This is a genomic window from Paenibacillus segetis, assembly GCF_014639155.1.
GTDB lineage: Bacteria > Bacillota > Bacilli > Paenibacillales > Paenibacillaceae > Fontibacillus > Fontibacillus segetis.
Genome location: NZ_BMFT01000009.1, coordinates 1 through 57671, shown reverse-complemented (window position 1 = coordinate 57671; position 57671 = coordinate 1). Strand labels below are relative to the sequence as shown.

The window sequence follows — 57671 nt, the reverse complement described above, 5'->3', positions numbered from 1 at the left end:
CTAACTGCCCATAGATTATTACCTATAAGTAGAAATCCAAAAGAAGTCGGTACTATACCGGTAAAATCGGTCCCACCTTGCGGGATCGTTATTTTCTCCCATTTCTTTCCGTCGGCTGAATAGATCAAAATCGTTTCTTTCTGAGCTCTCTCCTTAATAGCCCAGTCATAGTGATTACCCGCTGCTAAATATTCTTTTCCATTGAACCCGATCACATTCAAATACAATTGTAACCCATCAACGGAGTACTGCTTCGTCTTGGGATTCCAATTCGCTGATTTAAAAGAAAATAATTCCTTGGTGTCACTTCCATCCAACGTGGAAAATATTGAATTCTGATAGGCATACAGGAACCTATTACCATCCCAAATTCCATTATATCCACCTAAAAAGTTAGCATTTTTACCTGTCCAAAGCTTTCCATCCTTGGATACAGCAGAAGTATTGCCTGTCGCCAGAAAAATTTTCCCGTTCGTTACCAGGGAATCGAGGGGGCGTTCACCAGCGAGACTCTCCTCTAAGTTCTTAAACTGAGCTTTTTGAAAACTCTTCAGATCACTGGAAATCAGAATATGATTCGGACCAGGAAAATATAAACCATTAACATTCTTATCTCGTTCTTGGGCCAGGAAATAATAGGTTCCATTAACGAACAAAAGATCCTGAAATTCATATTCTTTTTTCGCAGTGTAAGGAATTACATGTCGTTCCCAGATCTTCCCGTCCTGGGAGGTAGCAAAGCCTAAGTTATAAAGTACAACGAATTGCCCACCATCAAAAATTAGCTTGCGAACCAAACCATTTGCCCCGTCATATTGGACCCCATCGATCATGGAGTAAGGTTCCTGAGCTTCCCACTTCAAACCATCGAATGATTTATAAAGATTGCCCCCATAATCAAAAAATAGATAGAATTGCCCATTATAAGCAATATCTCCTTGTTTACTATTAGAAACCCTATCCGTTACCTTCAATAATTGCTCGGTATACAGCTTAGTCTGGGCATGTACCCGCTGTGTTGGGAACAACGGTACCATCAGTAGTATCAAAATCAAGGAAATCATAGAACTTTTTTTAAGACTCATATCCCATCCTCCTAAACTCACAACTTTCATCCCAATGCATTTTATATCATAGTTTGATATATTAATAGTATAATATGGAATTTGATAGAAAGGATGAAATTATTGAAAATTTTAGGAAAAGCACTACTTACTACAGTTCTTGTCGCTGGGATATTTACAGGGTTACATACCAATCAAGTGAAAGCAGCGTCACCCGTCAGTATTCTATTAGATAGCTACCCACTTCCTTTCCCTACGGAGCCAATTATCGTAGAAGGAACTACCATGGTCCCTTTTCGAGCCATATCAGAAGCTCTGGGTATTCAAGTCACTTGGACTCAATCCACAAAGACTATTCTTGCGATCCAAGGCGAAGGAGCAAATACAACTCGTGTGCAGTTGACCCTGGGTAGCAAAAAAGCCATCGTTAATGGGTCCACCGTCAATCTCAATGTAGCCCCACAATCGGTGGGTGGCAATACGCTGATTCCGCTCAGTTTTTTCAGTCAGCAATTTGGTTCTGATGTGAAATGGGACCAGGCGACACGTACAGTGTCTATTACTTCTCCACAGAAGCGTTTATATACACTCGGTTTCTACGCAATCTCATCCTTCTCGGATGCCCAGTCCATCCCAAGTTTGGATTCCGTGGCCTTTGGTTGGAGCCGAATTGACGAAAACGGTAAGTTCACTCTGACTGGCAAAGATTATAAAATGCCTCTCCCAGCTGGAGATATCACCTCTGACACTCTAATCAGCAGCGCATCGGATTCACGTACAACTCCTTATCTCATGGTCTACTCCGGCGATGTAAACGGGGAATTATCTAAGATTATTAATGATGCTGATCTCCGGCGACAAGCTATAGCAGATATGATCTCTGCTGCTACCAGTAATAAATTCAAGGGGATTCTGCTCGATTTCGAAGGACTTGGACTAACGACAGACAAAACAATAACACGGCAGTCCTTTACTTCCTTCGTCAAGGACTTGTCCAAAGAAACCAGCGCTAATGGCTTGAAGCTATCTCTTGCATTACATGCGCTTAATTCCTCTTATCAAGGATACGATTACAAGGCACTTAGTAAAATTGCAGATGAATTAGTCATCATGGCTTATGATTATCAGAAGCCAAATGGCGTTACTCCACAACCTGAGCCAATAGATAAAGTTAATGAAGCTATTACACTCGCATTGAAGGAAACAGACCCTACGAAATTGGTGCTCGGACTTAACCTATATAGCGAGAATGCCGATTCCGTTACTTCTTTAATCGGTCTAGCTAAACGATATAACCTCAAAGGAATCGCTTTGTGGAGACTTGGACTGATCATCAGTGATCAATGGACTGAAATACGCCAAAGCGTTGAATTTAAGAAATAAGAACTTCATAGCACATAGCATAAAACGAACACAAAAAATCCCCCGGCCTCATCGAGGCGGGGGATTTGACATTTATTAGAGATGCTGTAGATACAGCAGGTCTTATTAGATGCCGTATTTTTTCTTGAATTTGTCCACGCGTCCACCAGCATCCAGGAATTTCTGTTTACCTGTGAAGAATGGATGGCAGTTGGAGCAAATTTCAACACGTAGATTTTGCTTCACGGAACCTGTTTCAAACGTGTTACCGCAAGCACAAGTTACTGTAGTCAAATTATATTTGGGTTGAATTGCTTCATTCATTGCTTTCACCTCTTTCCGCCCTGTACCTCATGCGTGCACAGAGTTATAATGACACATCCATGATTATATCACGACAAATGTTGTCACGCAATTGGATGTTTTTATTTAAATACGCTTTTTCACTCGCTGTAGCTCCGCTGGAGGAACATGCGTATAAGAGCCAATAACTACATCAGGTAATTCCTCTTGGAATATTTCAATGGCCTGCTTCATCCCCAGAACCTCACCCTTCGCCTTTGGAATCAGCTCCAAGTAGCTCTCTGGGTCAATGTTCAGGTTACGCAATTGAATTAGGCGAAGTTTACTTCTTCTAACGAATTCGATCATCGCTTCCACTTCTTCTTCACGGTCCGTAACCCCCGGGAAGATTAAGTAATTGATCGATGTGTACACACCTTGTTCGGATGCATAACGAAGCGATTTCTCTACGTTAGCTAATGTATATCCACGCGGTTTGTAATAAGCATTATAGTGATCATCTAAAGCACTAATCGTACTAACACGCATCAGATCAAGTCCGGCATCAACGATACCCCGAATATGATCACTTAGCCCTGCGTTCGTATTAATATTAATGTACCCCATATCTGTCACTTTACGCACTTCGCGGATCGCTTCGATAATGATTTTGGCCTGAGTCGATGGTTCTCCTTCACATCCTTGTCCGAAACTAATAATCGATTCCGGCGTCTTCAGATGCTCAAGCATAATCTCGACCAATTCATCCACCCGGGGGCGGAAATTCATCCGAGTCTGCGGTGCTACAAATCCACTATCATCCGGTTGCTCCGAAATACATCCGAAGCAGCCTGCATTACAGGAATAGGAGACCGGCACGGCACCTTCCCAGCGATTCAGGAATGTATTCGAAGCGGTTAGGCATTCATACCCTAATGCACAATTAGATAAATGCTCATACAATCGATTCTCCGGATAACGGGATCTCAGGTTCTTAACCTGGTTCTTCAATTCTAATGGATCACAATTCAGTGGATTCCACTTCTCAGGATCATCCGACAGCCGAGCTGTCACATAGAATTGACCGTCTTTCCATACCACAGCCGAATAACCAAAGAGCGGTAACTTATACTCCTTGTCTCTTTTTACATATCCAGGCAGGCACAGTCTGGTAAATCCCTGCGGAAGCAGAGCTCCAACCGCTTGCACTTCACCAGGGAGCGCCATCATTTCGCCCGTCTCAGGATCCATCCCAATCGGACGGGTACTTGGCAATCCAACCAAAGTTGCGCCATCTGGAAGTGGAATCAGTTCGTCTTCCATTATTTCAACGATCATATCTGCGCTACGAGCTAACCCATATAGCGTGGGATGATCGAACACTTGTCCTCGTTCATCTGCATATACTAAATACATGTTGTTCTCCTCTTCGCTTTCCCTTCATCTATCCTGTACCCAGGGTTATCAAGCCGATTGTTGTAACCTATGACCCAGATCCAGTGGTTCCAGGCGATGTCGCTGTACGTACCGATCGACGCGCACCGCTACTACTACCGGAAGGTGCACTTCCAGCTGCATCAAATGAGGCCAAAAACTCGGCGTTCGTCTTGCTATTACGTAGCTTCTTCAAAAAGCCTTCCACAAAATCATAAGAATCGTTCATATTCTTACGAATTGACCAGATGGTATCCAATTCTTCCTTATTTAACAACACTTCTTCACGGCGAGTTCCGGAACGGCGAATATCGATAGCTGGAAAAATACGACGTTCTGCAAGTTTGCGATCTAAGTGTAGCTCCATATTACCTGTACCCTTGAATTCTTCATAGATGATATCATCCATACGCGAGCCGGTATCTACGAGCGCAGTCGCCAGAATCGTCAGACTTCCGCCCTCTTCTACGTTACGAGCCGAGCCAAAGAAACGCTTCGGACGATGGAATGCTGCCGGATCAATCCCTCCGCTGAGCGTCCGTCCAGAAGGTGGAACGACAAGGTTATAAGCGCGAGCAAGACGAGTAATACTATCGAGCAAAATAACAACGTCCTTCTTATGCTCCACTAAGCGAATAGCACGCTGTAGGACAAGCTCTGCCACTTTGATATGATTCTCTGGAAGTTCATCAAATGTAGATGCAATGACCTCGCCTTTAACCGAACGTTGCATATCTGTAACTTCCTCAGGACGTTCATCGATTAATAATACGAATAATTCGATATCGGGATGATTGGTAGAAATACTGTTGGCAATTTCTTTCAGAAGCAGCGTCTTCCCTGCCTTTGGCGGAGCCACGATCAAGCCGCGCTGTCCGAGTCCGACTGGGGCGAGCACATCCATAATGCGGGTAGATAAATGATTAGGGGATGTTTCAAGCACGAGCTTAGTCTGCGGATAAAGGGGAGTTAATGCTGGAAAGTGTAAGCGTTCAGCGGCTACTGCTGGATTCTCCCCATTGACCGCATTCACCTGGAGAAGGCCGAAATATCGTTCGTTCTCTTTTGGCGTTCTACATTTTCCAGAGACCAGATCGCCCGTCCTGAGATCAAACTTACGTATTTGCGAAGCGGAAATATAAATATCCTCAGCACTCGGCAAATAATTGATCGGCCTTAAAAATCCATAACCTTCAGGTAAAATTTCGAGTACGCCTTCCATGAACATAAGTCCACTTTGTTCTGCTTGAGCTCTTAAAATAGCAAAAATCAATTCTTTCTTTTTCAACTGACCGTAATATGGAATTTGATACTGTTTCGCAAGCTTATATAGCTCGGTCAACTTCATCCCTTCCAAATCGGCTATTTGCAGATCCATGTAAAAACCACCTATTCAATTTTTTCATATAAACTGGAGTATTTTCTTTAATTCATTCTATCTAGCATATCCAATTAAGAGGTAAAACATTACAATTGCTAGAGGGCTACTCCTCTTGACGCCACACATCTGCACCCAAAGAACGCAAATTAGCGACAAGATTGTCGTATCCACGGTCAATCAATTCTACCCCAGAAACTTCAGTAATACCTTCATCGACAGTTAATCCTGCAATGACCAGTGCAGCTCCCGCGCGAAGATCAGCCGCTTTAACTTTAGCTGCATTTAACTTCCCACCTTCAATAATAGCAGAACGCCCTTCGACTCGAATTTTAGCGCCCATACGCACGAGCTCAGGTACATGCTTGAAACGATTACTATATACAAAATCACTCAATACGCTTACGCCCTCAGCTTGAGTTAGTAGGCTCGTCATCGGTGATTGTATATCTGTTGGGAAGCCAGGGTAAATCAATGCCTTCACATCTACGTGCTCGTATTTCGGAGCACCTATCACACGAATGGATTCATCCAACTCTTCTACAGTAACACCCATTTCAATTAACTTAGCGGTTAGCGCCTCCAAATGCTTCGGAATAACGCCATCAATCAATACATTTCCGCGGGTTGCTGCGGCTGCGATCATATACGTCCCAGCCTGAATTCGGTCAGGGATGATAGAGTGGCGACAGCCTTTAAGCTCGGATACACCTTCGATACGAATCGTTTCCGTTCCGGCACCTTTAATAATTGCTCCCATAGAGTTCAATAGTGTTGCTACATCTATAATCTCAGGCTCTTTAGCCGCATTTTCGATAATTGTTGAGCCTTTGGCCCGAGTGGCAGCCAACATAATATTAATCGTTGCTCCAACGCTACTAACATCCATATAAATTTTAGCGCCGCGCAACTCTTTGGCATGCAAATGAATAGCTCCATGTTCATTCGTCACGGTAGCTCCAAGCGCTTCAAATCCTTTAATATGCTGATCAATCGGACGAGGTTCAAAATTACAACCTCCTGGCAACCCAATAGTCGCCTCTTTAAATCGTCCTAACATAGCGCCCATCATGTAATATGAAGCACGCAGCTTCTTTACAGGGCCATTCGCCATCGGAATAGACTTAATATCGGAAGGGTCGATTCTCATATAACTACCTTCCCAAAATACGTGAGCTCCTAATTCCTCCAAGATCTCCGCATAAACCGCAACATCACTTAAAAGCGGTAGGTTATCAAGTACCACTTCAGATTCTGCTAAGATCGCAGCCGGGATCAATGCAATTGCACTGTTCTTGGCACCGCTGATCGATACTGTACCGTGCAGCGGACGTCCACCGCTGATCATTAATTTCTCCATAAGCTAAAGGGTCCCCCTACGTATTTTGCAGTCGGTAAACGACATGTTAATCCCCATTTTTGGTAAAGAAAATGGAAAGACACCGGCTAGCGGTGTGCTTTCCATATATTACTATTCGACTGTCTTGCCTGACAACCTAACCTAAACAGCAGGCGACAGATTTCAAAATTAATTAGGCTTTGTTGTTGGATCCAAACTCGCGGATTTTACCAGCAACAGTTTCTTGGATCGCTTCACGACCTGGTTTGATAAATGTACGTGGATCGTAGTCATTTGGTTTTGCCGCAAGCACTTCACGAACTACTTTCGTGAATACGATTTGGTTCTCAGTGTTTACGTTAATCTTGGAAGTACCCAAGGAGATGGATTTCTTGATGTCATGCTCAGGAATACCAGTACCACCGTGAAGTACCAATGGAAGTTTGATCGCGTTGCAGATTTCTTCCATTTCTTTGAATCCAAGGTTAGGCTCACCATGGTAAGGTCCGTGTACGGAACCAAGCGCAGGAGCTAGAGTGTCGATACCAGCTTCTGTAATTTTGATGCAGTCTTCTAGCTTAGCGTACATAATTCCGCCTACAGTGTCGTCTTCTTGTCCGCCTACTGTACCAACTTCAGCTTCTACAGAAACGCCTTTTGCATGTGCATATTCAACGACTTTCTTAGTCATTTCAACGTTTTCTTCGATTGGGTGATGGGAACCATCGATCATGACAGATGTAAATCCTGCATCGATAGCTTCTTTACATTTCTCGAAGCTGGAACCATGGTCAAGATGGATAGCGACAGGAACAGTGATCTTCATGTCGTGAATAAGACCTTCTACCATTTTAACAATTGTAGTAAAGCCACTCATATAACGTGCAGCGCCTTCAGATACACCAAGGATAACTGGTGATTTTTCTGCTTCAGCGGCAGCAAGAATAGCTTGTGTCCACTCAAGGTTATTGATGTTAAATTGACCTACTGCATATTTGCCTTCAAGCGCTTTGTTCAACATGTCTTTCATTGATACTAATGGCATAATTTCAATCCTCCTAAGATTGTTGGTTTTATCCTATTTTTAGCCGACATTCACACTTAGTTATTATATCACAACCGGGCAGAAATACTAAACAAGCTTTCAATCATGTTTGTGAACATGAACGCTGCTCAATGATGGTCCAATTTACGGCAAAAAAAGAACCCTAGCAACGTCTAACCGATGCTGGGTTCCTTCTTCTCTATAGGGCTCCGCCCCTCAACTGCTCGTGAACCGCCACGCGCATTTCATCAATATCGAATGGCTTGGTAAAATGCATCAGCGCACCCAAATCAGTTGCTTGCTTAATAATATTAAGCTCGCCGTAAGCGGTCATCATGATGACTTTTATCTCAGGATTTGCTTCCTTGATGTGTTTCAGAATCTCAAGTCCATCCATCCCTGGAATTTTCATATCCAGCAACACCAGATCAGGAGCTTCGCTGTGGACGATCTCAAGAGCTATCTTACCGTTAGGAGCTTGCAATGTCTTGTACCCTTCGCTACTGAATACTTCCATTAACAAAATGCGAATCCCATTCTGATCATCGACAATCAATATCTTCTTTTCTTCCACCGAGAACCCTCCTACAACCCCTTTTACATCCCAAACATAACAATTCGCCTCAAATTAGCAAATACCTTCTTATTTGGAAAAAGATACTGGATTATGTTTTGGAATTATATAGTAGGTTCACTGTTTCTCAGTTTCAAAAAATCTTGCATTTCAAAAATGCACTTAGGACAAATGTGTGATCGCAGCTTTCACGAATTCACGGAAAAGAGGCTGTGGACGGTTCGGACGGGAAGTGAATTCCGGATGGAACTGCACTGCCAGGAACCAAGGGTGACCCGGAAGTTCAACGATTTCAACAAGTCGTCCATCTGGTGAAGTACCAGAAATCTGAAGACCTGCTTCTTCAATTGCTTCACGATACGTATTATTAAACTCATACCGGTGACGATGTCTCTCATATACAAGCTCATCGTTGTAGCACTGCATCGCAAGCGAACCTGGAGTAAGCTTACATGGATACAGACCTAGACGCATCGTTCCGCCCAAATCTTCAATGTCTTTCTGCTCTGGCAATAGATCAATAACAGGATATTCTGTTGAAGGGTTAATTTCCGAACTATTCGCACCCTGTAGTCCAGCTAAAGAACGAGCATACTCAATAACAGCAACTTGCATACCAAGACAAATACCGAAGAATGGAATGTTGTTCTCACGCGCATAACGAATGGTAGAGATTTTGCCTTCAATCCCACGATCACCAAATCCGCCTGGCACCAGAATTCCACCGATACCTTCTAACAATTCTGCTACATTGTTGTCATTAACATCTTCCGCATTTACCCAACGAATCTTCACGTCAGCATTCGCGTCAAAACCAGCATGAGATAACGATTCAACTACGCTGAGATATGCATCATGTAGTGCTACGTATTTACCAACGATAGCAATTTCCACGGTTTTCTCCAGCTTTTTAACACGATCTACAAGACTCTCCCACTCACTCATGTCCGGTAGAGGGGTAGTTAATTTCAGGTGGTTAACAGCGATCTCATCGAGACCTTCATCCCGCAAATTAAGCGGTATTTCATATAGCGTATCCGCATCACGGCATTCTACAACAGCACTGACATCGATATCACAGAACAATGCAATTTTTGCCTTCATATCATCGGATAGCTCGTGCTCGGTCCGACATACAATAACGTTCGGTTGAATACCAATACTGCGTAGTTCCTTCACGCTATGCTGGGTTGGTTTTGTCTTCACTTCTCCAGCGGCTTTGATATATGGAATAAGGGTAACATGGATGTACATCACGTTCTCACGGCCAATGTCACTCTTGATTTGGCGAATGGCTTCAAGGAATGGCAAACTTTCAATATCTCCGACGGTCCCCCCAATTTCGGTGATGACCACATCAGAACCGGCTTCGCGTCCGGCACGATATACACGTTCTTTAATCTCGTTCGTAATATGCGGGATAACTTGTACCGTTCCCCCAAGATATTCTCCGCGACGTTCTTTACTAATGACGGAGGAATAAATCTTACCCGTCGTTACATTGTTGTTCTTCGACAGATTAATGTCGATAAATCTTTCGTAGTGACCTAAATCAAGGTCAGTCTCCGCGCCATCATCTGTTACGAATACTTCCCCATGCTGATACGGACTCATCGTACCAGGATCGACATTGAGGTAAGGATCGAATTTTTGAATTGTTACCTTTAACCCTCTGTTCTTAAGTAACCTGCCGAGCGATGCAGCCGTAATCCCCTTCCCGAGTGAAGAAACCACCCCGCCTGTTACGAAAATATATTTTGCCACAGTCAAAAAACCTCCTAAAAGTACGTTGTCCAAAAGCTACCGATAAACCAGATTTGCAGGTGACCTTAGAATCTTTAGCGTAACCCATTTCCTATGATTACATAGCTAAATGAGCAATAAAAAAACAAAAAAGTGACACCCGAATAGGTTCGGGGCACTTTTATAAAAAAATCATATTTATAGGTTTGAATCATAAGCCCATGCAATAGTTTACCCGTTACCTTAGCCTCTGTCAAGTAAAGAAGGAAGGGATTAAGGGGACATACTGTGGCAAATTTAGAGCTAAATTAAAGGTGGTAATTCCACCTTAAAGATCATCCTCATCTTCTTCTAATTCATCTTCAGAATCCGAATCATCTTCCTCATCGAGGACTTCATCTTCTTCATCCAACTCTTCATCTTCCAACAGGGAATCATCTTCGACTTCTTCAACGTCTTCTTCATCTTCATCGGTGAATAATTCATCATGATCATCGTCAACTTTGTCGAAGCCGTCGCCATCTGGGGTGTAGGATTCTTCTTCAGCGAAGTCCTCATCTTCAATATCATCATCGTCATCATTGATAATCCGTGGACGCTTAGCGTTACCAATTGGATCTTCCGACTTCTCAATTGGATACCAACGTTTCAAACCCCAAAGATTAGTGCCAACACAAGCAAAACGGCCATCGATATTGATCTCCGTATATAGTTGTGCGATCGCGTCAACGGATTGCTCTTCCGACATCCCGCGAACTTTAGCTACTTCTTTCATAAGGTCACGATAGTAATACGGTGTATTTGCTGCTTTTAAAATCATAAAGGCCAAATCAACCATAGGAATTTCCATTACTTTATCCGGATCGATTTTCAAATTAAGTGAGGTACTCACTGGCGGACACTTCCTCTCACGCAATGTTCATTAGAATACAAAGTTACAATCTAAAGCATTTTCTGTAATTAATATCTTCACTAACATATCCATATCACACATTAGTAAACCCTATTTGGAACTAAATTGCAAGTTTTAAAAAAGTGACCTGTCTCCGTCCGGTATGTGGGGACCACAAAGAAAAAGACGGGAACATATCGTTCACCGTCTCCTGACTGTATCCTCTTCAAAAGGAAGCTCGAAGCAACCCCTGAAGGTTAATGAAAACCATAAATGGCTCTCCCTCCATCCTATGTCCAGATTTACACTTTGACACGGGGGGCCGAGCTAAACTTTAGAAATTGTATCTTTGGGACCGCCTGAGCCTACTGCCTATTTCCTATAAATAGGGCCCCTTCCCCATTCAGCGATTAAAACATCATCATAATATACTGCAATACTTCGTCAGGAGGGGCTACCACAATGGACTACTCCAGATTCCTGCAATATTTGAATGGCCACATGGATACCTCCGGAACAAGCGGACGGCAGATTATCCGTTTCCCCCATCCGGCCCAATATGCCGAATGTTTACGCCAATTACACAAACTCAGAACAAAGATGCCCGGACTGAGGCGCGTACGTACATCTTCCCTACTTCGGGCATTTCTATGCCCACTCGGTTTGCCCGATAGGGTAACTCACAATCGATTTGGGCTCTTCGTTGAGGAAGATTCTATCATTAGTGTCCACGCCCCCTCCTCTCCTAGCAAAGATCGAAGCCCTGACATTCCCTGGGGCGTCAAACGAATTGAAGCACCCGATGTTTGGCCACTCTCGACCGGACAGCAAATTCGAATCGGTGTTATTGATACAGGAGCAGACTATGGCCACCCCGATCTTAGGAGCTCACTGGCACGTGGTATCAATCTTCTAAACCGCTTCACCCTACCCCATGATGATAACGGACATGGTACTCATATCGCTGGCACTATTGCTGCCTCAGGAGGATCGCAGGGTATTATTGGCGTGGCTCCACGCTCATTGATTTTTCCCGTCAAAGCGTTTGACCACAATGGCTCTGCCTACGTCTCAGATATTATCCTTGGTATCGACTGGTGTGTCAGAAACCATATGAACATCGTCAATATGAGCTTTGGCATGCGGACCAAAAGCGTGTCACTACAAAACATTATTCATAAAGCACATGAAGCGAATATCGTTGTCGTTGCTTCCTCAGGTAATGATAAGAAAAACCGAGCCATAGATTATCCTGCAAGATATCCTCAGACCATTTCTGTTGGTGCGACTGGCAAAGACGGCCGTGTTGCTCCATTCAGTAACCGGGGTCCTTATATTGATATTTACGCTCCTGGAGAGAAAATATACTCCTCTTGGCTTGGCGGCGGACACCGCGAAATGAACGGCACATCTATGGCGACGTCGCATGTTAGCGGAGCTATAGCTCTGCTCTTGGCGCTCAAACCTGAACTTACACCAGACCAAATCAAACGACGGCTTCGTCGCACCGCACGACCCTTACCTGCCAACAGCAGGGCAAAACCGGGTACAGGAGAAGCTAATGCAGCACGCTTGTTACGTGGCAAACCTAAACGATAAATGATGAGGTAAAAACCGCCCTTCCCTTGATCAAGGGGAGGGCGGTTGATTTAAATTTTATAGGTAGAAGCTTGGATGTTACATCCGTTCTGGCGCGGACACGCCAATTAATGTAAGCACATTAGCAAGAGTAGTACGCACAGCCCCTAGCAACGCGAAGCGCGCAACAGTCTGTTCAGCATCTTCAGTGATTACACGCTCCGCTTTGTAATAACTGTGGAACAATGAAGCCAGCTCGTACACATAACGGACGAGACGATGTGGAGCAAAATTCTCCGCTGCCAATCTAATTTCCTCCGGCAGTTCGCCGATTTTACGAAGCAAATCAAATTCATGTTCTGCCGTCAGTTTGCTTAAGTTAATGGACTCCAACGTAGGAATCTCAATACCCTGTTCCTCAGCTTGACGATAAATGCTACAAATCCGCGCATATGCATATTGCACGTAGAAGACAGGATTCTCATTCGATGTTGAAATAGCCAAATCCATATCGAAATCAAGATGCGAATCCATACTACGCATGGTAAAGAAATAGCGAATCGCGTCGACGCCAACTTCATCCATCAAATCGACCATTGTAACGGCTTTACCTGTCCGTTTGGACATTTTAACCTTTTCTCCATCTTGGAAAAGACTGACCATTTGAGCAATAAGCACCGTCAGTTTAGCTGGATCATTACCAATTGCCTCCATAGCTGCTTTAACACGTGGGATATAACCATGGTGATCGGCACCCCAGATATTGATCATACGGTCAAATCCACGGTCGTATTTATTGCGGTGATAAGCGATATCTGGAGTTAGATACGTATAGGTACCATCATTCTTAACGAGTACACGATCTTTGTCATCGCCGTAATCCGTCGTCCGTAACCAAGTAGCTCCATCTAACTCAAAAGTCTGGCCTTTTCCACGCAATTCCTCAAGTGAAGACTCTACTTGTCCATTCTCATACAGGGAAGTCTCGCTGAACCAAACATCAAATCCAACCCGGAAACGTCCCAAGTCCCGTTTAATCTTCGCAAGTTCCTTCTCTAGTCCAAATTTACGAAGAAATGCTTCCCGCTCCTCAGGAGTCAAAGATAGCAAACCTTCACCTTGCTCTTGAACGAGTTCTTTGGCAAAGCCTTTAATATCTTCACCATGATAACCGTCTTCTGGCATTTCAACGTCTTGCCCAAGCTCCTGTAAGTACCGTGCCTCAATCGACTTACACAAGTTAACCACTTGGTTACCGGCATCATTAATGTAATATTCACGAGTAACTTCATAACCTGCAAAGTCCAATACGTTACAGAGCGCGTCTCCAACCGCTGCACCACGAGCATGTCCTAAATGTAGACTACCTGTTGGATTTGCACTGACAAATTCAACTTGGATTTTGTTCCCTTGGCCATCGTCTATACGTCCATAATCTTTACCTTGAGCGTAGACTTGCTCAATTACTGGATACAAGTAACTTTTACTCACCGTAAAGTTAATAAATCCAGGTCCGGCGATTTCCGCTTTTTCAATACCTGCCTTCTCATAATCGAGATGACTTACAATTTCTTCGGCAATTTGCCGTGGATTTTTCTTAGCGATTCGGGTTAACTGCATCGCTGCATTGGTTGCCAGGTCACCATGAGCCTTTTCTTTCGGGACTTCCATAGCGATAGCTGGAATTTCTTCAAGCTCTGCCAGCCCTGCTGCCGTTATTGCAGATATAATCGCTTCTTTCACCTTCTGATTCATTTGTTCCAATGGATTGTGTGTCATTTCAAACTTCCTCCTGTATATTTAAGCTAATAGCAAAATGTCCCGATAACTCATCATAAACATATAAATCGTATTCCCAGAACACTGTGCCGTTTGCACCTTCTAAATGGGTCTCTACCTTGTGGGTATCCGTGGATAGATTAAACTTCGTAAACGGAGAACGATAAAATCCAGGTAATCGTTGCCCCGCCGTAAATGCCTGCTGTGACTCCACTTCACCATGTCGCATAATCTTGATCTCGCCGCTTGATATTTTGACCATTGTACGTGTTATACCACCTGTTGGCCCTCGGTCCGGTTCCTCATATTTCACATAAAAGGCACCATCTTTGGCAACAATCACTTCGCCCTTGATCTTCTGAACACTCTTGTCCTTCCCCTGAGTACTCGTGATCTCAATCAGGACTTCCTTCTTGTCTGGCATGTCCAATAACTCCATTCTATATCCTTTACATCAAAGTTTTCTTATTGTACTACTATATCCAGTTCATCACATCAATTCAATACGATCCATGTATTAGATGAAACGACCCTAGGTTTAAATAAATAAAACGCCACTCCTTTGAGCAACGTTTTTTTATCGTTCATCTATAAAGGTTGGCTTAACACAATGTATTTTACCTTATTAAGGTCGAAGTAAAGATGGAAATTATAGTAATCCCCCACTTTATAACTCCATCTACTAACTAATTTCATGGCCCACGGCCCAAGTTTATCCATAACCTGGTCTATTGTGAGACCAACCTTAACACCGTCCCCTGTTTCATAAACATCATTAGTGAATATAATTTGCCGGTTCAACATGATAATTCCATGATCAAATTTCTGCGCCTTTTTAACCTCACCCGTTCCTTCATCATAAAAAGAGATCGTCCAGACCGATTCTGCATCCTTCAGCTTGGTCTCCCAGCCGTTGAAATCCAAGCCATCCATCTGAACTCGTTCTGCTGTCAAAGCTTCAGGATCAACGTTACCGGCATTCTCCTGTTGAATCCTTGCTTGCTCCAAGAATGTATCCAGCTCAGCCAGTTCAACATTTATCCTGAAGAGTCCTTGCATCAACAGCAACACTTGATCATCTGCGTAATATGATGAACCTCCCAACTCAAACGTATTGTTATTTATATCATAAGGCAAATCAACTACCTGTTCTTTCAATGCAAAGTGTATAACCGCTTGTTCAACGTCAGCCTTAGCTTCCGTCTCGGCCTTGGCCGCCGTCGTATCAGCCCATCTTAATGATTGCAAAATTACATATAGTCGCTCAGCCGGAATATCTTGCTTCATTCCCTTGTACTCTACCGAAATGGACTGTACATCTTCTTCCTGAAAATCAAGCATTTCAATCAAATAAGGCAATATAACGATTGGCTTTACAGGAGTAGCCGTCGGAATCGGCGTGTTGTTATCTTCATCCTTATTAACTTCAACAGGGGAGTCCCCCTGTGTAGAAGTAGGACGATTTGAAGGGGTCCGATAAGTAATTGCTACTATTACCATAACTACCACGACGATAATTACGCTCGACATAATCAATAGTTTTTGCTTATTCCTGTTCACAAGAGCACCTCCTGGATTGTCTCAGATAATAAAAACAGACATCTTCTCACAATTTCACTGTGTAGAAGATGCCTGTTGTCACTTAGCTATTTTATTTGCGAAAAAAGTCCACTGCTACTTCACAAAACCAAGCAGCATTTCACGGATTAGCTTAGCTGCCACGATTGGGGTTTGCTCGGTAGGATCATATATTGGAGCAACCTCAACGAGATCACATCCTACGACATTTACGTCAGAGCCTGCGATAAGATGAATCGCATCCAGCAATTCCTTCGAAGTGATGCCCCCCGCCTCAGCCGTACCCGTTCCCGGTGCGCAGGAAGGATCAAGCACATCAATGTCAATGGTCACGTACACCGGACGACGTCCAAGCTTCGGTAATTCCATCTTCAGTGGAGCAGCGACCTCAAATGGATGGAAATGAGTATTCTCCCGTCCGAATAGGAACTCTTCCTTCGAGCCCGAACGGATTCCGAATTGGTATACATTCTTACCACCCATCAACGCAGCGGCCTTGCGAATTGGAGTTGAGTGGGACAAGGGCTCGCCTTCATAGTGTTCACGAAGGTCGGCATGTGCATCAATATGAATTAAAGCGAGGTCTGGATACTTCTCATACACAGCCTCAATTACAGGCCAGCTTACGAGATGCTCCCCGCCAAGTCCAATAGGGAACTTATCGTCTGCCAGTAAACCACGTACGTATTCACCAATTACTTCAAGACTACGCCCTGGATTACCAAAGGGTAGCAACAGATCTCCAGCATCAAAATAAGATGAGTCTAAAATACTTTTATCCAAATAAGGGCTATATTCTTCTAAACCAACCGAAGCCTGACGGATTCGGGATGGACCAAAGCGAGATCCGGGACGGAAGCTGACCGTATAATCCATCGGCATACCGTAAATAACCGCTCTGGCAGAATCATAATTTTCTGAGCTACAAATAAACACATTGCCGGAATACGCTTGATCTAGTTTCATTCTCCTTATTTCCCCCTATTTCACGAGATCTTCAACGAATTTTGGTAATACGAAAGCTGCCTTATGTAGCTTAGGTGTATAATACTTCGTCTCAATCTCTGGAATTTGCCTCTCGTCCACTTCAAGTGGATCATACTTCTTACTACCCATCGTAAATGTCCACAAACCACTTGGATACGTAGGAATATTTGCTCCATAGACACGTACGATTGGGAAGATCTCTTTCACATCACGATTCACCTGCTGGATCAAATCAGCCTTGAACCAAGGGTTATCTGTCTGGGCAACAAAAATCCCATCATCTTTAAGTGCCTCATAAATCCCTTGATAGAATCCACGCTCAAACAGTGGAGCAGCAGGACCTACAGGTTCAGTAGAGTCAACCATAATGACATCGTATTTATTTTTATTTTCAATAATATGCATATATCCATCATTCACTTGTACTTCAACCCGAGGGTTGTCTAGTTCACATGCGATCTCTGGCAAGTATTTCTTCGAATATTCAATTACTTTGCCGTCGATATCAACTAAGACAGCCTTCTCCACTCCTGGGTGTTTGACTATTTCACGGATTACCCCGCCATCACCGCCACCTACAACAAGAACATGCTTAGGATTTGGATGTGTGAACAAAGCTGGGTGAGCTACCATCTCATGATATACGAACTCGTCCTTCACCGTTGTCATCACCATGCCATCCAACACAAGCATCCGTCCAAACTCTTCCGTATCAATCATCGCTAAATCCTGAAAGTCCGTTTTTTCCGTTACCAACGTCTCCCGGATCTTTGCGGTAATTCCAAAGACAGGTGTTTGTTTCTCCGTAAACCACAATTCCATCGTACCAACCTTCTTTCCGCCAGAATAGTGTTTAGTCGTTATATCAAGCCAGGTTAGGCTCCCCCAGATTCACTTCTTGCAAAGTTTCACTTCCTATATTGTACCAAACAAATTTGATTATATTAAATCGAGACTAAAATGTGAATATCTACCCCAAACTTTCCCATACTTAAAAATAGTACCCCCTGAACAATACAGATACGGTTAGTGGAAGGAGGGGCGGTTCATGCAGCGACTGACCCGTAGCGGAGGCAAGAAACCCCGCAAGCGCAAGTGGTTATTTATCAAGTGTATATTATCTGCCGGCCTGCTCGGCATGTGCGCCATGGGCATTATGCTATTGTATTTATTTCAGTCTGAGCTGCCCCTAGCTGATTCGGATCGAAATTCACAATTGCTAGATCAAAACGGCAATAGCATCGCTGTCTTCTCAAGTGGAGAACGCAACAGGATCAGTGTAACGCTTGACGAGATCTCCCCTTGGCTTATTCAGGCCACACTTGCCGTAGAGGACCGGCAATTTTATGATCATATCGGTTTTGATATTAAGGGCATGACTCGGGCCCTCCTTGTGAATTTGAAGGAAATGGACAAAGTACAGGGTGCTAGTACGCTAACCCAGCAATTAGCCCGGAATCTATACCTGTCACATGAGCGTACTTGGTCGCGCAAAGTCAAAGAAGCTATGTATACGGCTCAACTCGAAATGAAATATAGCAAAGACGAAATTTTGCAAATGTACCTAAACGAAATCTATTACGGGGGCGGAGCCTATGGAATCGAGGCCGCAGCGCAAATGTACTTTGGGAAGTCTGCCAAAGATCTGAATTTAGCAGAGAGCGCGATACTTGCAGGTGTACCGAAGGGTCCCACTTATTATTCCCCGTATAATCATATGAAGAATGCTAAGGACCGGCAGCTTACCGTGCTGTCCGCCCTTGTGGCCACAGGAAAAATAACGCAAAGCCAAGCGGATGAGGCATATGCCGAAATGTTGTCTTTCAAATCGCAGAAACAGCGGACAACGGCAGATCAGGCCCCCTATTTTCGCGATTATGTTCGGGGTGTTGTCATCCATGAGTTGGGGTTTGATGAGGAATTGCTGGAGCACGGTGGGCTTAGAATTTATTCCACACTCGATATGGATGCAGAGAAAGCAGCCGAAGTCGCAGTTACCTCTGAACTTAATGGTTCAGAAGGGCTGGAGGCTGCCTTGGTGTCCATAGATCCGCGGAATGGGCATATTAAAGCGCTTGTGGGTGGCGTTAACTATACTCAAAGTCAATATAATCATGTCTTCGCAACGACCCGTCAACCAGGTTCAAGTTTCAAACCGATCATGTATTTGTCGGCGTTGTCTTCGGGCAAGATGACGAGTGTCAGTAAGTTCAGTAGCCAACCCACCCTATTTCATTATGACGAAAACCGAAAAACATACAGTCCTAAAAATTTTGGAGATAAATATTTAGGCGAAATCGATATGCGCCGAGCCATCGCCGCCTCGGACAACATCTACGCCGTCAATACCATCATGACTGTTGGTGCTGAACAGGTAATTGAACTCGGTCGTAAAATGGGAATTACTAGTCCGATGGAGGCTGTACCTTCACTTGCACTTGGCACTTCACCAGTAAGCCCCTTCGAAATGGCATCGGCCTTTGCGGTAATTAGTAATCAAGGGAAGAAAATCACTCCTGTGGCCGTTCTGAAAATAACGGATGACAAGGGGCATGTGCTCTACGAAGCCCCCTCTCCCAAAGCAGAGCAGGTCGTCGATCCTGCCGCCGCTTACGTGCTGACACATTTAATGGAGAGCGTATTTGATACAGGTGGGACCGGAAACCGAGTATCTGCAAGTATTAAGCGACCTGTGGCTGGTAAGACCGGTACAACGAGCACAGATGCTTGGCTGGTCGGCTACACGCCGGAGTTGTCCACTGCGGTGTGGGTCGGTTATGACAAGGGTAAGATACTCGGGACCGCAGAGTCACATAAAGCAGCTCCAATTTTCGCAAAATATACAGAAAAAGCACTCGAGAAGGTTCCACCAAAAATCTTCCCTATCCCGGACGGGGTAGTAAGTCTCTATATCGACCCGACCAGCGGATTGCTGGCAACCGCTGACTGCCCGGACAAGCAGCTTGAAGTATTTATCAAGGGGACTGAACCGAAGGAAGTATGCGCGGAGCATGGCAAAGGGAAAGGAGAATCCGTGCAACCTTTACCAGTAAAAGAAAAACCAGAGAGCCACTCCTGGTGGAGTGACCTAAAACGCTGGTGGATGGACTAATGATGTCTGGGTCGATATGATGAAGGTATCTCATTTAACCCAATTTTTAAGGAGAACCTAAGGATGCAACCCACTGACAAAAATTACACGGGGGGAGAGCCCCTCCCACTTTCTTTTTATGGTATGTCAGCTTTAGAAGTCGCTCCTCTCCTACTCGGTCAGACGCTTGTACGACATACAGAACAAGGCGACATCTCTTGCCGGATTATTGAAACGGAGAGCTACGGCGGAGTGGGAGATAAAGGCAGTCACGCCTTTGGCGGGCGGCGTACCGCGAGAACAGAGGTCATGTTTCACGAGGGTGGCTTAGCTTATATTTATTTAATCTATGGTATGTACAACTGTCTTAATGTAGTGACCGGGCCGTCTGGCGATCCCCAAGCCGTACTCATTCGTGCGGTTGAACCGCTAACTGACAACGATGAAATGCTTATGCGTATGAATCGGGACATCCACATCCGTAAACCTGCTGATCTCTCAGGTGGTCCCGGCAAGCTATGCCGAGCACTTCGTATCGATAAGTCGTTAAACGGAAGCACTCTTTACGAACAAGGTTGTCACCTTTGGATTGAAGCAGGCCAACACCCAGACAATAATTCCAGTATTGTACAAGCACCACGCATCAATATTGACTACGCCGAGGAATACGCCTCCAAGCCATGGAGATTTTATTACCGCGATCACCCTTATGTGTCTGTCGTCGATAAAAAAGCGACAGCGTGGTCCCTCCCAACGTCAAGATAATCGGTAAATTACCGAGTATCATCGTCGTCGCATGACGATAAGTAATCGTGCATTTCTGGAAACTTGAGGACGAGCCAAAATGTATGCGAAAAAACGAACACAATGAGCGACGTGGGCGATAGTTAAGCCGAATGTATACGAAAAAACGAATACAATGAGCACCGGAGACCGTAGACGAGCCAAATGTATGCGAAAAACCGAATACATGATGGGGCGGGGACTATGGCAACGGTGACAAAAACACACTCAAACCTCCTAACGAAGGTACATAACATTATTTCGCTGAAAATGACCCTTTGTAAATATAACGAATCTCTGTGATTCGTTATAATGAACTGATTAAAATGCACAAAAGAGGTTGCTCAAAGTCATCTATGATGACTTTGAGACAACCTCTTCTTCTTTTGTGACTCAATAGGTTATGACTCTAGGGCACTCTTCAATTCCTCAGGAGAACGATCCCACCACTCGCTATTGGTCTCGATCAGCAGATTTTTAAGTACAGCCTTCTGCTCAGTAGCCAGACCATCCAGGATAATTCGGCGTTTAAGCGCGTAATCCATCTTATTCACATGATCGGCAAGAATTTTCCATCCACGACGCGCTTCGGTATCAATCCACATCTCACAAGCTGTGATCCCACCATAGAATTGACCTTCTGGTGAGCGGTCTACAGCCACCCATACGATCCATACTTGCCGTCCATTCGGAACGTCTTCGCGGTTAATCGAGAACTTGATTCCTTTTTCAACTTTGCTCTTCGCATGCATTGCACCAATATCAATGTAGGCTTCATCACCATCAATAATAACAGGCGACATACTGTTCAAATCGATTGAACCTGCACCGAAACCTTTATGCTTGCTATTCTCTTTATTACTAATAATATTTAAGGCAAATATTTTCTTGCCTGGTTTCTCCGTGTTATCCATAGTCCCCTCCATCTTTCCTGATCACGCCATATTTATATTTTATTTTAGCTAATAATCTCCTGAATGCAAACATATACATGCTGTAGATGCTTGTCAACAGGAGGTATCCATTGTATGACCCGACGAAATATGATCTTCGGCATTTCTATTATTTCCTTATGCCTCATCGGCGGAGCCCTAACGTTTGCCCTTCGTCCAGATCAGGACAATCTTCCTTCGCTCGCCTCAGAAATGGGCAAGCCTCAGGCCGTCCAAAGTTTGAAAGAAGCACCTCCTGCTACACCAATCGAAAGTATTCAGCAACCGACAGCGGAAGTGCTGAGCCAGCGGGTGACAGAGTATCACATCGATGTGAGCTTGAATGAGAAGGAAGGGACATTAACCGGCTCGGAGACACTGACTTGGACTCATCCCGGTAAGAAGACTGTCAATGAATTGTACTTCCATCTATATCCCAATGCGTTTGCCTCGGCTGATACTACCTTTATGAAGGAATCTGGCGGGAAGCTACGTGGGGACACCATGCCAAAAGATGGTTGGGGGAATATGGAGTTAACTGAGATAAGAACCAGTGATGGTATCTCCTTGCTCCACCGAATACAGTACGTTCAACCTGATGATGGGAATGTAAAGGACAAAACCTTAGTCAAAGTACGCTTGCCTGTCTCCGTTCGGGGCGGAGAAAGTGTAACACTAAGGATCAATTTCACCGTGAAGTTACCTAAAATATTTGCCCGAATGGGTTCTGCCGGAGATTTTGTTATGGCAGGCCAGTGGTTCCCGAAGCTGAGTGTCTATGAACCCGTAGGAACACGTGGTGTGACCACAGAAGGTTGGAACCTCCATCAGTATCATGGAAATTCTGAATTTTATTCTGATTTCAGCATTTACAACGTGAAGATCAACGTACCTAACAATTATACCGTTGCTGCCACCGGATTTCCGACCAAAGCAGCGGTAATCCAAGGAGATCGAAAGACGGTTCAATATTATGCTGATGATGTGCATGATTTTGCATGGTCAGCTTCACCTAATTTCGTTTATGCAGAGGAGCCCTTTTCTTCTCCAGATGTTCCTGGTGTCCGAATCAAGTTATATTTAGATCCCACTCACAAGGACTTGAAAGAACGTTATTTCTACGCAGCCAAAGTCGCATTATCCAATTTCAGTAAATGGTATGGCCAATATCCTTACTCTACTCTGTCCATTGTTGTTCCTCCAATCGAAGGCAACGGAGCAGGTGGGATGGAGTATCCGACCCTCATCACCGCTTTTGGAGCAGGTAACGAATCTCCTAGCAACAATGAGCTTGAACGAACGGTCATCCATGAAATTGGTCATCAATTCTTCTACGGAATGATTGCCAGCAACGAATTTGAAGAGGCCTGGTTGGACGAAGGGTTCACCTCCTACTTAGAAGACAAATTAATGGAACAAGAATTCGGCATCAAGCCTAATCTCCCACTCCAGGTCGCGATGATCTCTTCACCAATATCATTGACACAGGTAGCCTGGAAGTATGGTTCAAGTGACAATTACGCAAAAAATGTATATTACCGTGGTAAGCTTGTTCTACTCGATATTGAACGTCAGGTTGGTAACAAGACCATGAGCAGAATTTTAACTACCTATGCCCATAAATATCGGTTCAGGCACCCAACGACGACCGATTTCCAAAGAATCGTGGAACAAGTTACTGGACGTAGCTGGAAGCCATATTTCAAACAATATGTTTATGACGGAAAGATGACTGATTACTCCATTGATAACATCACCGTGAATTCGATCAGCCAGGGGAATGACCCGCTGTTCGAATCCATCGTCGATATTAGCCAGATAGGGGCAACAGCCCCTAAGATTCCAATATTATTTACCTTTAAGGATGGACATACCACTCGGAAAGTATGGAGTGGAGAAGACAGCAAGGTAGAGTTGAAGCTGCAATATAAAGAACCATTGGCTTGGGCTATGATCGACCCTGACTATTCGCTTGTGCTAGAGAACAAGCATATCAACAATTTTTTAAAGGCTGAGGTCGATGGAACACTTCGTACTCGCTCCAACCTCGGGATCGTCAAACTACTGGAGGCTGTGCTCGGATCATTTCTGTGGTGATGCTTACGAAATAAGTTCTGTTCGACGTATTTCATCGAGGTTATTACACGCAAAACTAAGCTGATACTTACGAAGTAAGTTTTGCCCGATGTATTTCATCGAGGTTATTGCACGCAAGACTTTTAGGAGGGTAAGTTATGACCTATGTTCGCAGTGGATGGGAGCGTCTAAAGAAGCAGTTTCCCTCCGTCATTATTCTGTTTCTTTATCAACTTCTCTGGGGGTTCTTCTTGTACCGACTGGTCGATACCGTCGTCACAGCGGTGCTGCAAAGATATCCTGATCCTTCACTTAGCGACTTAAGCCGGGTTTTGTTCCTCATAGAAGGACAAATCGGGTTGCAGCAAAATCACGACATTAGAGTGTATTGCTTGATTTTGATCGGAATGGTGGCTATTCGCTTACTACTGACCCCTCTGATCCAAGCAGGCATTTTATACGGACTCATTCCGCAGGAATCACAGAAATCCGGATTACCGTTCTTTAGAGGTATGAAAGAGTTCTGGAAGCCCCTCTTTTTCTTTTATATTCTGGAGCTTGCTCTTATTCTGGGCCCAGCGTTTTGGATTGCACCCAAGCTATATGTGCTCTGGCCCCGGTTACTGCAATCAGGAGGAAGCCTTCCTATCCTGCTGACTACAGGAGGATATGTGTTAGGTTGGATCTGTTATGGATGGCTCATCCGTCAATGTCTGCTATTCGCTCAATTCGGATATCTGTTCAAGGTGGGAACCTGGAGTTCCTTATTAACCTGCATAAGGCATCTACTGCCGGGAATTGGAATTACGCTCATTCTAGGAATCTCTACGTTCGCTGTGTTTATGTTATTTGGAGCCGTTTCATGGATTTGGACGGGTTTGCTCGCTCTGATCTTGCAACAGGCTCACCCTTTATTCCAAAGTATATTTAAAGTTTGGCAAGTAACCTCTCAATATCATCTCTGGCAAACGAAGTCACAAAAAAGTTAAATTTATCCGAACACTACCAAACTTCATATTCCCTTTAATAACAAGACCTCCGTTAATATACGGAGGTCTTGTCTTCTATATCAGTCTGTAATTCTCGTTATTTAACCATTGCCAAAAGATACCTAGCCCTGTTACAATAACAGCAGTAACAACTTTGTAATTATTTTTGTTACCTTTAGCAGGAATTTAAATCTAGATGTAGAATATGTAATCTCGGAAGTTATTATCTCAGCCGAATTCCCTTAACGGGGAACGGGGGAACCACTTTGGGTGAATTGATCTCGCTTCAGAGGGATCATAGGGGACCTTCAACCGAATCCTTAAGCTAACCTCGTAGGCATTGGAAGGAGCTTGACCTGTTTTGAAGAAAAAGTTAACTGCAGTAGCCGTAGGTTGTGCCTTATTATTTACACTGGGAACTGGTAGCGCTTTCGCAGATTCTAAGCTAGACAGCGCCGTCGATAAAGCTCTTGGTAGCAAGTATGCATCCGGTGGAACCACAACTTCTGGATTTGACTGCTCTGGATTCACGATGTTTGTATTTGGCAAGCTCGGTATCGAGCTACCACATCAATCGGGATCCCAATATAAGATGGGAACTGCAGTATCCAAGGATGAATTGATTCCAGGAGATTTGGTATTCTTTAATACCAATGGCAAAGGCGTTTCACACGTCGGCGTTATGGTTAGCGACGGGAAATTTGCTCATGCTTCTTCTTCTAAGGGAGTAGTTATCAGCAAACTTAGCGATGATTATTATGTTAAACGCTATGTCGGGGCTAAACGTATTCTTAGTACAGATAAGTTCGAACAAGTTACTTCGGATACTGAAGATCACGATGATGTAGAGTAAACAACAACTATAAGTATGCAAAACCCGTAGATCCTTTCTGCGGGTTTTTTTATTTTCCTGCTCAGGAATTATTACCACAAAAGCGGGAATCATAAACAGGTCGATGATAGTTTTAAGGTAAAATAATACATTTGGCTGATCAAACTTGTAAAACCTTTATCTCTTTGATAAAATAACCAGAGTAAATAGTAACAAATTTGTAATCTATGTTTTTAAAACGACGTCTATTTTCAGGTGCACAATATTGAACAGCCGAATTCCCGGCACCGGGGAAACGGGGGATCCATGATGGGTGAATTGATCTCGTTTCAGAGTGATCATAGGGGACCTTCAACCGAATCCTTAAGCTAACCTCGCAGGCACTGGAAGGGATTTGACATCTTGAGAAAGACATTGACAGCAGCGGTAACGAGCTTAGCCATTTTGTTCACAATGGGAGTAGGAGCTGGTAGTGCTTCCGCTGACACCTCAGACAAAAGCACATTAGTATCTGTCGTCAGCTCGGTGTACGGTACACCCTATAAGTTTGGTGGAATTACTACAAGTGGATTTGATTGTTCTGGGTTCACACAATACGTCTTCAAGAAAATGGGCGTAAGTCTTGCTCGTACATCTGCGGCTCAATACAAGCAAGGGACGCCAGTATCTAAGAGTCAATTAAGAGAAGGAGATCTCGTTTTCTTCAACACGTTAGGAAATGGAGTATCTCATGTCGGTATTTACATTGGTGATGGAAAGTTTGCACACTCCTCTTCATCGAAAGGAATCCGCACTGACAGTCTAAGTAACAGCTACTATAAACAACGGTACCTTGGCGCTAAACGAATTTTGAGCCAATACAGCTACTCGGTCTTTGCGGCTGAATCCTGATTTTTCTGAAACTCCTCATATTTAATATAACGATGTATAAATCTCATACCATGATCGATTCTTTCCGGAATTGATTGTGGTTTTTTTCATTCTAAATTTAAATAAAAGGTAAATCGGCATGAGAGTAAATATTTCTGCAAAATGCTCCAGATGCCTACCTATTCCCCTATATTACGCTCGTAAAAATACCGCTGCTTCGACATGGAAATCGTCACTTCATCATCAATAGCTACTTTTTGGGTTAACTCTTCTATAGAAAATTACCCCTTTCCACAATATCTTAAACCTAAGAACCTTTACAATGACATAAAATCCCGTTACAGTGAGGGTAAAACAATTCTGCTGGAGATCGCATAACGCGGCATTCCTACGGTCCAAGGAGGCATAAAGATGGATAAACCCAATCCCCAGTTCAAGATAGTCCCTATGGAAGATAATCACGGAGCATCAATCAGCACGTGGCGCTACGACTCTCCTTACGATGTCTACAGTTGGCTCCCTTGGGAACAAATGAAGGCGCTCGATGTAGAGTTCGGTAACCCCGTTATACGGGCCGAGCAGTACGTTTCTCTAGTGGACGAGAATGGTGTTCTCTCTGGATTTGCTCAATACTTCCCACTTACCGATGTGACAAGACTTGGGATTGGGATGAGACCTGATCTATGCGGTCATGGAATGGGTAAGTCATTTGTATTGACTATTGTAGAGGAAGCCCTGCGTCGAAAACCAAAACATGTGATAGATTTGGAGGTATTGACCTGGAATACCCGGGCAATCCGAGCTTACCAAAAGGCTGGCTTTACAATTACTGATCTATACGAAAAAATGACGCCTGGAGGAGTATCCAAACCATTTTATTGTATGGTTTATAAAGGGATCGAACCAAACTCTCAATAACCAAAATCACAATAGACTATGATAATTAACACATTATTTCAGGTATTTTGAATATTATATATAATAAAAATTGCTTTTTTTGACACAAATATCTTGATCCGATGACAGGTTCCGTTATAATGAAAGGGATAGTTTACATTTGGAGGGACGATCGGAATGCAAAAGTGGATCATGAGCGGATTATTCATCGTCGCGTGCGGATTGGCCGTTGTATTAATGTTCTCCTTACCAGGCAAAGAAGAAGTTGCACAAGAAAATAAACCTCAAATGCCGGAAGTTACGTTAAGTGCAGAACAAGCAGAAACCATTGTCGCGAACAATTGCATCAGTTGTCATGGTGATCAACTACAAGGAAATGTTGGACCAAATCTACAGAAGATTGGCGCTGAGCTCTCTGCCGAGCAACTCTACGGAATTATTACTAAAGGTAATGGCAATATGCCTTCGTTCAAAGATAAACTGAAAGAAGAAGAAATTGCCAACGTCGCTTTATGGCTTGCGGAGAAAAAATAACATGCTATACACAAACGCCCGTCAGGTATATGTTCCATTTCCTGACGGGCGTTGTCCTTACTATAGAGGAAAAAAAAGAGCAACAGATCTTTAGCATTACAAACACAACGCAGGGCCGCTCTAGGGCTACTCTGTGCCCAATTAAGCTATAGCCTTACTATTCTCCCTGCATGGCCATGTCAACAGCCTCAGAAAGCGCTATCAGACGTATCCATTAACCACTGTATTTTGCAAATGCCTCGTTATACTGATATGCTTCCTTAATGTCTACGGCCGTAATCCCGCCAGCTTCCCATGATGTCAAGCGAAGTGTCACTGTCTTATGGTCTATGGTTATAAAAGGATGATGATTAAACGCCTCCGAGATTGCAGCCACCTCGTCAACGAATGCAATACCTTTCATAAAGTTGGAGAACGAATATTTACGTACAATCCATCGCCCTTCTTCCAACTCCCACCCTTCCAGCTTCTCCAAATGCGCTTCTACTTCTTGCGGTGTAAACGGCATTCTTCTTCCTCCCGTTCTTTCAGAACTTCTAAAATTTACACAGTTTATTATATTCCCCACACCTATCGGTCATACGTGAGACAAGCACCCAATATTCTTAATCACATACAGAACTATATAAGCATAGATCATTATTATTCTTGATCTACTATTTTACCACTCAAATGGCCTCAATCAAAATTAGTTGGGTCGGCCCCCGTTAAACCAGCTTAACAGAGGTGAGTTCCTCTTCGCCTATCAGGAAATTAATTACATGGTTCTCCAAGTCATGAATCACGACTGCACATCCAACCTCGATTACGGACTGTGTTCCAAGTGCATAGAACAAATCCTCCGCCAATGCCTCATGAACCTCGTGTCTTTCTTCCTCGGGTAGTCCTTCCCAGTCTGATGAATCCATCTCAAAAAAAATATAACTATCCCCAATCCGTGATACAGCCTCTGTCATATCGGACAAAATTTCGCTATAATCCCTACCGTGCTTTACTCCCACAAGTATCTTAGCCTCCATTATTTAGATCTTCAAATGCTATGTTTCTATTATACCGGAAAATTTCACTTAAAAAAAAAGTGAAATCTGTCGATAACAAAGATAAACCATTTTTTCTGCAAGCTTTATTCATTACTTTCTGCAAGGATGCTGAAAGATAGAAGAATGGATCAATATCTCAAGGACGAGGTGTACAATGGAAATTTCAACGATTATTGGACTTGTACTCGGAGTGGTGGCCCTTATTGTAGGGATGTTTCTGAAAGGCGCACCTGTTAACAGCTTAATAGAAAACCCGGCAGCCTTTGTCATTATATTTGGTGGGACAGCCGCAACGCTCTTTGTTGCCTTTCCAATGTCGGAGCTTAAAAAGTTCCCAAAATTAATTAAATTGACAATGACAAAACCTAAAATGATCAGCAAGGGTGAGTTGATCAAGCTGTTCATGGAATGGGCTACGATTACCAGACGTGAGGGCCTACTTGCTTTGGAAAGCAAAGTTGACGAAATTGACGATGATTTCCTTCGCGGTGGCATGCGTATGATTATTGACGGCAACGATCAAGACTTTGTTCAGGATGTCCTAACCGAGGATATCGCCGCAACCGAAGAGCGGCATAAAGCTGGGGCCATGATCTTCTCACAAGCAGGGATGTATGCACCAACACTAGGGGTACTTGGAGCCGTAATCGGTTTGATCGCCGCCTTGTCAGATATGAGTAATGTCGATATACTTTCTCATGCTATCTCCGGGGCCTTTATCGCCACCGTGTTTGGTATTTTCACCGGTTATGTTATGTGGCACCCTATCGCAACAAAATTAAAACGGATGTCCAAGAGAGAAATGGAAATTCGATTGATGATGGTAGAAGGACTACTATCCATTCAATCTGGTGTTTCAACGATTGCTATTCAACAGAAGCTTGCTGTATTTTTAACCCCTGCCGAACGTGCGCAAATTTTAGAAAAGGGGGCGGGTGAAGGTGAGCAAAAAGTCTAAACGGCATCAAGATCACGAAGAACATGCCGACGAAAGCTGGTTACTTCCTTATTCCGACCTTATGACACTCCTATTAGCTATGTTTATTGTATTATTTGGTATGAGTAGTGTAGACAGCCAGAAGTTTCAGGAGATGAGCGAAGCCTTTAATAGTGTGCTTACAGGTGGTAAGGGCGTCCTTGATCATAATTCCATGATTAACCAAAATGAAAATTCCGGAATTACAGAGGATGTTACCAAAGCACTGAATAAGAAAATGAGTGATTTAAAACGCCAAGAGGAAGAAAACCTGGAAGCCCTCAAGAAACGGCTTGACAAATACATCGACCAAAACGGATTAACTGATCAACTCGATACGAAGCTGAATCAATCGCAGTTGATGATCACCATCAGTGACATTGCTCTCTTCCCTTCAGGCGAAGCGGAAGTTAAACCCGAAGCACGGGTATTAGCTAAGGCTATCGCGAAAATGTTAGAGGAATTCCCTGATTATGAAGTATTCGTCTCCGGGCATACTGATAATATTCCGATCTCAACAAATCAATTTCGGGACAACTGGGATTTGAGCTCGGTCCGGGCTTTAAATTTCATGAAGATTCTGCTGCTTGACGATAAACTTGATCCCAAATTGTTCATCGCTACGGGCAATGGCGAATATCGTCCTGTGGCCTCCAATGACACTAGTGCAGGACGCGCCCAAAACCGCCGGGTTGAAGTGTCCATTATTCGGAAATATCAGGATTCTGTCGAAGTGAAATCAGTCCAATAGAACCTTCGATAGTATCAACAAAACATACAATAAAAGAGCAGGTCTTTGGTGTACATTCCAAAGCCTGCTTTTTTTGTTACGATCATCAAGATAGTTTATAATCTAAAGCCTGTCCTAATTCACGCTTCTCTTGCGCCGTTAATTCCCTCCACGATCCGATTGCCTGATTTCCAAGGTGAATGTTCATGATCCGAATCCGTTGCAATTTGCGTACCTCATAACCTAATGCGCTACACATGCGGCGGATTTGCCTATTCTTACCTTCCGTCAGGATAATTCGAAAAACGCGTTCGCTAATGCGAGTCATTTGGCAAGGTCGGGTCATCTCCCCTAAGATTCTCACTCCCTCGCTCATCGCTTTAAGGAAAGAAGGCGTCAATGGTTTATCGACCGTAACAATATATTCTTTCTCATGTCGTCCCTCAGCCCGTAATATTTTGTTAACAATATCACCGTCACTGGTTAATAGAATCAAACCCTCGGAATCTTTATCTAGACGACCAATCGGAAATATCCGTTCCTCATGACCTACAAAGTCCACAATATTACCTCGAATATGGCGCTCGGTCGTACTTGTAATCCCAACCGGCTTATTCAGAGCAATATAGACGTGTCTGGACAGCTTCTCGGCAAGAGGTCTACCATTTACTCGGACATCGTCCCCGTCCTCTGCTTGGCTACCTAGAACGGCTCTCACACCGTTTATCGTAACTTGACCGGATTCCACTAACTTGTCCGCTTCTCGTCTAGAACAAAATCCAGTCTCACTAATAAATTTATTAATTCTCATTGTGTCAAGATCACCCCGTTATGTCATTATCCTAGATTCCCCATCACTTGCTTCTATTGCTTCAATCCTCGGCAACGTAATGGTCACTACCGTGCCTTGGCCTACTTCACTATCAATCGCCAGCGTACCCATGTGAGCTTCAATTATACGTTGAGTGACCATGAGTCCAAGCCCCGTACCCTTCTCCTTATTCGTGTAGAAGGGTTCTCCGATCTTCTGCAATCGTTCCTTGGAAATACCCTCTCCCTCGTCTGTCACGGTGATTACCGCGTGCTGTTGATCCTCACCATCCAACTTGATAGTAATCTTCCCACCTACCGGCATGGCTTCCATTGCATTCTTTAACACATTAATAAATACCTGCTTCAGCTGATTCTCTTCACAGTGTACCAGAACAGGATCCTGTGAGAAATGGGCCCTAAATTCGATATTGTGTAAATGCGCCTCACTATCTAATAAAGAGATGACGTCACCCAAAGTGAAACGAACATCTCTGATTTGGAAATTTACGGCCTGAGGTTTCGCAAGAATCAGAAACTCACTCACAATTAAATTAATTCGGTCTAGTTCGGAGAGCATAATATCCGTATGACTCTGGTTTATTATCTTAGCACGTTGCTGCATCTGCAGAAAACCTCGCAGTGTCGTAAGTGGATTGCGGATCTCATGCGCCACACCTGCAGCCAGTTGTCCAACCATGGTCAACTTCTCAGACCGACGAAGCAACTCCTCCATTTTATTGTGCTCTGTCATATCGCGCGAGATACTTATAACTGCAGTAATCTTCCCATCTTCATCAAATATCGGCGATTCGCTGATACTCACGTCTATCTTACTACCGTCTTTGCAAATCCGCACAGCCTTTGACAGTATAAAAGGTCTCCCAAGCTCTAACTCCTTACGCCACTCTCTTCGATATTCCCCAGCAGAACTAGGGATAAAATCTAACCTAGAGCCAACGATCTCTTCACTCGTCCACCCATAGAGATATTCAAATGCTGAATTCACGCGAATAACGTTTCCGTCCAGATCGGTTAAATGGATTGCGTCCGCCGTCTGGTTGATAATGGATTCTAAATGTTCCTTCATCGACTGGTTCTCTTCGTTCTTCTGCCGGAGCTCTGAGGTCGTATAGCTCATACTATTCGCCATCGCATTAATCCGATGGGACAATAATCCAAGTTCATCTCTGCTATTAACCTCTAATCTCGTCTCAAAACTCCCGGAAGCTAACTGATTGACCTTCTTCAGAATAACGTGAATCGGTCTTGTCAGTTTACCTGCTAATATAGAGCTTATAATAATAATAATCTGTATGAATACAAGCGAAGTAGATATTTTATTGAATAACACTCTAGACAGCGCTGAAGATATGGGCTCATAACTTGAGATTATCCGAATGACATAAGATTCACTATTATGCGGCATGATTGGAATATAGCTCTCAAGCACATGTTTGCCGTTAATCTTAGTGTCCTTCATCATGCTTTTCCTAGTCTTTAACGCCTCTTTAACAGACTTAAGATCCGTAGAATCATTCTTATAAATGTATGTACCGAACTGGATACTCAGTTCATTTGGGTTCCTAAGGGTTAACCCGGTAATTTCGAAAATGTTCCGATTCACCCGAATCGATTCCTGCGTAATTCGATCAGGACTGGTCAATGATAATGTACTCTCTATTATGTTATCATTAGTGCCCTCTTTATATTGATCCTTAATATATTCATAGACTGAACGGCTTTGTTCAACAGCAAGAGCAATCTGTTTGCCCGCTAACATCATATTGAGTTCGTTATTTCTAGTTAAGTTGTCCCGGGTTATTAAGTAACCCATAACAACATTCAAACTCAGAATCACTAAAGCAAATAATGACATAATGAGAGATAGCTTTGTTTTAATGGACAATTACTCTTTTCACCCCTTGGAACAATCCTATCTATTATTCTATATTTGGAATATGTTTCTTTATAACCTCATCATAACTGCAACGACATCTTTTGCAAAGATGTTGATATTCACATGCCGATTTCCTACAATTGAGGAAAAACACCTCAAAAAAACGCGTTTTCGTCGAAAATCAGAATATTACACACAAGTTATACACATATAAACAAGTATTGTGTGTATATTGTGTATAATAGTGGGGATAAAAGATCAAGTTTTTCTGGTTGTGCACAGGTTTATCCACAACATGTTAACAACGAATATTTGTTCGTTGCATAATCCCTTTATTTATAAACAACCCAAGGAGCTGAATACATCTTATGTCATTACCATTAATCCCGGAGCCTCCTCTCTCAACTCATTCGCATGAATATTGGATGCAAGAAGCGATTGCAGAGGCAAGAAAGGCAGAATCCATCGGCGAAGTACCCATTGGCGCTATTATCGTTCTAGGCGACGAAATTGTTGGTAGAGGACATAATTTAAGAGAAAGCAATCTCGATGGAACCGCTCATGCAGAAATGATAGCGATACGTGAAGCAAGTGAAACGATCGGAGCTTGGCGACTCTTAAATTGCCGTCTCTACGTTACTTTAGAGCCCTGTCCGATGTGCGCTGGAGCAATCGTGCAATGTCGTGTTCCCCATGTCATCTACGGCACACCCGATCCCAAAGCAGGGTGCGCTGGTACACTGATGAACTTACTTCAGGAGCCTCGGTTTAACCACCGGACCGAAGTAACCTCCGGTATTCTTCAAGAAGAGTGCGCAACAATGCTCACTACGTTTTTTAGACGGCTACGTAATAACAAATAAGCTCTAACAAAAATCCCCACGTGACGAGTTCACGTGGGGATTTATTAAATATAATAAACCAGGGTGAGTCTATGCGAGACTTAAAATTTAGCTAATGGATAGCTTTCTTCTTAAAGCGCCCGCCTTTCACATCATGGATATTTCCTACTGCCATAAAAGCACTATCATCGTAATGATTTACAATTTCCTTAAGTTTAGCTTCCTCTAACCGAGTAATAACGCAAAATATAACTTTTTTCGGATCACCCGAAAATCCACCTTCACCGGACAAATAAGTTACACCCCGGCCCAATCGACTCTGAATGGCATCTCCGATTTCATCAATCTGATCGCTGATAATCCACACCGATTTCGATTCATTCAAACCATCTACTACGATATCTATTGTCTTAAACGCTATATAATAAGCTAATAATGAGAACAGCGCACTTTCCCATGTAAATACAAAACCTGCACAGAGCAAAATAAAGAAGTTAAAAAACATAATAATTTCGCCAACAGAGAATGCTGTTCTCCGAGAAATCAATATGGCTACAATTTCAGTACCGTCCAATGATCCACCAAACCTGATAACCAAGCCTGTGCCCAATCCGAGTAAAATACCGCCAAATACAAATGCCAGTAGGGTATCATCAACAAAAGGTGCGACCGGATGTAACAACGCTGTACCAATTGACATAACTGTAATCCCTAGCAAAGTAGACATGGCGAACGTCTTACCAATTTGTTTATAACCTATGATGAGGAAAGGTAAGTTAAACAAGAACAAGAATATACCAAGTGCCCATTCGGTTAAATGGGAAGACATGACCGATATACCAGTAATTCCGCCATCCGTAATTTGATTTGGTACTAGAAATAATTCCAACGCTACCGAGACAATGATAGCTCCAAGCGCGATAAAAAGGGTTCGGAGCATGATGTTGCCAAGGGTTCGCTTATGATGTGGGCGAACAGGTTGAAGATCAGATTGCGGAGGTAAATTGTCATGTGTTACAGAGGGTATTGATTCTACATGATTTGAAGAATTGAAGAAGGTCAAGCGCATCACGATCCTTTCAGTATGGTTATAATTTTAATTCCTTCTTTCCTTATCGTTAATCACCAACTATACCTAGGTGATGACCCTATCTTTATTATTACATTTTCTGAGCGCTCTGTCTTCTTTAATTCATTTTCAAAAGAAAATGCCCCAGCGAAATGCTGAGGCATCCATCAACTATTTTCCATGTTGAAATGATCCCGGTAGTCCGAAAAAATTAACTTCCCTGAGGATTATTGTGGCTGACATGGTTCCGGTTCTTCACCTTTTTAGATCCGGATAATGGCTCTGGTCCACTATGTCCACGTTCTTCGTTCCTCTCGTGGTTAGCAGGCTGTGTTCCTGGTGTCGTGTAACCTTTAGGCTTAGTCATGATAAAAGTCCCTCCCTTGTACATCTCACTTTCTGTATCCATCATTAATTTGTGGCGAATGACTTTTCTTTATACACATTTATCTTGTAGTCGTTATGAAACTAGAACTAAAATAACTGAAGTTGTTCCGGTGCTTCGGGAGGGACATAGCGTTTAACATCCTTCATCTCACATGTCATACCGTATTTATCACAAAGTTCACGGAGAACATCCCACAGTGCTGCAGCACGCGGAGACATGCAATTATAGCGATTCCCATAGGTTCTTTGATATTGCTTAACCAATCCTGGTGTGCTCTTAGCTAAATGCTCGTAATAATAATCCCGCTGACGATCCCGTAATGACATCCCTAACCACGGAATGATAAACTGGGCCCCATTAGCATGCGCTTTCTCCACTATGTTTACTATATTGGCACGGTTATCAGTCAAGAAGGGCAACACAGGCATCATTAGCACTCCCGTGTATATACCCTGTCTAGCTAGGGTGCCCATTGCCTGCATACGGGCACTAGGAGAAGGTGCATGAGGCTCAATCCAAGCTGCTTGCTTCTCATCACTTGTACTAAGGGATACCGCGACAGTGGCATGAGTCTTACGGCTAATGGCTTCTAGCACATCGGCATCCCGCACTACCAGGTCACTTTTCGTGACCGTATGGACAGCAAACCCGTGAGCTAATATGGTCTCTAGAACCCCCCGTGTCAACCGCAAAGAACGTTCGATTGGCATATAGGGATCACTCATTGATCCCGTACCAATCATACCCTTGTGTCGCTTGCCACGTAGCTCTTTGTTCAATAGCTCCACAGCATTCTTTTTCACCGTAATATCTTCAAATACTTCAATTCCGTAGCATTCACTTCGGGAATCACAATAAATGCAGCCATGTACACAACCTCTATACACATTTAAATTGTAGTCCACTCCGAACCAATTCTCCGGTTGCTTCTGCTTAGATAGCAATGTTCGTGCTTCAACCTCATGCACCATCTACAATACCCTCCAATCCCTAACGCACAACCTCTATATAGCTAACGATGCCATCAAACTTGTATTAAGGCAACCAGTAAATTCCAAATGATTTTGGCAATATATAACAAAAAGCCGCCTCCCTACTGGGAAACGGCTGTATTAGCTTATCAGAGTAATTTAATTGAAAATTATGGCGGAGAGGGTGGGATTCGAACCCACGTGGGCTTGCACCCTAACGGTTTTCAAGACCGCCCCGTTATGACCGCTTCGGTACCTCTCCATATGACATATCTGATTAGCGAACAAAATAGATAATAACATATACTTTGAATGTTAGCAAGTCTTTTTTGATCATTACAAAAATTGAATTGTATCCCTCACACTTTCGTTCATAAGTAACACATCAGAAATGGTTGCGGGTTGCGGGTTGCGGCATCGTCACGCCAGGGAGCGTCCCTAGAACGTATTGTAAATTCTCACCCTCCGCATTAATGATATGACTTAGTCCAATCTCCTCAAGAGCAACTGAAGACAATAATAGATTAATGGCATCTTCTCTTGTCACATTTATACTCGGAGTAATATTAGGAATGTTCGCTTGAGACATATTACCGGCACCTCTACCATTGTTATAACTCCAACAAATATGAATACTTCTGATCTCGTAGTATATAAATACAGACGCTTAGATCATTTGTATATCATATGCTTAGTGTCAGTTCCTGTTTGGGTTCTTTTATATAATGTCTATAAATTTAGTGAAAAGGACTATGTCTATATAAGAAACAAGACTCGCAAGAACTAATATGAATTACAGTAAAAATTTACCTTTAACAGGGCCGATTATGCCGATTGAGCTTAGTCTAGTCTACCTTTACAGGAACCTGAATTTAATAGATAATAGGAAAACGATCAACGTTACCTGATACATACATCATTGGAGGGAACACATTCGTGGCAAAGCTAACGTTCAAGTCACCTTTCATGTCCAAGGTCCGAATGTTCGGAAACCATTTCAAATCGAAACTGCTCCTCAAATATACTTTTTCCTACATTTTAATGTTTCTCATTCCTTTAACCATCGTCACGATGTTCATTTATGAAAACGCAGTCACAAGTTTACGCTCTGAAATAGAACAATCCAATGTCAACCAGCTCAACCAAGTGAAAATGACGATTGATGATCGTATGAACGAGCTGCAGGAAATCGCTAGCAAAATAGCTTATGACCAACATTTAACTCCTTATATGGTTCGCCATCCGTACTATGGTCTTGAAGCCATCAGTACTTTAGCCAGTTACAAGGCAAATAGCGGCATACTTGAGGAATTATTTTTGTATTTCCATAATGATAACATCATTTATTCTTACCGTGGATTAAGTGATTTGGATGTTGTGTTCGGCAAAATGTATCATTACGAAAATTGGAGCAAGGAAGATGTACTCCGTGATCTTAATGAGTCGAAGCAGCCGATTATACGCCCAGCAGAAAATGTAACCGTTAACTCTCGTAAGGAACCCCTGCTTACGCTACTCGTTCCTATCAAACCAAATGACCCTTTTCCTAACGGAACTGTGGTGTATTTGATGAGTGAATCGAAGTTAATGGGTGTCATGGACACGATACTTAATGACTTCTCCGGCAGTAGCTACATATTTAGTCAAGACGGCGAAGTACTTACCTCCAATAATCGTGGGAGAAGCTTGCCCTCAGAGGTACTCGGCACCTTATCTTCACTCCAGCCAGGCATCCATAGTATGGAGCTCGATGGAGAAAAGCACTCTGTTGTTGCCGTTAAATCGACATATAATAACTGGACCTATGTGACAACGATGCCTAGCTATCAATTTTTCAGCAGAGTAGCCCATATTCAGACCCTTATTTTTATGGTTTTTTGTATCGTTGTATTGACGGGTATCATTGCTGCCATGGTCTTGGCAAAACGGCAATATCATCCCATCAGGGACTTAATCGAATTCGCTAAGCTAAAAAGCAAAGACGTGGATACCTCCAAAACACGTAATGAATGGGACTGGATCAAACAAACGATTCATAATTACAGCACGACAATAGATACACAGGAGCCTTTTGTACGGAACCAGTGCCTATTACTCCTGTTCAAGCATGGTAAGCCTGACGATCCGGAGATTGAGCATATGATCGCAGGTGCCGGGCTAGAATTCCCTCATGGTCCGGGTCAATACTTCTCTGTTATATTAGCTTGGGATGATACGCAAGAGGGTGAAGATTCCCGGCAAGTACGTCATCATATGCAGGAAATGCTTGGTGAATTTGAGCTGTCAGATTTAAATACATATGTTTACGGGGTGGAGTTCTCACCTGCAGATCAGTTCGCACTTATGGTCTCTATGCCCGCAGTGGATGAGGCAAATATTCAAGCGGAGATTGAGCAGATTATCGAAGCCATCCAAGTTACGGTCATTGACAACTTCCAGATCATTCCATATATCGGTGTAGGAACAGTGTATAGTGATCTTGCCGGAATAAACCAGTCCTTCATAGAGGCTGCAACAGCGATGGAAAATCGTATGATGGGATCCAGTTCCCACGTCACCTACTTTGAGCATTTATCCGAGATCACCTCTTCTACGGCAGAGACATTTTGGATTCCTAAGAAATCCATGCTGAAGCTAGAGCAGAGTCTTAAGCAAGGCAATGAATCTGTTGCCGATCAGATGATTGCAAGTATAATAGATTCCATCAAAGATGAATCGCTACCGAATTCCTTACTACGGTGTATCTGCTTCGATCTCTTGAATTCCTTGCTCCGTACAGCTGCTGAGCTAGGCGTGAACGAAGTGTTCACGAACATCTCCAAATACTCTACCTTCGAAACACTAGGGGAACTAGAGAACAAATTAACCTCCATGACGGCACATATCTGTCAGCAGGTACAGCACAATACGGAGACCGAACAACCATCATTAATTGATAATATTGTCACTTATGTAGATCTTAAATTTGCCGACTACACGCTCAGTCTGGAGCATGTCGCTCTGAAATATTCCGTCTCGATCTCCTATCTCAGCCGCAGCTTCAAAGAGAAAATGGGCTGTAATTTCTCGCAGTATATCTGGCATAGACGAATGGATGAAGTTATCCGACTGCTTATTAATACCAATGCCCCACTCAAAGAAATTATTGAAAGTGTCGGTTATCTGGACGCTCCGAACTTTATCCGTAAGTTCAAGAAGGAGACAGGCTATACGCCTGGACAATATCGTAAGATGTATGCCTCTGACAGTGATATCCCTGCAGAGCAAGATAAGGAATAAAAAGCTTGAAATCTCGCGCGAGCGCGGGATCTCAAGCTTTTTTGTACCAGAGTATTGTAGATCACAATTATACCTGTGGTTCGTTTAGTATATAATCTACTAGCTCATCCAACGGAACGGTAGCAAGTGCAATTGCCGTGTCTGTTACTCCGTAGTAGATGTACAGTAATCCATCTTTTACAACGTTTCCTGTCGGGAATACGACATTTGGAATTTGATATCCGAATTTTTCGTAATACGTTTCCGGCTCCATGATGAAGTTTTTCGTTCTTGCGATAATCTTCTCTGGATTTTCTAGATCCAATAACATAGCTCCTACCCGGTATACAATATCCTCGTCTACTCCATGGTAGAGTACCAGCCAGCCCTTATCCGTTTTTATCGGTGGCGTTGAACCTCCGATTTTTCTGGATTCCCAGGACAGTCCTTCAGCCTTAGCCAATAGCTTAGGCTCCTCCCAGTTGATTAAGTCCTCTGAATAAGTAATCCACATCGCTGCTTTTTCCGTACCATAGGCTTCACCTACGTATTCCTCCGGACGGCGCAGCAGCACAAATTTGCCATTGATCTTCTCAGGGAACAAAATATTATCCCGGTCATTAATATCAAGTGGAGTTGTATCCGCTACAAACTCCCAATCGATCAGGTTCGTGGATTTAAGGATGGAAGAACGAGTCAACCAGTGCCCTTCCTCTTCCCCCCAACCGTCCGGATACGAAGGGATAGAGCGTTCAGGTACACCTTTCCCCGTAGGGTAATAGCTCATCGCACAAGGGCGCAATGCGTAGTTCAAGTAAAAGACATCATCTATTTTTACAATCCGCGGATCCTGAACACTCCCGTATGGAAAACCTAGCATATCTGGAGTCACAATCGGCTCATCCTTAACATGGGTAAAGTTAACCCCATCTTCACTCTCCAACAAGCCTAGGAAGTTCTTACATGGAGTAAGCGAGCCAGCGGTTCTTTCGATCATATAAAATTTGTCGTTATCAATAATAACTGCAGGGTTAAACACCGTTACTTTACGCCACTCATAGCCTCCAGGGACTACAATCGGGTTATTGGGATGCCTTGTAATTTTCATGATTTGCCTCCTGAAATTTTTTCATGGGTATTGTTAACAAGCTCTAATCTCAATCGATCAGCCTTTCACCGATCCAATCATAACTCCCTGTACGAAGTAACGCTGCAAGAATGGGTACACAGCAATGATCGGAAGTGTCGAAACAATAATGACTGCATATTTCACTAGCGATGCAATTTCAGCTTTGTTATTCATAGCTATCGCAATATCGCCACTGACTGCTGAACCTGTTGTTTCTGCTGTCATTTCTTGAAGGACCAGGATTTGTCTCAGTACCATTTGCAGAGGATATTTAGCTTCATCATTCAGATAGATTAGCGAAGGGAAATAACTGTTCCAGTGACTCACTCCATAAAATAAAGCCATAACAGCTATGATGGCCGAGGATAGTGGTATCACAATGCGTATAAACAGCTTGATATTCGTACAGCCGTCGATATAAGCAGCCTCTTGAAGCTCTTTAGGAATACTCGATTGAAAGAATGTTCTGGCTACAATGATGTTATAGACGGATGCGGCTACGGGTAAAATAAGAGCTCCCATTGAATTGATTAGCCCCAAATTTTTGACCAGCAAATAAGTTGGAATAAGCCCCCCGTTGAAGAACATCGTCACTAGGAACATACCCATAAAAAACTTACGTCCAACAAAATCAGATCTACTAAGGGCGTATGCCGCCGGTAAAGTAATCACTAAATTTAGCATCGTGCCCAAGAAGGTATATATAATCGTATTTCCATACCCCGTCCAAATTTTCGGATTCTCAAACACTAGTTTGTACCCATTCAATGTAAATCCCTTAGGAAACAGCCACATTTTACCCGAGCTTACATAGCTAGGGTCACTTAGAGATGCACTAATAATATAGACGATTGGATACAGAACGACGATAAAAGCCACCATCAAATAAATATAGTTTGCGGTAAGAAATAGCTTGTCCGTTTTTGATTCTTTAATTGCCTTAACAGCCATATCTCGGTCCTCCTTCCTTTCTGGTTACCATAAACTCGTGTCACTTGTACGTTTAGCAATTCTATTAACGGTAATGAGCATAAGGGCATTTACAACCGAATTGAACAATCCAACGGCTGTGGAGAAGCTGTATTGCGCACTCACTAGACCCGAACGGTATACAAACGTTGAAATAACATCCGCCGAATCCATATTAAGTGGGTTCTGCAACAAGAGAACCTTCTCGTAACCTACTCCCAGAATATTACCTACATTCAGAATCAATAGAATGGTAATGGTAGGAATGATCATAGGTAGATTAATATGCAGCACACGTTTAAATCGACTCGCTCCATCCACAATCGCTGCTTCATGTAGCTGAGGATCCACACCTGATAGCGCGGCTAGATAAATAATCGTCCCCCATCCCGTACTTTGCCATACACCGGATAATACATACACGGTCTTGAACCAACGAGGATCCGTCAGAAAAGCTGGGGCATCGATGCCCACGAATTCAATCATTTTGACTATCATTCCTGTTGAGGGTGACAAGAAGGTGATGATCATCCCTGACATGACGACGACAGAAATAAAATGTGGGGCATAAGTAATCGTTTGCACCGTTTTTTTGAAAAAACCGTTTCTCACTTCGTTAAAAGCAAGTGCTAATAGAATAGGAAGCGGGAAGCCTATAGCAAGCTCGTAAAAACTGAGACTCAGCGTGTTCCATAATAAATCCCAGAAATAATAAGAATTAAAAAAACGTTCGAAATGTTGAAATCCTACCCATTCACTTCCCATGATCCCTTTTGTCGGAATGAAATTTTTAAACGCAATTTGAATTCCGTACATCGGGCCGTAATGAAAAATAAGGAAGTATAAAAATGCAGGGGCAATGAATAGATACAACTCCCAATTCTTTATGATTCTTCCGGTCAATGAGTCTCCGCGTAGACTTCTTCTCTTAATCGCAGTCGCTTTACCATGTTCCTTCATTTTCCTATATCCTCTCCTTTCTCTGAGTGCCTAGCTTCTAGCTGCTAACGCTTACAGTCAAAATTGTAGAGAATATAGACGGTCACCGTAAATATGTAGAATCTGCATTGTCAGTCCGGCAGACATCAACACCTTGTTATAAAAGGGCTTTCATTATTTTTTATTGTTGTTTTATTTTGGTCCCGTGATTGTATGATGTGTTGTTTTTATCCCTCTGTTCTGGCGTGCAAATCATACATATTGAGATTTCGTTCAAGATATGTGAACCTTCATACGAATGTCTTTGATCATAGGAGGTTTTAATTATGACCCGTACAACAGCTCACCTGATCTCCCATACGCATTGGGACCGGGAATGGTACATGCCCTACGAGCATCATCACTACCTGCTAACAGAATTAATGAATGACCTGCTTACAACCTTAGAAGAAGACGACCGCTATCGGTACTTCCACCTTGATGGCCAAACGATTATTATTGAGGACTATTTACAGGTGCACCCTGAGAAAAGAGAGCAACTTGAGAAATACATCACCGAAGGACGTATTATCATTGGACCTTGGTATGTCCTTCAAGATGAATTTCTAACTAGCTCCGAAGCCAATGTCCGTAATCTGCTCATTGGACACCAGGATGCGGCTAAATATGGTGTGATCTCCAAGCTCGGTTACTTCCCGGACTCTTTCGGCAACATGGGCCAAGCACCTCAAATGTTACAGCAGGCTGATATCGATACAGCTGTGTTTGGACGTGGGGTAAAACCTACTGGATTTGATAACGTGGTCATCGACCATATCAGCTCCAGCTATGAATCCCCCTATTCTGAAATGTTCTGGTCTTCTCCAGATGGTTCAAAAGTGGTCGGCTTGCTGTTCGCTAACTGGTACAGTAACGGCAACGAGGTCCCTGTGGACCCTGAGGAGTCTAAGGTTTTCTGGGATAAACGTCTAGCTGATGCCGGGAAATACGCCTCAACTCCAGAACTGTTATTCATGAACGGCTGTGATCATCAACCTGTACAACAGGATCTAGGCGATGCCATAGATACAGCTAAGACATTGTTCCCTGATGTTGACTTTGTACACTCCAGCTTCGAGAACTATATGAACGCGCTCAAGCAGCAGCTTCCCGCCGATTTAGTAACCGTGGAAGGCGAGCTACGCAGCCAGCACACGGACGGCTGGGGCACATTGGTCAACACGGCTTCGGCACGTGTGTATCTGAAGCAGCTCAATCAGGTTGGTCAAACCCTGCTAGAGAAGGGAGCAGAACCCCTTGCCGCTCTAGCTCATCTAGTCAGTGGAAAATCTTATCCGCACCAACTACTAACCTACGCATGGAAAACACTAATGCAGAACCACCCTCACGACAGTATTTGTGGCTGTAGTGTAGATGAAGTTCATCGCGAAATGGTAGGTCGATTTGATAAGAGTAGACATATTACCGAAGCCATTATTGCGGAGAGCTTGCAAGCCGTTGCTGGGCAAATCGATACCTCTGGCGTGAAGGCTTGGGGAGAGTCGAGTCTTCCTGTTACGATCTTCAATATGACGGGATGGGATCGCAGTGGCACGGTGAGCGTTGATCTCATCGCTGCTAAGTCCTATTTCAAGGAAGGCCCTAATCCTACGGCGATTGCCGAACGTCTTGCAGCGCTCCCGCTGCATTTGGAAGAAGGCTGCCTACTAGATGACAACGGCCACATCATTGCTGCAAAAGCCGAGGACTTAGGCGTTCAATTTGGATATGAACTGCCTAAGGATCAATTCCGCAAACCATATATGGCCCGTAAGATCCGTCTAACCTTTGAAGCTGGACGAGTTCCGGCACTTGGCTTCAAAACTTTTGCATGGGAGCCTACAGCAGCCAAACTTAAACAGCAGGCTCCTCATAGCTCACTTGTTGCTCTAGACAATGGCATGGCCAATGAATTCATCTCTGTACGGATTCACAAGGATGGTTCTTATGATGTAACGGACATGCTCAGTCAGAAAACCTTTGAAGGTCTAGGTAGATATGAGAACTGCGGAGATATCGGGAATGAATATGTATTCAGACAACCGGAGGGAGACGTTGCACTCACTACCCAAGGTATTCCCGCACAAATTACGCTTGTAGAAAATGAACCGTACCGAATCTCCTATGAAATTGTACATGAATGGGAAATCCCAGCGGCTGCGGATGCGTTATTCGAAGAAGAAAAGCGTAAAATGGTACCTTTCCGCAAACGACAGGCAGCTCGCGGGACGCAAATGCAGACGCTTAGAATTGTTACAACACTTAGCCTTGAACAGTCAGGTAAGGGAGTTCTGGTCTCAGCCTCATTTAATAACCAAGCCAAAGACCATCGACTTCGTGTGCTATTTCCTACGGGACTGGAAGCGAAGACGCATCTCGCCGATTCAGTGTTCGAAGCTGCGAAACGCGATATTACTCCAGCACCTGAATGGATCAATCCGAGCAATGCCCAGCATCAGCATGCATTTGTCAGTGTATCCGATGGCAAATTCGGTCTAACCGTAGCCAATAAAGGTCTTAACGAATATGAGGTGCTGCGCGACGGACTAAATACAATCGCTGTCACCCTTCTACGCAGCGTATCGGAGCTTGGCGACTGGGGCGTGTTCCCTACACCGGAGGCACAGTGCCTAGGTGATCACACCGTGGAGTTTGCCATTTATCCTCACGTTGGAACAGTTATTGAATCGGAGACCTTTGCTGAGGCTTATCAATATCAGTCACCTTGGTTCCATATCCAAACGGAACGTAAACAAGCAACGCTGCCATCAACATATCAGCTTGTAAAATGGCATGGTCCTTCACTTGCTTTATCGGCGTTTAAACTCTCTCTAGAACATGAAGATGTGATGATCCGGTGGTATAACTTAGCACATCAGGCTGAAGAACTCACACTAGAACCTTCATTCTCGGTGGAGAATGTCTATTCTAGCGATATCTTAGAGCGTAGACACAGCTGCAAACAGCTTGTTGAAGGAAAAATGCAAGCCACTGTGGGCAAAGCCCAAATCATAACCTATGCACTACAACCACTTAAATAAATCATTTTGAATTATAAGGAGGATTTTTAACATGAATTTACCCGCTTCCATTTCACAATTTCTGAATGAATCCGATGAGCGACTTGCTCATCATCCCAAGCTGCAAAAATTGTTCAGAAACTGCTTCCCTAACACGCTTGAGACAACAACGAAGCTGCTTGACGATGGTACTACCTTCGTATTCACCGGGGATATCCCTGCTATGTGGCTACGTGATTCAGTTGAACAGGTACGTCACTACATCCCTTACGCCAAGGAAGATACAGATTTACAGCGCATCCTCAGCGGTCTAATAGCCCGCCAGATGTTCTATATTAACATCGACCCCTACACTAATGCTTTTAATGAAACGGCCAACGACAAGCATTACAGAGCCACAGACGATTGTAATTTGAATCCTTGGATGTGGGAACGTAAATATGAGATCGATTCTCTTTGCTTCCCGGTTCAGCTTCTCTACTCGTACTGGAAAGAAACAGGGCAAGTTGATGTATTTACAGATGCTTGTTACCAAGCGTTAACATCCATCGTTAATGTTCTCATTACTGAACAGCATCATGAACAGAAGTCACCTTATCACTTTATCCGTCAGACAGTTCAAGAGACAGAGACTTTGCAAAACAACGGACGTGGTCTACCTGTTAACTACACGGGAATGTCTTGGTCTGCCTTCCGTCCAAGTGATGACGCCAATCTATTCGGCTACAACATCCCTGGCAATATGTTCGCTGTTGTGATCCTTGGACATATCATCGAAATCGCCAAGGAAATCTATAATGATACTAGACTCGCTGAGCGCGCTGAGAAGCTACGTAAAGAAATCGATTTTGGTATCCGTACTTATGGTATTGTTGACCATCCGAAATATGGCAAAATATATGCCTATGAAACCGATGGCTATGGTAACTACTGCCTGATGGACGATGCTGGTACTCCAGGACTGCTCACAATCCCTTACATTGGTTATGCAGGAGTAGATGATCCGATCTACCAAAATACACGCAGATTTGCTCTTAGCTTCGATAACCCGTTCTACTTTGAAGGTAAGTTTGCTAAAGGTATCGGCAGTCCACATACACCAGGAGGTTATGTGTGGCATATGGCACTGTCCATGCAAGCACTCACTTCCAACAATGACGAAGAGATCAAAGAATTGATTCAAACCTTAATTGATACGGATGCAGATACCGGTTATATGCACGAAGGGTTCCATCCAGATGATCCTTCTGACTTCTCACGGGAATGGTTCGCTTGGTCCAATAGTCTCTTTGCTACACTGATCTGCAAGGCAATGGATAAAGGGCTCGTATAGTTCAGCAATAACACCAAATAGCATACGATAAGCTAAAACAGCAAGTCTCCATTAACCTGGAGACTTGCTGTTTGGTATTATCTGCTACACTGCGCCCTTGCCTCTCATGAGGGCAGCGCTGTCCCTCATAGAGTACTTTCATAGAGTACCCATTAAAATATACCTCTGCACGCAAGAAAGGGGTGTTCCAGCAGCCATTTACACGGCTCTGGAACACCCCTACTCTTATGTTATTTTATTAGCTTAGCTATTCTTCCAACGATCATAAGCTGTTTGATATACTTCGGCTAACCGTTCTCCACCCATTTTCTTAAGGGTATCGACGTATTTGTTCCAATTATCTAACGACTCTTGGCCTGTAATGAATTTAGCTTCCATCTGTGCTACATATGTGCTCAAATCAGAGCGAAGTGTTGTTACTTCTGTGGATTCATCTGCAGTCAAGAACAGAGCTGGGAACGGAACTTTTGCTCCACGATCAATTAGCTTTGTTTGTGACTCCATGGCAATCCATTCTTCGAACTCATTTTTGGAGAGCTCATCAGGTACTACCATTGGTGTTCCAACTCCATAGTTAGGAGTCAACTTCGAACGATATTCTTCTCTATCTTCACCATTTGGAACCGGTAGATACTCAATTTTTGTTTTGCTATCATCAGTATATTTCCACAGTGTTCCTTCAGGGCCTTTGTTAAACAACATAGATCCTTCTGTCGTGTACATATAATCAACCCAACGGATAGAAGCTTCTGGAGCTGGGTTACTGCTAGAAATCGCGAATGTACCCGTAGCAAAGCCTTTATTTCTAGCGATAGAAGGAGTATCAACCATATCACTCTTCACAGGGCTATACATTACATCTTCTGTGCTAGGCTCTCCGCCTAGTGCCATATATGCATTCCACTCCGAGAACAGCAGCACTTGATTGTTTTTAATCTTGGCTTTCTTCTGATCATCGGTTTGTGAGAAGGACTCATGATCTAGTAAATTCTCATTCCAAAGTCTGTTCATGTAGGTTAGATATGCCTTGTAGGGCTCTTCCATTGGTGTATAATGCACCTTTTCCTGGTCATCAACATAGATTTCTTCTTCATTTGCCCCAAAAGATCCAAGGATCCAAGTACGGATATCTCTTAATTTACTTGTACCGTTAGAAGATGAAAGAGGAATTTCATCCTGAATACCGTTACCGTTAGGATCCTCGTCTCTAACACGTTTCAAAAGCGTGTACAATTCTTCTGTTGTCTCAGGAATTTTCTTCACATCCAAAGCCTTTAACATCTTACTGTTATACCACATTGGATTTCTGTACCACGGTTGGAACAACTCGATCCGAGGCAAGGAGTAAATATGTCCGTCCGGAGCGGTAATGGATTTACGAATATCCGGATGATCATCTAGAACTTTTTTGATGTTTGGCGCATACTCATTAATCAAATCTTCGAGGGGAATTAGGATACCTTGTCCTCCATAGTTCAATTCCTCAGCTTGAGTCAACTTAGCTCCAAAGAAAATGTCAGGATAATCCCCACTTGCAAACACTAGATTTTTCTTCGTGTCAAAGCTATCTCGTGGTGCATTTAAGTATTCAATACTGATCCCTGTCAGTTTCTCCATCTCCTGCATAACAGGCATGTCCTTCCAATTCTGAATCCCCATATCTGGAGCCATTATGGATAGCGACAATTTCTCATTAACAATAGGATATCCCTCTTTGTTGAATGCAGCTGTATCCGACTTCTTCTCTGTTCCCCCGTTACCCTTGCTATCCGCTGAACCGCAACCACTGAGCAACGTAAGCGCCATCACTGTAACCAATAATAGCGTTATGCCCTTTTTCTGTTTTGTACGCACACACATTTCCTCCTCTTGATGTTTTCTATTGTAGGTTGTCTTTATAATAAACGAAGTGAAGCAATCCTTCGAATATTATCTTCCTCAACCGCGCTGTTGCTAGCGCTTACAACAAAATTGTAGACAACATGTGGTCATACCGTAAATATGTCGATTTTGCATTGTCACAGCGGATAACATAATCCTTTATCCATAAGGGTTTCGGCCATTATCACACGTTAATAAACCATCCTTCAATCATAAGGAAATTGTCATTTATGAAATCGCTTTATTCTGCAAGATATACACATTTACAATCCATCCCTCTCTAATTATCCCTTCTCCCTGCCCTGCAATAAAAAAAGGTCAACCAAAGTTATTGGTTGACCTCGTACTGTTTGCGGAACTATTCTGAGTTGCCTCATGACAATTCACGATACGTTTATTTTCTTTTGGAGATGATCTGCAAATTACCCATGTAAGGACGAAGTACTTCCGGCACTTCTACACTTCCGTCTTCCAATTGATAATTTTCCAGAATCGCTGCTACGGTTCGACCTACTGCTAGCCCTGATCCATTCAATGTATGCACAAATTCTGGCTTCGATTTAGGCTCTGGACGGAAGCGAATATTCGCCCGACGAGCTTGGAAATCTTCAACATTAGAGCAAGAGGAGATTTCTCTATACGCACCCGACTCCGGTAACCATACTTCAAGGTCATACGTTTTTGCAGCGGTGAAACCTAAATCACCTGTACATAGCGCAAGTACACGATAAGGCAATTGCAGCAATTGCAACACACGTTCTGCGTTCTGCGTCATTTTCTCCAATTCATCATATGAGGTATCAGGATGAACAATTTTGATCATCTCAACCTTGTTGAATTGATGTTGGCGGATCAAGCCCCGCGTATCACGGCCGGCAGCACCCGCTTCTGAACGGAAACAAGAGCTGTATGCCACATAATGATGTGGCAATTCTTCACCTGTTAGAATTTCATCGCGGTGGTAGTTCGTTACCGGAACTTCTGCAGTCGGGATCAGATAATAACCGTCCTCCGTTAGCTTGAAGAGATCCTCTTCGAACTTCGGAAGTTGTCCTGTTCCATATAGGCTATCACGATTAACGATATAAGGTGGCAACATCTCTTCATAACCATGCTCATTACTGTGCAAATCCATCATGAAATTGATCAGCGCCCGTTCTAAACGTGCACCTAAGCCTTTATAAAAGGTAAACCGTGATCCCGTTACTTTGGCTCCTGCCTCAAAATCTAGAATTCCTAAGTCCACCGCAATGTCCCAGTGAGCTTTAGGGGTAAATGAGAATGACTTGGGCTCACTCCAACGACGAATTTCCACATTGTCATCTTCCGAAGCGCCAATAGGTACGCTATCATTCGGAATATTAGGGATCGCCATCGTCAGTTCCTCGATCTGAGCCTCAAGAGAGCGGACTTCATCATCCAACTCTTTAATTCGATCGCCAACTTCGCGCATCTCTACGATCAGTTCATCAGCATCTTCCTTGTTCTTCTTCCGCTTAGCTACTTCCGCAGATACCGTATTGCGGCGGCTCTTCAGCGACTCGCTCTCCTGCAGTAGCTCCCGGCGTTTCTCATCCAGTGGTGGAAAACCCGAAATAAGGTTTAATGATTTTCCCCGATTTTTGAGCGCCTCTTCGACGCGCTGGTATTCATTTCGCAATATTTTAACATCTAACATTGGGTAGTCCCTCCTAGAATCATCCCTGAGCAGCTATGTACTATCCGCGTTTAAGAATATGCCTACTGCCGGGAACCGCCGGAAACATGGTGTTCCTGCAAAAAAACAACCTCAACCCTGGAAAGGAGTCAAGGTAACAAGAATAGTACTATTTTACTGCTACATGACTTCTTTGAATCATTTCTACAAAATACTTATGCAACGAATAATCCTCTGTCAGTTCTGGGTGGAACGATGACACGAGGAGATGCCCCTGACGGGCTGTGACAATCTCATCACGATAAGTAGCCAATACTTCAACTCCATCGGCTACTGAAGTGATGAGCGGAGCACGAATAAACACAGCACGCAGTGGCTCTGTAAGTCCCTTTACCTCAAGGTCTGTCTCGAAACTCTCCCGTTGACGTCCGAAGGCGTTACGAGAGACTGTAATGTCCATTAAGCCTAGGTGGGCCTCTTCCTCGCCCTCAATTCCCTTGGCCAAGACAATCAATCCGGCGCAAGTACCAAAGATCGGCTTGCCTTGATGCGAAAACTCCGTAATAGCCTCGATGAAGCCATACTTTCTCATCAACTTACCAATCGTCGTGCTCTCACCGCCAGGAATAATCAAACCATCGATTTCTCCCAGTTGCTCGGGGTGCTTCACAGGCACTCCTTCGGCTCCAGCACTTTGTATGCTTGCAATATGTTCTGCAACAGCGCCTTGTAGCGCCAATACTCCCACCTTCATGACTAGGCCTTCTTCCTATTACCAGCCGCGCTCAGACATCCGCTCAGACGGCGACAATTTCGAAATTTCAATACCTTTCATAGGCGCTCCCAAATTCTTGGAAACTTCGGCAATCAGTTTATAGTCAGTATAATGTGTGGTTGCTTCTACAATTGCGCGGGCAAATTTCTCAGGACTCTCCGATTTGAAAATACCTGAACCCACGAATACACCATCGGCTCCCAAATGCATCATGAGTGCTGCATCTGCCGGCGTAGCCACACCACCTGCAGCGAAGTTAACAACCTGCAATTTACCAGTCTCATGCACTTCAAGCAGCAATTCATAGGCTACGCCCAAGTTCTTCGCTTCAGCATATAGCTCATCTTTGGACAAGCTCTGTACCTTACGAATTTGACTATTAATGAGACGCATATGACGAACGGCCTCAACGATGTTACCTGTTCCAGGTTCACCCTTGGTCCGAATCATCGATGCTCCTTCACTAATCCGGCGCAATGCCTCGCCAAGATCCTTAGCTCCGCATACAAATGGGACTGTGAAATCACGTTTGTCGATATGGAATACTTCATCAGCGGGTGTAAGAACTTCGCTCTCATCTAGATAGTCTACCCCAAGAGATTCCAGAACTTTCGCTTCAACGAAATGTCCTATGCGAGCCTTCGCCATAACCGGAATGGTGACCACTTTCATAACTTCCTCAACAATGGTTGGGTCTGCCATACGAGCAACTCCACCAGCTGCCCGGATATCTGAAGGGACACGTTCCAAAGCCATAACAGCCGTTGCACCTGCCGCCTCAGCTATTTTAGCTTGTTCGGCGTTCATGACATCCATAATGACGCCACCTTTTTGCATATCAGCCATACCTCTTTTTACCCGCGATGTTCCGGTTTCCATATCCACGCCCCCTTATTAATAGAACAATCTCTACCTGTATAATCTAACTTGTAATTTTACAATATAGTCCATAAATATACAACCCATTTGGTCGGGTTTGTATATCTTAAAACAGATTTTTGATTCCATTAAATAGGTCTCCGAAGAACTCACCAATGGCACGCATGAACAACTTGAACCAATTTGCCTTCTCCGCATCTTGAGCGGTAATCAGGTTAACTGTTTTTTCCAGTGTTTGATCCATTCCAGCCGGTTTATAGGAGTACGTGACCGTTCCAACCTTTGTCCCCTGCTTCAATGGAGCCGTTAACGTCTCATTATTCATCGTCACCTTAGCTTCCAACGTGCTTGTGTCAGCACCTTTAGGAATAACAAAGTCCACCCCTTGATCAGTAACAAGAGGAACCTGAGTGTCTTTAGCTTTCTTCACTGTAACAAATTCACTACCAGCAACCGTTACCTTTGGAGCAACAATCTGCTTCGTTTCAAAGTTATTAAATCCATAATCAAGTACCTTGCGAGTCTCAACGAAACGAGATTTTTCACTCGATGTGCCCATGACAACACTTATATACCTTACTCCGTTCCTAATAGCAGTCCCGGTGAAGCAGTTTCCCGCATTTGCGGTATGTCCGGTCTTCAAACCATCCATGCCTTCATAGGCAAACTGTTTGAAGTTGGTAACACTTTTATTTGCTTCGAGCATATAGTTCAGGTTAATCATCGGTTGCTTGTCCCGTTCACGGAATTTCTTGGATTGAATCGTAGTGAATCGGTTAAAGTCGGGATGGTCGGTTACGATATACTTTGCTAGAATCGCTGCATCCATCGCAGACATGACCGTTTCCTCCGTGCTATCCGGTTGGAATTCCTTAGGCATATCCTTAATGTCTAGCCCTGTAGAGTTAGCAAAATGAGCTGTCTTCATCCCCATCCGCTTTGCCTCTTCATTCATCATATCTACAAACGCCAATTCCGAGCCAGCAACATGCTCTGCCAACGCAACCGTAGCATCATTTGCAGATGCCATTGCCATAGCAGTATACAACTCTTCTATTGTATGTTGATCTCCCTCTGCTAGGAAAATTCGTGAGCCTACCGTTTTGGCGGCATTCTTCCGAACCGTCACGACATCATCCCACGCAAATTGTCCTTTTTTGACGAGATCGGCCACAATGTATTCGGTCATCATCTTCGTCATACTCGCTGGAGGAAGTGCTAAATCTCCATTTACATTAAGTAGTACTTGGCCAGATACTGGTTCTAGCAAAATAGCAGATCGAACCTGTAGGTCTAGCGATTCTACGCTAGGAATCTTACTAGCTGCATTCTTTTGAGATGCCGGTTTCGTTGATGGAGCTTCTGTTTGAGTTCCTTGAGTTCCTTCTGCCAAAGCCATTGCGGGAACCAGAGAGAAGCACAACATGTTCAGTAACAAAACAGAAGCAACACTTTTGCGAACCAGATGCCGTTTTGTAGTTGTTGGTTTAGATTTTTTAAGTTTCAATGCTATTAAAGCTCCTCTCATATTCACGTTCATTTGCTCTATCTATTCTATCACAGGGTATACCGCAAAAAAAGACAAGCAGGGCGAAAATCGCCCTGCTTGATGTGAATTGTAAAATTTAACAGAAATTAAACAGAATAGTTAGGTGCTTCCTTCGTGATTTGAACATCATGAGGATGACTTTCGCGAAGGCCTGCTCCTGTGATCCGAATAAATTGTGTATCATTACGCAATACATCTAGAGATGGTGTACCACAATATCCCATACCGGAACGTAGACCGCCAAGCAATTGGTGAATCGTATCGGAAAGTGGTCCTTTATAAGCAACACGACCTTCGATTCCTTCTGGCACAAGCTTCTTATCGTCCTCTTGGAAATAACGGTCTTTACTACCCATCTTCATAGCGCCGAGTGAACCCATACCTCTGTATACCTTGTAGCGGCGACCCTGATAAATCTCTGACTCGCCTGGGCTTTCCTCTGTACCAGCAAACAAACTACCCAACATAACCGCGTGAGCGCCTGCAGCAATCGCCTTGGTGATCTCACCAGAGTATTTAATACCTCCGTCAGCGATAATTGGAATTCCATATTCACGTGCTACTGAAGCACAATCATAAATGGCTGTAATTTGCGGTACGCCGATACCAGCGATAACCCGTGTTGTACAAATAGAGCCTGGACCAATGCCGACTTTGACAACAGATGCTCCCGCTTCAATTAGAGCTCGTGTAGCTTCACCTGTAGCTACGTTACCAGCAATAATTGTAAGCTCCGGATAACGTGCACGTAGGCCAGCTACAGCCTCGATAATATTGATATGGTGGCCATGCGCTGAATCCACAGTAATCGCATCTACACCCGCTTTAACTAGTGCGTCAGTCCGTTCAAATGTATCTTTACCAATCCCGATAGCGCCCGCAACGATTAATCGGCCTTGAGAATCTTTGGCTGCATTAGGGAATTGAATGGCTTTCTCAATATCTTTAATGGTAATAAGACCTTTAAGGATGTTGTTCTCGTCAACCAATGGCAGCTTCTCAATTTTGTGCTTTTGAAGAATGCCTTCAGCCTCTTGAAGAGTTGTTCCTACAGGCGCTGTTACCAGGTTCTCATGTGTCATGACTTCACTGATCTTAATACTATAATCGTGGACAAAGCGTAGGTCACGATTGGTAAGAATACCTACGAGTTTTTTCGTATCATCAACAATAGGCACACCAGAAATTCTGAATTTGCCCATGACAACTTCCGCATCCGAGACAAGATGATCCGGTGTAAGTGAGAATGGATTGGTAATTACACCGCTCTCCGAACGTTTTACCCGATCCACTTCTTCGGCTTGTTGTTCGATCGACATATTCTTATGGATGACCCCCATGCCACCCTCTCTAGCGATCGCTATCGCCAAGGCAGCCTCCGTTACCGTATCCATCCCTGCACTAATTAATGGAATGTTCAGCTTTACCTTATCGCTGAGTCTTGTGGACACATCAACCTCTTTAGGTAGCACTTCCGATTTACGTGGAACCAATAGAACATCATCAAACGTTAAGCCTTCTTTATTAAATTTACTCTCCCACACCTTGATTTGTCCTCCTTATTTTTTATTTCTAGTTGGCCGATTATCCTTTAAAATCAAGGCCAGAGCGACACTTACGAAAATATATTATTGCCATCTTAGCAAAGGGCCTATAGCCTGTCAAGAATAAGCGGCTGGAATCTCAGGGAGTCTTCTACCAGCATTCGAGTGTCTCTGGTACGTGTACACATACACAATAGAGCATATCTATACGCACCTATTTTTGCCCTAAATCATTTAAAAACATTCTCCATTAACAAAAGAAAGATCACTCTCCTTAAAAAGGAAAATGATCTTCTTCGTCTGATATGAGCCTATGCTCTTTCTTGATGGATGACTTTATCTATTACTCCATACTCGAGGGCTTCCTCCGCAGACATGAAATAATCCCGGTCCATATCCTTGGCAATTCGTTCTATCGGCTGACCCGTTTGCTCTGCAGCAATGCTATTTAGTCTCTCGCGGATCCGAATAATTCGTCTCGCACTGATCTCGATATCACTTGCCTGTCCTTGGACACCACCATGAGGCTGATGAATCATAATCTCACTGTTAGGGAGCGCAAAACGCTTGCCCTTTGTTCCAGATAACAACAAGATCGCAGCAAAGGATGCGGCCATACCCGAACAAATCGTCTGCACATCCGGTTTCACATATTTCATCGTATCATAGATGGCGAACCCAGCTGAGGTCGATCCACCAGGACTATTAATATAAAAATGAATATCTTTCTCCGGGTCTTCAGCAGCAAGCAATAGCATCTGTGCAGTAATGCTGTTGGCAACCTGATCATCGATTGCAGAGCCTAGAAAGATAATGCGATCCTTCAGCAATCTTGAGTAAATATCATAGGAACGCTCCCCGTGACCTGTTTGTTCAATGACATATGGAATAACTGTACTCATCTACACGCCCCCTCAAATTAAGCCGCAATGGCATATGGAGTTGTATTACTCACCAATTTAGATACTCTTTGCACCTGATTGTCTCTGCGACGATTTAGCATAGCTGGGACCACATCCAATGAGCTATTATCATTCATTAGCATAATTAAGGCTGTCGTATTCTGCTCTCTAAAAGCTTCCAGATAAGCATATACGATTTTCTCATCGACCTTGGATTGCCCTGGTTCAATCTTATTCGTGTCTGTATCATCGATCTCGCTGGAGATCTCCTTCACCGTTCTTAGCTTCATACGGGCACGATGAAGTACCGCCTTTACCGCCCCTTCAGTTGAATTTAGCAACTCTGCTGTTTCCCCTGCGGTATACCGAAAAACATCCATTAACAACAGTGTTATGCGCTGATTAACTGGTAGACGAGTTACCATCGTTTCCATCGCCATCCAAAGGTTAAACGAATCGATCTGTTTGTCATTAGGTAAGTCTTCGTCTACCGGTAACGAATCAGTTGTAATCTTCTTCTTACGGTACCGATCGATCCATACATGGCTCGCGATTTGATACAAAAAGGATTTGTTGATATCCAGTTCCTCACCCTTCTTTAATGCAACCATCCAAACCTTCAACCACGTCTCCTGCACAAGATCATCAGCTTCTTCAGAACACCCTGTGAGGGAGCGACAATACTGCCTTAATCCGGACTGATGCGACTGGACCCACCGGGCAAAATTATTATGTGCCTCATCTTGTTTCAGGCTTTGATCATAAACCATTATCCCAGCGCACCTCCTTTTATTTGTTCTAACACTTATATAAACGTAAAAATCAGTTCATTCGATACGGTGACTTTATCATATTTAATATAAAATCAAAAACTTGATCATGTATATAGCAAAAGAACCACTACCGAGTTAATTCGGTAGTGGTTCTTTAAGTTTGCTTGGCGGCGTCCTACTCTCCCAGGACCCTGCGGTCCAAGTACCATCGGCGCTGGAGGGCTTAACGGTCGTGTTCGGGATGGGTACGTGTGGAACC

The 57671-nt window shown here is 43.6% G+C and carries 50 protein-coding genes, 1 tRNA gene, 1 rRNA gene and 2 riboswitches (1 of these 54 running past the window's edge); of the genes, 16 read left to right on the top strand and 36 right to left on the bottom strand.

Annotated elements, in window-relative coordinates; translation table 11 throughout:
- On the bottom strand, nt 1-1085 hold the 5' portion of the coding sequence (locus IEW05_RS25400) for a hypothetical protein (protein WP_188542659.1). It extends 31 nt beyond the left edge of the window; 1085 of the gene's 1116 nt are visible here — the first part of the coding sequence; it begins with the start codon at nt 1083-1085; its stop codon lies off the left edge, out of view.
- Nucleotides 1086-1187: 102 nt separating this feature from the next.
- Between IEW05_RS25400 and IEW05_RS25395 the strand changes: the two genes are divergently transcribed.
- A complete protein-coding gene (locus IEW05_RS25395; protein WP_188542658.1) occupies nt 1188-2447 on the top strand; it encodes a stalk domain-containing protein in 1260 nt (419 codons plus the stop codon).
- Nucleotides 2448-2552: 105 nt separating this feature from the next.
- On the opposite strand, the gene rpmE is transcribed toward IEW05_RS25395, so the two are convergent.
- The 8 genes from rpmE to rpoE all read right to left on the bottom strand — a co-directional run bounded on the left by rpmE (nt 2553) and on the right by rpoE (nt 11113).
- A complete protein-coding gene (gene rpmE / locus IEW05_RS25390; protein ID WP_127194615.1) occupies nt 2553-2750 on the bottom strand; it encodes a 50S ribosomal protein L31 in 198 nt (65 codons plus the stop codon).
- A 105-nt stretch (nt 2751-2855) separates the two neighbouring features.
- Complete coding sequence (locus IEW05_RS25385) at nt 2856-4124, bottom strand: radical SAM family protein (protein ID WP_188542657.1); 1269 nt, start codon at nt 4122-4124, stop codon at nt 2856-2858.
- 67 nt (nt 4125-4191) lie between these two features.
- Nucleotides 4192-5520, bottom strand: coding sequence for a transcription termination factor Rho (rho, locus tag IEW05_RS25380; protein WP_188542656.1), 1329 nt, complete (start codon nt 5518-5520; stop codon nt 4192-4194).
- Nucleotides 5521-5626: 106 nt separating this feature from the next.
- Nucleotides 5627-6880 carry a UDP-N-acetylglucosamine 1-carboxyvinyltransferase gene (gene murA, locus IEW05_RS25375; RefSeq protein ID WP_188542655.1) on the bottom strand — a complete coding sequence of 418 codons (1254 nt, stop codon included), beginning with the start codon at nt 6878-6880 and terminating at the stop codon, nt 5627-5629.
- A gap of 172 nt (nt 6881-7052) precedes the next feature.
- The gene (gene fba, locus IEW05_RS25370; protein ID WP_188542654.1) at nt 7053-7904 is read right to left on the bottom strand and encodes a class II fructose-1,6-bisphosphate aldolase; all 852 of its coding nucleotides are present in this window, start codon (nt 7902-7904) and stop codon (nt 7053-7055) included.
- Between the two features lie 199 nt (nt 7905-8103).
- On the bottom strand, nt 8104-8478 hold the full coding sequence (locus IEW05_RS25365) for a response regulator (protein ID WP_188542653.1): 375 nt from the start codon (nt 8476-8478) through the stop codon (nt 8104-8106).
- Nucleotides 8479-8640: 162 nt separating this feature from the next.
- Nucleotides 8641-10242, bottom strand: a complete 1602-nt coding sequence (gene pyrG / locus IEW05_RS25360) for a CTP synthase (protein ID WP_188542652.1) — start codon at nt 10240-10242, stop codon at nt 8641-8643.
- 307 nt (nt 10243-10549) lie between these two features.
- Complete coding sequence (gene rpoE, locus IEW05_RS25355) at nt 10550-11113, bottom strand: DNA-directed RNA polymerase subunit delta (RefSeq protein WP_188542651.1); 564 nt, start codon at nt 11111-11113, stop codon at nt 10550-10552.
- A 462-nt stretch (nt 11114-11575) separates the two neighbouring features.
- Here rpoE and IEW05_RS25350 point away from each other — a divergent pair, with 462 nt between their 5' ends.
- Nucleotides 11576-12712, top strand: a complete 1137-nt coding sequence (locus IEW05_RS25350) for a S8 family peptidase (RefSeq protein ID WP_188542650.1) — start codon at nt 11576-11578, stop codon at nt 12710-12712.
- Nucleotides 12713-12790: 78 nt separating this feature from the next.
- On the opposite strand, the gene argS is transcribed toward IEW05_RS25350, so the two are convergent.
- The 5 genes from argS to speE form a co-directional block, all read right to left on the bottom strand.
- The gene (argS, locus tag IEW05_RS25345) at nt 12791-14470 is read right to left on the bottom strand and encodes an arginine--tRNA ligase (protein WP_188542649.1); all 1680 of its coding nucleotides are present in this window, start codon (nt 14468-14470) and stop codon (nt 12791-12793) included.
- A 1-nt stretch (nt 14471) separates the two neighbouring features.
- A complete protein-coding gene (locus IEW05_RS25340; protein WP_188542648.1) occupies nt 14472-14894 on the bottom strand; it encodes a YwiB family protein in 423 nt (140 codons plus the stop codon).
- A 164-nt stretch (nt 14895-15058) separates the two neighbouring features.
- Nucleotides 15059-16030 carry a hypothetical protein gene (locus tag IEW05_RS25335; protein ID WP_188542647.1) on the bottom strand — a complete coding sequence of 324 codons (972 nt, stop codon included), beginning with the start codon at nt 16028-16030 and terminating at the stop codon, nt 15059-15061.
- A gap of 114 nt (nt 16031-16144) precedes the next feature.
- Entirely contained in the window at nt 16145-17014 is an 870-nt protein-coding gene (gene speB, locus IEW05_RS25330) for an agmatinase (protein WP_188542646.1), read from the bottom strand.
- 15 nt (nt 17015-17029) lie between these two features.
- Complete coding sequence (gene speE, locus IEW05_RS25325; RefSeq protein ID WP_188542645.1) at nt 17030-17857, bottom strand: polyamine aminopropyltransferase; 828 nt, start codon at nt 17855-17857, stop codon at nt 17030-17032.
- 226 nt (nt 17858-18083) lie between these two features.
- On the opposite strand from speE, the gene IEW05_RS25320 reads away from it, so the two are divergent.
- Both IEW05_RS25320 and IEW05_RS25315 read left to right on the top strand, forming a co-directional pair.
- On the top strand, nt 18084-20147 hold the full coding sequence (locus IEW05_RS25320; RefSeq protein ID WP_188542644.1) for a transglycosylase domain-containing protein: 2064 nt from the start codon (nt 18084-18086) through the stop codon (nt 20145-20147).
- A 63-nt stretch (nt 20148-20210) separates the two neighbouring features.
- A complete protein-coding gene (locus IEW05_RS25315) occupies nt 20211-20891 on the top strand; it encodes a DNA-3-methyladenine glycosylase (RefSeq protein WP_188542643.1) in 681 nt (226 codons plus the stop codon).
- A gap of 419 nt (nt 20892-21310) precedes the next feature.
- Here IEW05_RS25315 and IEW05_RS25310 read toward each other — a convergent pair whose 3' ends face one another.
- Nucleotides 21311-21823, bottom strand: coding sequence for a YwhD family protein (locus tag IEW05_RS25310; RefSeq protein WP_188542642.1), 513 nt, complete (start codon nt 21821-21823; stop codon nt 21311-21313).
- 114 nt (nt 21824-21937) lie between these two features.
- Here IEW05_RS25310 and IEW05_RS25305 point away from each other — a divergent pair, with 114 nt between their 5' ends.
- The 6 genes from IEW05_RS25305 (at nt 21938) to IEW05_RS25280 (ending at nt 28039) form a co-directional block, all read left to right on the top strand.
- A complete protein-coding gene (locus tag IEW05_RS25305; RefSeq protein WP_188542641.1) occupies nt 21938-23938 on the top strand; it encodes a M1 family metallopeptidase in 2001 nt (666 codons plus the stop codon).
- Nucleotides 23939-24075: 137 nt separating this feature from the next.
- Nucleotides 24076-24906, top strand: a complete 831-nt coding sequence (locus IEW05_RS25300) for a hypothetical protein (RefSeq protein WP_188542640.1) — start codon at nt 24076-24078, stop codon at nt 24904-24906.
- A gap of 220 nt (nt 24907-25126) precedes the next feature.
- Nucleotides 25127-25261, top strand: a riboswitch (cyclic di-AMP (ydaO/yuaA leader).
- Nucleotides 25262-25267: 6 nt separating this feature from the next.
- A complete protein-coding gene (locus IEW05_RS25295) occupies nt 25268-25759 on the top strand; it encodes a C40 family peptidase (protein ID WP_188542639.1) in 492 nt (163 codons plus the stop codon).
- Nucleotides 25760-25999: 240 nt separating this feature from the next.
- Nucleotides 26000-26136, top strand: a riboswitch (cyclic di-AMP (ydaO/yuaA leader).
- Nucleotides 26137-26140: 4 nt separating this feature from the next.
- Entirely contained in the window at nt 26141-26629 is a 489-nt protein-coding gene (locus tag IEW05_RS25290) for a C40 family peptidase (RefSeq protein ID WP_188542638.1), read from the top strand.
- 390 nt (nt 26630-27019) lie between these two features.
- Entirely contained in the window at nt 27020-27526 is a 507-nt protein-coding gene (locus IEW05_RS25285; protein ID WP_188542637.1) for a GNAT family N-acetyltransferase, read from the top strand.
- A 156-nt stretch (nt 27527-27682) separates the two neighbouring features.
- A complete protein-coding gene (locus IEW05_RS25280; RefSeq protein ID WP_188542636.1) occupies nt 27683-28039 on the top strand; it encodes a c-type cytochrome in 357 nt (118 codons plus the stop codon).
- Between the two features lie 214 nt (nt 28040-28253).
- On the opposite strand, the gene IEW05_RS25275 is transcribed toward IEW05_RS25280, so the two are convergent.
- Together IEW05_RS25275 and IEW05_RS25270 are read right to left on the bottom strand one after the other, a co-directional pair.
- Nucleotides 28254-28547 carry a 4a-hydroxytetrahydrobiopterin dehydratase gene (locus IEW05_RS25275; protein WP_188542635.1) on the bottom strand — a complete coding sequence of 98 codons (294 nt, stop codon included), beginning with the start codon at nt 28545-28547 and terminating at the stop codon, nt 28254-28256.
- A gap of 199 nt (nt 28548-28746) precedes the next feature.
- Nucleotides 28747-29040, bottom strand: a complete 294-nt coding sequence (locus IEW05_RS25270; protein ID WP_188542634.1) for a hypothetical protein — start codon at nt 29038-29040, stop codon at nt 28747-28749.
- Between the two features lie 193 nt (nt 29041-29233).
- Between IEW05_RS25270 and motA the strand changes: the two genes are divergently transcribed.
- Both motA and motB read left to right on the top strand, forming a co-directional pair.
- The gene (gene motA, locus IEW05_RS25265; RefSeq protein WP_188542633.1) at nt 29234-30037 is read left to right on the top strand and encodes a flagellar motor stator protein MotA; all 804 of its coding nucleotides are present in this window, start codon (nt 29234-29236) and stop codon (nt 30035-30037) included.
- Nucleotides 30021-30806 (top strand): flagellar motor protein MotB, encoded by a 786-nt coding sequence (gene motB / locus IEW05_RS25260; protein ID WP_188542632.1) that lies wholly within the window; start codon nt 30021-30023, stop codon nt 30804-30806. Before motA ends, motB begins: the two co-directional genes overlap by 17 nt.
- A gap of 85 nt (nt 30807-30891) precedes the next feature.
- Here the strand turns inward: motB and rluF are convergent, their stop codons facing one another.
- Together rluF and IEW05_RS25250 are read right to left on the bottom strand one after the other, a co-directional pair.
- Nucleotides 30892-31596 (bottom strand): 23S rRNA pseudouridine(2604) synthase RluF, encoded by a 705-nt coding sequence (gene rluF, locus IEW05_RS25255; protein WP_188542631.1) that lies wholly within the window; start codon nt 31594-31596, stop codon nt 30892-30894.
- Between the two features lie 18 nt (nt 31597-31614).
- A complete protein-coding gene (locus tag IEW05_RS25250) occupies nt 31615-33504 on the bottom strand; it encodes an ATP-binding protein (RefSeq protein WP_188542630.1) in 1890 nt (629 codons plus the stop codon).
- Between the two features lie 359 nt (nt 33505-33863).
- On the opposite strand from IEW05_RS25250, the gene tadA reads away from it, so the two are divergent.
- On the top strand, nt 33864-34358 hold the full coding sequence (gene tadA / locus IEW05_RS25245) for a tRNA adenosine(34) deaminase TadA (protein ID WP_188542629.1): 495 nt from the start codon (nt 33864-33866) through the stop codon (nt 34356-34358).
- Between the two features lie 91 nt (nt 34359-34449).
- Here the strand turns inward: tadA and IEW05_RS25240 are convergent, their stop codons facing one another.
- The 5 genes from IEW05_RS25240 to IEW05_RS25220 form a co-directional block, all read right to left on the bottom strand.
- Complete coding sequence (locus tag IEW05_RS25240) at nt 34450-35277, bottom strand: YitT family protein (protein ID WP_229753763.1); 828 nt, start codon at nt 35275-35277, stop codon at nt 34450-34452.
- Nucleotides 35278-35617: 340 nt separating this feature from the next.
- The gene (locus tag IEW05_RS25235) at nt 35618-35773 is read right to left on the bottom strand and encodes a small acid-soluble spore protein P (RefSeq protein WP_188542628.1); all 156 of its coding nucleotides are present in this window, start codon (nt 35771-35773) and stop codon (nt 35618-35620) included.
- 107 nt (nt 35774-35880) lie between these two features.
- A complete protein-coding gene (locus IEW05_RS25230; RefSeq protein ID WP_188542627.1) occupies nt 35881-36765 on the bottom strand; it encodes an SPL family radical SAM protein in 885 nt (294 codons plus the stop codon).
- 173 nt (nt 36766-36938) lie between these two features.
- Nucleotides 36939-37027: transfer RNA gene (locus IEW05_RS25225), tRNA-Ser, on the bottom strand.
- A gap of 123 nt (nt 37028-37150) precedes the next feature.
- On the bottom strand, nt 37151-37354 hold the full coding sequence (locus IEW05_RS25220; RefSeq protein WP_229753761.1) for an alpha-helical endospore appendage domain-containing protein: 204 nt from the start codon (nt 37352-37354) through the stop codon (nt 37151-37153).
- Nucleotides 37355-37701: 347 nt separating this feature from the next.
- Between IEW05_RS25220 and IEW05_RS25215 the strand changes: the two genes are divergently transcribed.
- Nucleotides 37702-40044, top strand: a complete 2343-nt coding sequence (locus tag IEW05_RS25215; protein WP_308420474.1) for a helix-turn-helix domain-containing protein — start codon at nt 37702-37704, stop codon at nt 40042-40044.
- Between the two features lie 67 nt (nt 40045-40111).
- Here the strand turns inward: IEW05_RS25215 and IEW05_RS25210 are convergent, their stop codons facing one another.
- The 3 genes from IEW05_RS25210 to IEW05_RS25200 are packed head-to-tail and all read right to left on the bottom strand — an operon-like array spanning nt 40112 to nt 43081.
- Nucleotides 40112-41131, bottom strand: coding sequence for a glycoside hydrolase family 130 protein (locus IEW05_RS25210; RefSeq protein WP_188542626.1), 1020 nt, complete (start codon nt 41129-41131; stop codon nt 40112-40114).
- Between the two features lie 57 nt (nt 41132-41188).
- Complete coding sequence (locus IEW05_RS25205) at nt 41189-42103, bottom strand: carbohydrate ABC transporter permease (RefSeq protein ID WP_188542625.1); 915 nt, start codon at nt 42101-42103, stop codon at nt 41189-41191.
- Nucleotides 42104-42127: 24 nt separating this feature from the next.
- The gene (locus IEW05_RS25200) at nt 42128-43081 is read right to left on the bottom strand and encodes an ABC transporter permease (RefSeq protein WP_188542624.1); all 954 of its coding nucleotides are present in this window, start codon (nt 43079-43081) and stop codon (nt 42128-42130) included.
- 305 nt (nt 43082-43386) lie between these two features.
- On the opposite strand from IEW05_RS25200, the gene IEW05_RS25195 reads away from it, so the two are divergent.
- Complete coding sequence (locus IEW05_RS25195) at nt 43387-46140, top strand: alpha-mannosidase (RefSeq protein ID WP_188542623.1); 2754 nt, start codon at nt 43387-43389, stop codon at nt 46138-46140.
- Nucleotides 46141-46171: 31 nt separating this feature from the next.
- A complete protein-coding gene (locus IEW05_RS25190; RefSeq protein ID WP_188542622.1) occupies nt 46172-47452 on the top strand; it encodes a glycoside hydrolase family 125 protein in 1281 nt (426 codons plus the stop codon).
- Between the two features lie 243 nt (nt 47453-47695).
- On the opposite strand, the gene IEW05_RS25185 is transcribed toward IEW05_RS25190, so the two are convergent.
- The 9 genes from IEW05_RS25185 to rrf all read right to left on the bottom strand — a co-directional run.
- Nucleotides 47696-49312, bottom strand: a complete 1617-nt coding sequence (locus tag IEW05_RS25185; protein WP_188542621.1) for an extracellular solute-binding protein — start codon at nt 49310-49312, stop codon at nt 47696-47698.
- A gap of 415 nt (nt 49313-49727) precedes the next feature.
- Nucleotides 49728-51011: a serine--tRNA ligase gene (gene serS / locus IEW05_RS25180; RefSeq protein ID WP_188542620.1), complete on the bottom strand. Its 1284-nt coding sequence runs from the start codon at nt 51009-51011 to the stop codon at nt 49728-49730.
- Nucleotides 51012-51159: 148 nt separating this feature from the next.
- On the bottom strand, nt 51160-51744 hold the full coding sequence (pdxT, locus tag IEW05_RS25175; protein WP_188542619.1) for a pyridoxal 5'-phosphate synthase glutaminase subunit PdxT: 585 nt from the start codon (nt 51742-51744) through the stop codon (nt 51160-51162).
- Between the two features lie 18 nt (nt 51745-51762).
- On the bottom strand, nt 51763-52644 hold the full coding sequence (pdxS, locus tag IEW05_RS25170; protein WP_188542618.1) for a pyridoxal 5'-phosphate synthase lyase subunit PdxS: 882 nt from the start codon (nt 52642-52644) through the stop codon (nt 51763-51765).
- Nucleotides 52645-52750: 106 nt separating this feature from the next.
- Nucleotides 52751-54151, bottom strand: a complete 1401-nt coding sequence (locus tag IEW05_RS25165) for a D-alanyl-D-alanine carboxypeptidase family protein (RefSeq protein WP_373285864.1) — start codon at nt 54149-54151, stop codon at nt 52751-52753.
- Nucleotides 54152-54279: 128 nt separating this feature from the next.
- A complete protein-coding gene (guaB, locus tag IEW05_RS25160) occupies nt 54280-55737 on the bottom strand; it encodes an IMP dehydrogenase (protein ID WP_188542617.1) in 1458 nt (485 codons plus the stop codon).
- Between the two features lie 311 nt (nt 55738-56048).
- A complete protein-coding gene (gene clpP / locus IEW05_RS25155) occupies nt 56049-56639 on the bottom strand; it encodes an ATP-dependent Clp endopeptidase proteolytic subunit ClpP (protein WP_188542616.1) in 591 nt (196 codons plus the stop codon).
- 17 nt (nt 56640-56656) lie between these two features.
- Nucleotides 56657-57409, bottom strand: coding sequence for an RNA polymerase sigma factor (locus IEW05_RS25150; RefSeq protein WP_188542615.1), 753 nt, complete (start codon nt 57407-57409; stop codon nt 56657-56659).
- 165 nt (nt 57410-57574) lie between these two features.
- Nucleotides 57575-57671, bottom strand: a 5S ribosomal RNA gene (gene rrf, locus IEW05_RS25145); the annotation flags it as partial.

What these genes read in the sequence shown, in the direction of transcription:
- rpmE (WP_127194615.1), bottom strand. Translation starts at nt 2,750, where the DNA reads ATGAATGAAGCAATTCAACCCAAATATAATTTGACTACAGTAACTTGT.
- IEW05_RS25385 (WP_188542657.1), bottom strand. Translation starts at nt 4,124, where the DNA reads ATGTATTTAGTATATGCAGATGAACGAGGACAAGTGTTCGATCATCCC.
- rho (WP_188542656.1), bottom strand. Translation starts at nt 5,520, where the DNA reads ATGGATCTGCAAATAGCCGATTTGGAAGGGATGAAGTTGACCGAGCTA.
- murA (WP_188542655.1), bottom strand. Translation starts at nt 6,880, where the DNA reads ATGGAGAAATTAATGATCAGCGGTGGACGTCCGCTGCACGGTACAGTA.
- fba (WP_188542654.1), bottom strand. Translation starts at nt 7,904, where the DNA reads ATGCCATTAGTATCAATGAAAGACATGTTGAACAAAGCGCTTGAAGGC.
- IEW05_RS25350 (WP_188542650.1), top strand. Translation starts at nt 11,576, where the DNA reads ATGGACTACTCCAGATTCCTGCAATATTTGAATGGCCACATGGATACC.
- argS (WP_188542649.1), bottom strand. Translation starts at nt 14,470, where the DNA reads ATGACACACAATCCATTGGAACAAATGAATCAGAAGGTGAAAGAAGCG.
- IEW05_RS25340 (WP_188542648.1), bottom strand. Translation starts at nt 14,894, where the DNA reads ATGCCAGACAAGAAGGAAGTCCTGATTGAGATCACGAGTACTCAGGGG.
- speB (WP_188542646.1), bottom strand. Translation starts at nt 17,014, where the DNA reads ATGAAACTAGATCAAGCGTATTCCGGCAATGTGTTTATTTGTAGCTCA.
- speE (WP_188542645.1), bottom strand. Translation starts at nt 17,857, where the DNA reads ATGGAATTGTGGTTTACGGAGAAACAAACACCTGTCTTTGGAATTACC.
- IEW05_RS25320 (WP_188542644.1), top strand. Translation starts at nt 18,084, where the DNA reads ATGCAGCGACTGACCCGTAGCGGAGGCAAGAAACCCCGCAAGCGCAAG.
- IEW05_RS25315 (WP_188542643.1), top strand. Translation starts at nt 20,211, where the DNA reads ATGCAACCCACTGACAAAAATTACACGGGGGGAGAGCCCCTCCCACTT.
- IEW05_RS25310 (WP_188542642.1), bottom strand. Translation starts at nt 21,823, where the DNA reads ATGGATAACACGGAGAAACCAGGCAAGAAAATATTTGCCTTAAATATT.
- IEW05_RS25305 (WP_188542641.1), top strand. Translation starts at nt 21,938, where the DNA reads ATGACCCGACGAAATATGATCTTCGGCATTTCTATTATTTCCTTATGC.
- IEW05_RS25300 (WP_188542640.1), top strand. Translation starts at nt 24,076, where the DNA reads ATGACCTATGTTCGCAGTGGATGGGAGCGTCTAAAGAAGCAGTTTCCC.
- IEW05_RS25285 (WP_188542637.1), top strand. Translation starts at nt 27,020, where the DNA reads ATGGATAAACCCAATCCCCAGTTCAAGATAGTCCCTATGGAAGATAAT.
- IEW05_RS25280 (WP_188542636.1), top strand. Translation starts at nt 27,683, where the DNA reads ATGCAAAAGTGGATCATGAGCGGATTATTCATCGTCGCGTGCGGATTG.
- IEW05_RS25275 (WP_188542635.1), bottom strand. Translation starts at nt 28,547, where the DNA reads ATGCCGTTTACACCGCAAGAAGTAGAAGCGCATTTGGAGAAGCTGGAA.
- motA (WP_188542633.1), top strand. Translation starts at nt 29,234, where the DNA reads ATGGAAATTTCAACGATTATTGGACTTGTACTCGGAGTGGTGGCCCTT.
- rluF (WP_188542631.1), bottom strand. Translation starts at nt 31,596, where the DNA reads ATGAGAATTAATAAATTTATTAGTGAGACTGGATTTTGTTCTAGACGA.
- tadA (WP_188542629.1), top strand. Translation starts at nt 33,864, where the DNA reads ATGTCATTACCATTAATCCCGGAGCCTCCTCTCTCAACTCATTCGCAT.
- IEW05_RS25240 (WP_229753763.1), bottom strand. Translation starts at nt 35,277, where the DNA reads ATGCTCCGAACCCTTTTTATCGCGCTTGGAGCTATCATTGTCTCGGTA.
- IEW05_RS25235 (WP_188542628.1), bottom strand. Translation starts at nt 35,773, where the DNA reads ATGACTAAGCCTAAAGGTTACACGACACCAGGAACACAGCCTGCTAAC.
- IEW05_RS25230 (WP_188542627.1), bottom strand. Translation starts at nt 36,765, where the DNA reads ATGGTGCATGAGGTTGAAGCACGAACATTGCTATCTAAGCAGAAGCAA.
- IEW05_RS25220 (WP_229753761.1), bottom strand. Translation starts at nt 37,354, where the DNA reads ATGTCTCAAGCGAACATTCCTAATATTACTCCGAGTATAAATGTGACA.
- IEW05_RS25210 (WP_188542626.1), bottom strand. Translation starts at nt 41,131, where the DNA reads ATGAAAATTACAAGGCATCCCAATAACCCGATTGTAGTCCCTGGAGGC.
- IEW05_RS25205 (WP_188542625.1), bottom strand. Translation starts at nt 42,103, where the DNA reads ATGGCTGTTAAGGCAATTAAAGAATCAAAAACGGACAAGCTATTTCTT.
- IEW05_RS25200 (WP_188542624.1), bottom strand. Translation starts at nt 43,081, where the DNA reads ATGAAGGAACATGGTAAAGCGACTGCGATTAAGAGAAGAAGTCTACGC.
- IEW05_RS25195 (WP_188542623.1), top strand. Translation starts at nt 43,387, where the DNA reads ATGACCCGTACAACAGCTCACCTGATCTCCCATACGCATTGGGACCGG.
- IEW05_RS25190 (WP_188542622.1), top strand. Translation starts at nt 46,172, where the DNA reads ATGAATTTACCCGCTTCCATTTCACAATTTCTGAATGAATCCGATGAG.
- IEW05_RS25185 (WP_188542621.1), bottom strand. Translation starts at nt 49,312, where the DNA reads ATGTGTGTGCGTACAAAACAGAAAAAGGGCATAACGCTATTATTGGTT.
- serS (WP_188542620.1), bottom strand. Translation starts at nt 51,011, where the DNA reads ATGTTAGATGTTAAAATATTGCGAAATGAATACCAGCGCGTCGAAGAG.
- pdxT (WP_188542619.1), bottom strand. Translation starts at nt 51,744, where the DNA reads ATGAAGGTGGGAGTATTGGCGCTACAAGGCGCTGTTGCAGAACATATT.
- pdxS (WP_188542618.1), bottom strand. Translation starts at nt 52,644, where the DNA reads ATGGAAACCGGAACATCGCGGGTAAAAAGAGGTATGGCTGATATGCAA.
- clpP (WP_188542616.1), bottom strand. Translation starts at nt 56,639, where the DNA reads ATGAGTACAGTTATTCCATATGTCATTGAACAAACAGGTCACGGGGAG.
- IEW05_RS25150 (WP_188542615.1), bottom strand. Translation starts at nt 57,409, where the DNA reads ATGGTTTATGATCAAAGCCTGAAACAAGATGAGGCACATAATAATTTT.